The sequence below is a fragment of the Streptomyces sp. NBC_01433 genome, from assembly GCF_026340105.1.
Classification (GTDB): Bacteria; Actinomycetota; Actinomycetes; order Streptomycetales; family Streptomycetaceae; genus Streptomyces.
The window spans coordinates 5,040,598-5,095,215 of sequence record NZ_JAPEPM010000001.1 but is presented as its reverse complement, the minus strand read 5'-3'; the positions used below and the strand labels follow the sequence as shown (position 1 = coordinate 5,095,215).

Below are 54,618 nucleotides of genomic sequence, written 5' to 3'. Positions count from 1 at the left end.
GTAACTCCCACCGCACAGAGAAGTTGTAGAGAGAAAGGCACCGACTCACCGTGATCGTCCGATCGTTCAGTGACATCGAGAACACCGACCGGCATGTGAAGGCCGCATCCGGCACCTGGGAGAGCAAGCGCATCGTGCTCGCCAAGGAGAAGGTGGGCTTCTCGCTCCACGAAACCGTGCTCTACGCGGGCACGGAGACCTCGATGTGGTACGCGAACCACATCGAGGCGGTGCTCTGCACCGAGGGCGAGGCCGAGCTCACCAACGACGAGACCGGCGAGAAGCACTGGATCTCGCCCGGCACGATGTATCTGCTGGACGGGCACGAGCATCACACGCTGCGGCCCAGGACCGACTTCCGCTGTGTCTGCGTCTTCAACCCTCCCGTCACCGGACGGGAGGACCACGACGAGAACGGTGTCTACCCACTGCTGACCGAGGAGGGCTGAACCATGACCACCGATGTACGCGCCGACCTGTACCCATCGCGCGGCGCCGCCGAGATGACCACTCCCCGCCAGGACCCGGTCATCTGGTCCGCGCCCGGCGCACCGGGGCCGGTCGCCGTGAAGGACCTCCAGGGGTTCGAACGCGACGGATTCCTCACCGTCGACCAGCTGATCACGCCGGACGAGGTCGCCCTCTGCCACGCCGAGCTGACCCGGCTGATCGCCGATCCGGCGGTACGCGCCGACGAGCGCTCGATCATCGAGCCGAAGTCGCAGGACGTACGGTCCGTCTTCGAGGTCCACAAGCTCAGTAAGGTCTTCGCCCGGCTGGTGAGCGACGAGCGGGTGGTGGGCCGGGCCCGCCAGATCCTCGGATCGGACGTGTACGTCCATCAGTCGCGGATCAACGTCAAGCCGGGCTTCGGGGCTTCGGGCTTCTACTGGCACTCGGACTTCGAGACCTGGCACGCCGAGGACGGTCTGCCGAACATGCGGGCCGTGTCCGTCTCGATCGCCCTGACCGAGAACTACGACACCAACGGCGGGCTGATGATCATGCCCGGTTCGCACAAGTCGTTTCTCGGCTGTGCGGGCGAGACGCCGAAGGACAACTACAAGAAGTCCCTGCAGATGCAGGACGCCGGCACCCCGTCCGACGAGGCGCTGACGAAGATGGCCGACCGGCACGGCATCAAGCTCTTCACGGGGCGGGCCGGTTCGGCGACCTGGTTCGACTGCAACTGCATGCACGGCTCGGGCGACAACATCACCCCGTACCCGCGCAGCAATGTCTTCATCGTGTTCAACAGCGTGGAGAACGCCGCCGAGAAGCCCTTCGCGGCTCCGGTCGCCCGCCCGGAGTTCATCGGGGCGCGGGACTTCACCCCGGTGAAGTAGCGGCGGGAGCAGGACCGGTGGGGCGGGGCGGCGTACCGCCCCGCCCCACACCGCCATAACCGGCTGGACCGGGGCCCGGTCAACGGCGAAGGTATGGCCCATGACCTCACACGTACGCCACCTCACCATCGACTGCGCCGACGCGTACAAGCTGGCCGGTTTCTGGTCCGAAGTGCTCGGCTCGCCCCTCTCCGACGACGACTTCCCCGGCGATCCCGAGGCGCTCGTCGAGGCCCCCGGTGCCGCGCTGCTGTTCATCACGGTGCCTGAGCCGAAGAGCGCCAAGAACCGTCTGCACATGGACATCCAGCCGCACGACCGCTCACGTGACGAGGAGGTCGAGCGGCTGCTGGCGCTGGGCGCCACGATGGTCGGCGATCACCGCAAGCCGAACGGCCGGGGCTGGGCGACGCTCGCGGACCCGGAGGGCAACGAGTTCTGTGTGGAGTGCAGCGCCGCCGAGCGCGCGGCACTGACCGGAACCCGGCTGCCGGTCACCGCGGACGACGTGACCACGGCGGTCAGGCTGTCGGTGGACGCGCTGGGCACGGCCCCGGCGGACGGCTGGCAGGTGCCCGCCGGGACCCTGGAGTGGGACTGCTGGGAGACGGTGGAGCATCTGAGCGACGATCTCTTCGCGTACGCCGTCCAGTTGGGCCCGCGCACACCGCCGCTCGACGGCGAGGTCCCCTACCGGTGGGCCGCCGAGCGCGCGGGCGGTCCGGCGAACGCGGTCTTCGCGGACCGCGCGGCCGGTTCTGCCGGGCTGCTGCGGACGCTGGAGGCGAGCGGCGCCCTGCTGGCCTCGATGGTGCGGACGACTCCGCCCGAGGTCCGCTCGTACCACTCGCACGGTGTCTCCGACCCGGAGGGGTTCGCCGCGATGGGCATCGTGGAGACCGTGGTCCACACCCATGACATCGCCGAGGGCCTGGGCATCTCCTGGGCGCCGCCCGCCGCCCTGTGCGACCGGGTGCTGGCCCGGCTCTTCCCCGAGGCCCCGGCGGACGAGGACCGGTGGACCGCCCTGCTGTGGTCCACGGGCCGCGCCGAGCTGCCGGGCCGTCCGCGCCGCACCTCCTGGAAGTGGCACGGTGCGCCGCTGGGCTCGGACCCGGCCGCCGACGCCTGACGGCGGGAGAACCGGCACCGGCCCGGTACGCCGTGGTTCAGTGGGCGCGGCCGGTCCTCAGACCGTGTCCAGTGCCGGATAATCAGTGTAGCCCTTGGCCCCGCCGCCATAGAGCGTGCCGGGGTCCGGGACGTTGAAGGGGCCGCCCGCGCGCAGCCGGGCCGGCAGGTCCGGGTTGGCGAGGAAGAGCAGTCCGTAGGAGATGAGGTCCGCGATCCCGTCGTCGACCACCGTGTGGTGGTCGGGCCCGGTCGGCCCGTCCGACAGGACGTTGATGATCAGCGTGCCGGTGTACCGCTTGCGCAGCGCGAGCGTCAGCTCACGGATCTCCACCGCTTCCAGGACGTGCAGATAGGCGAGTCCCAGCGGGTCGATCGCCGCGGCCAGGGCGGTGTAGGCGGCTTCCGGGGCGGGCTCGTCGATGCCGTTGTACGGGTTTCCGGGTGAGATGCGCAGCCCGGTGCGCTCCGCGCCGATCTCCGCGGCGACCGCCTCCACGACGGCGACGGCGAAGCGGATGCGGGCCTCGTCCGAGCCGCCCCACTCGTCCTCGCGCAGGTTGGTGTTGGGCGCCAGGAACTGGTGGATGAGATATCCGTTGGCACCGTGCACCTCCACCCCGTCGAAGCCCGCCTCGACGGCGTTGCGGGCGGCGGCGGCGAAGTCCGCGACGGTCGCGCGGACCTCGTCGCCGGTCAGTTCGCGCGGCTCCACGAACTCCTTCGGCCCCTCGTGGGTGTAGGCGTTGCCCTCCGCCCTGACCGGGGAGGCGCCGACCGGCACCAGCCCGTCCGGCAGCAGGACCGGGTGGCCGATCCGCCCGGTGTGCATGAGCTGGGCGAAGATCCGGCCGCCCCGCGCGTGCACGGCGTCGGTGACCTCGCGCCAGGAGGCGATCTGCTCGGCGCTGTGCAGACCGGGGGTGTCGGAGTAGCCCTGGCCCACCACCGACGGCTGGATGCCCTCGGTGATGATCAGCCCGGCCGAGGCGCGCTGGGCGTAGTACTCGGCGGTGTCGGCGGTGGCCGTGCCGCCCGCACCGGCCCGGCTGCGGGTCATCGGCGCCATGACGATGCGGTTGGCGAGCTGCGTACCGGAGAGGTCGATCGGGTCGAACACGGTGGTCATGAGAGCTCCCGGAGAATATATGTGGTCGGCCAAGTATTCGCGCTGTTCGCCACTGTAGCGCATTACTTGGCCGACCAAGGTAAAGTTTGGGGACGCTGCCGGGGCATCATCGGACCCGTCGTAGCCCCGCCCCGAGGAGCCCCTGATGAAGACCGCCCACGCAGGCCCGGCCGACACCACCGCCACCCCCGAGACCCCCGGCACCGGCGTCGCCGCCGACACCGCCCCCTGTACGGACGCGCTGCCGAGCGCGGCGCGCGGCGGCCCTCTCAGCCATGCCGTCTCACGGATCGCCCGGCTGCACCGGATCACGGCGGGCAAACTGCTCAAGGGGCTGGACCTCTACCCCGGTCAGGAGTTCCTGATGATGCACCTGTGGGACGCGGGCGCGGTCCGGCAGTCGGAGCTGATCAAGGCGCTGGACCTCGACCCCTCCACGGTCACCAAGATGCTCCAGCGCCTCGAACAGACCGGACATGTGCGCCGTCGCCCCGACCCGGCCGACCGGCGGGCGGTCCTGGTCGAGGCCACGGACGACAGCTGCGCCCTGCGCACCGCGGTGGAGGCGGCGTGGACGAATCTGGAGGAGCACACCCTCGCGGGCCTCGGCCCCGCGGAGCGCGCGGAGCTGGCCCGGCTGCTGGCCAGGGTCGAGGCGAATCTGTGCGCGGAGGCCGAGGGGTGCCCCGGACTCGCCTGAGCCCGAGGCCCGCGCACCGTCACCCGCAGTCCCGCACCCGCCCGAGCCGCCACGCACTCCGCCGGCTCGGGCCAGGACGTCCCCGCTCCCCCGGCGCGGGCCAGAACGGTCCGCTCTCCCCACTCCCTCGCTCCCCCGCTCACTCAGGCCAGGGCGTCCAGCGCCCGGTCCACGTCCGCCTCGGTGTTGTAGAGGTGGAAGGCCGCCCGCAGATTGCCCGCCCGCGCCGAGACCATGACCCCGGCCCTGGCCAGATCGGGTTCGCGACCACCGAGTCCGGGCACGGCGACGATGGCCGATTCACCGGGAACCGCCTTGTGGCCGATCCCCGCCAGCCCCTCGCGGAACCGGGCAGCGAGCCCGGTGGCGTGGGCGTACAGCGCATCGGTGCCGACCTCCGCCAGCAGGGCGAGGGAGTGCTCCGCCCCGTGGTACGCGAGGAAGGCGGGCGGTTCGTCGAATCGGCGGGCGGTGGCGGCGAGCCGCTCGACCGGGCCGTAGGTGCTGTTCCAGGGGTCCTCGGCAGCCACCCAGCCGACGAACACGGGCGGCAGGGACGCCTGCGCCTCCTCGGTCACGGTGAGGAACGACGCGCCCCGCGGGCAGAGCAGGAACTTGAAACCGCCGGTGACGGTGTAGTCGTACGCCCCGGCGTCCAGCGGGAACCAGCCCGCCGACTGGGTGGCGTCCACCAGTGTCCGGGCGCCGTGTGCGGCGGCGGCCGCCCGGACGGCGGCCAGGTCGGCGACCCTGCCGTCGGCGGACTGTACGGAGGAGAAGGCGACGAGCGCGGTCTCCGGTCGCACCCCGTCGGCGAGGTCCGCGAGCGGGACGTACCGCATCCGCAGGTCGCCGCGGAGCGCGAACGGGCTGACCACCGAGCTGAACTCACCCTCGGGGACGAGCACTTCGGCGCCCGGCGGGAGCGAGGCGGCGATCAGTCCGACATGGACGGTGACCGAGCCGCCGGTGGCGACCCGGTCGGGGCCGACACCGGCCAGCCCGGCGAACGCGCTCCGGGCGGCCTCCACCGCTTCGAAGCTGCCCGCGCCCGCCCCTCGGCCGGAGGCGTTGTGGTCCGCGAGCGCCTTGACTGCCCGAATGGTGCGGCGGGGCAGCAGCCCGCTGGTGGCGCTGTTGAGGTACGTGGTCTCCGACGCGAACTCGGTGGCCGCCGCCTGGCTGAGGCTGAGCGAAGAGATCTCCATGCCCCAAGCCTGAAGGCCCCTCAACTCATAGTCAATTGCCAAGATTCAAGGGACGTACCCAAGCGATTCTTATAGGGGGCGGGCTCAGGTCTGCGGGACCTCGCAGGCGCCGTCCGCGTCACAGGCGGCACCGTCCTCGCCGATCGCGGTCAGCGCGGTGGCCGGACGGTCCTTCCACGCCTGTTCCAGCGCCTTGAGGAAGACCTCGGACGGCTGACCGCCGGAGATCCCGTAGCGCCGGTCGAGCGCGAAGAACGGCACGGCGTCGGCGCCCAGCTCGGACGCCTCGCGCTCGTCGGCCCGGACGTCGTCCGCGTAGGCCTCGGGGTCGGCGAGCACCGCACGGGCCTCCTCGCCGTCCAGCCCGGCCTCGACGGCGAGCCGGACCAGCTCACTGTCGTCGAAGACGGAGCGCTCCTCGGCGAAGTTCGCCCGGTAGGCGAGGGTCAGCAGCTCGTCCTGGCGGCCACGCGCCTTGGCCAGGTGCAGCAGCCGGTGGATGTCGAAGGTGTTGCCGTGGTCGCGTCCCTCGGTGCGGTAGCCGAGCCCTTCGGCCTGCGCGTTGGCAGCGACATTGGCCTCCATGGACGCGGCCTCCTCACGGGTGCGGCCGTACTTCTGCGCCAGCATGTCGATCACCAGCGCGGTGTCACCCTTGGTCCGGCCCGGGTCGAGCTCGAAGGAACGGTGCACCACCTCGACCTCGTCGCGGTGGGCGAACTCCGCCAGGCCCTTCTCGAAACGGGCCTTGCCGATGTAGCACCACGGGCAGGCGATGTCGCTCCAGATCTCGACGCGCATGACTTTTCCGCTCTCCAGGGTCTCGGGTGGCACGGAGGACCCCTCCGCACACAGGTGCGAACAACGGAACGGGACCTACTGATTCCCGAACCGGGCATCCCCGGCCCCCAGGACGAGGCGCAGGACGAGGTGGCTCCCGGCGTGCGGGGCGGCCGGGTCCGGGGTCCAGCCGTGGTGGGCGTAGAAGGACTGGGCCCTGGTGTTGGGGGCGAAGACCTCCAGCCGGGCGGCCGTCACCCCGGCGACCCGCCACGCGTCGGTGCAGGCGGTGTGCAGGGCGGTGCCTATGCCCGTACGCCACTGGGAAGGAGCGACATGGAGCTGGGTGAGGTTCATGATGCCGTCCCGTACGGCGTAGGCGGCGATCCCGGCCAGGGCCCCCTCCCGTTCCGCGCACAGGACGGTGGCATCGGGGCGTTCCACGGCGCGCGACCAGCCGTCGCGGCTGCGGGCGACCTCGGCGGTCCCTTGGTACTCCTCGGCGGGGAGGTGACCGCGGTAGTACGTGGCGCGGGCCTCGGTGTGCAGCAGGACGATGGCGTCGATGTCGGCGGGGGTCGCTTCTCTGATCATGAAGAGGGGGACGCGCGGGCCCGGCCCGCAGGTTGCGCCGGGGCGGACACCGCGCACCCCCTCTTCGTCCTTCAGGGCGCTGCTGGAGCTTTCCGGCTCCCGCTCCCGGCGTCACCGACGCGGCGACGGTCGACGCGGGCTCGGTGGTGTAGCTGTACGGCGGCGTGGTGAAGGAGCCGGTCCGCGAGATCTCGGTGGCGGCGCCGAGGCCGTTGCCGCGCTCGACGACGTAGCCGTCCTCGTCGCCCTGGAAGAACCGCCGCTGGGCCGTCGTACGGGCCCGCGCTGTCGGGTGGCACCTTGTCCAAGGATCGATCCGCCGACGGCCGGACTGACGGTCGATCAGTCCAGGTACACCGGGAGCGTGTCCACTCCGTACACGATCGACAGCTTCCGGAACTCCAGTTCCGCCGGTGGCACGGCGAGGCTCAACCGGGGGAAGTTCGCAACGAGTTGGGGGAAGGCCGCGCGGAGTTCCATCCTGCCCAGCTCCGCGCCGATACAGCGGTGGATGCCGTGGCCGAAGGCCAGGTGGGAGGAGGCGGGCGGGCGCGACGGGTCGAAGGAGTCCATCGCGGGGCCCAGGCGCGGGTCGCGGTCGGCGGCGCTGAGCGAGACAATGACGATGTCGCCGCCGGATATGCGGACGCCGGCGAGTTCCAGGTCCTCGCGGGCGAAGCGCGGGAAGGCCGTCTGGACGACCGTGAGATGGCGCAGGAGTTCGTCGACGAAGGGGGCCGCGACGGCGGCCGGGTCCTCCGCGTCGCGGAGTGCGGTGAAGTGCTCGCGGTCCTGGAGCATGATCAGCGTGCCGAGGGCGAGCATGCTCGCGGTCGTCTCCAGGCCGCCGGTGAGGACGCCGTCGGCGAGGCCGGTGAGTTCTTCGTCGGTGACGCTGTCGCCGTGTTCGCGGACGAGCATGCCGAGCAGACCGTCGCCGGGGTAGCGGCGCTGCTGTTCGACCACGCCGCGCAGATAGTCGCGGGACTGGGAGATGGCCCCGAAGGACGCGCCGACGCCGCCGAGCACATCGAAGCGCGCCACCGAGAACTGCTGGAACGCCTCCCGCTCCTCGTAGGGGACGCCGAGCAGTTCGCAGATGACCAGCGCCGGGACCGGAAACGCGAAGTGCTCCACGAGGTCGACCCGCCCTTCGGCGTCCGCGGCCTTGGCCAGTCCGCCCAGGCTCTCCTCGACGATCGCGTGGATACGGGGGGTGAGGCGGCCCAGGCGCCGCATCGTGAACTCGGGGGTGAGCAGGCGCCGCAGGCGGGTGTGGTCCGGCGGGTCGCAGAAGCCCAGGCCGCCCGGCTGGTGGATCTCGGCGACACCGGTGCGGCCGACGAGGTGGGCGAAGTCGTTGCTGAAGGCCCGGGCGTCGCCGAGGACCTGCTTGGCCTCCTCGTATCCGGAGACCAGCCAGACCGTCATGCCGGGTATCGGCAGTCGGCTGACCGGTTCGCGGTCGCGCAGCGCGCCGATCTCGGGGACGGGGTCGAGGCCGTCGCGGCGCAGCGGCAGCAGCGCGGCGTCGGGCAGCTTCGAGAGGGCGGAGAGGTCGAGGGAGGTGCCCTTCGACCTGAGGCGGGCGAGGTAGCGGCGCGTGAGCCAGGTCGTCATCGCGGAACGTACGGACATGCTGTGCTCGCATCTGTGAGGTGGGACGAACAGGGCCGGTGCCGATGCCGGTTACGAGAAGGAGGCGGGAGGGGAAATCCTGCCGGACCGGTGAGCGGGCGTCCCCATGGGGGCCGCCGGAACGGCACTGCGGGCCCGGACGTGCCGCGGATCACGGGGCGGCGAGCGGGGGTCCATGACCCGGTGAACCGCCCCGGCCCCGCTCATGTGGTGAGCGGGGCCGGGCAGTTGACGGAGCGCGGGGCGGCCGGACTCCGTGGGCGTGTGCGGGGGTGGGCGGCGGCGCCTCAGCGGCCGTCGCGCAGGTCGGTCAGCCCCTCGGCCCGGAAGGTGATCCGGTCGAAGACCGCGCCGCATCCCTCGCCGGTGGGTGACTGCACCAGGAATCCGGCGAGCGCGGACGCCCGCTCCTCGGGGGTGCCGAGGGTGAAGGTACGGACGAAGGTCCAGGTCTCACCGTCGGCCGAGGCGTGGAAGGCGAAGGCGCCGCCGGTGCGGCTGAGCCGCAGCCAGCAGTGGTCGTCCTCCACGACGAAGGAGTTGGCGTCGTCGGAGTGCCCGCGGGTGACGACGGTGCAGATGGTCGGGGAGTCCGGGGAGAGCTCCAGGCAGAGCTTGGCCCAATCCTGTTCGCCGACGTGCAGATAGAGCACCCCCGCGTCGAAGGCGGCGGCGAAGCCGACCCTTACACGGGCGAGCAGTTGGAAGTCCCCGTCCGGGACTGCGCCGAGCAGGCGCGGCGCGTCGGTCGCGGGTGTCAGGTCGTCGCCGCCCGGCGGTACGAAGCGGTCCTGCCGGGCACCGGCCCGGCCGGTCAGCACGCCGTCCGCGTAGGCCCAGCGGCCCTCGGGCCCGAACGCCCGCAGCGGGAAGGGGATTTCGGGGAGGTGTGTGCTCATGCGCGTCGTCCGTCCAGGCGGCGGGGCAGGCCCAGCGGGTTGTCCTCGCGCAGTTCCGGCGGCAGCAGGGCGGCGGGGGTGTTCTGGTAGCTGACCGGGCGCAGCCAGCGTTCGACGGCAGTGGTGCCGACGGAGGTGGAGGTGGAGGTGGAGGCCGGGTAGGGGCCGCCGTGGTGCTGGGCGGGGGCGACGGCGACGCCGGTCGGCCAGCCGTTGACGAGGACGCGTCCGGCGAGCGGGGTGAGGGCGGCGAGCAGTTCCGCCGCGCCGCCGTCGGCCTCCTCGGCGGAGATCTGGAGGGTGGCGGTCAGATTGCCCGGGAGCCGGGAGAGCACCGCGGTGATCTCGTCCTCGGAGGCGTACCGCGCGATGACGGTGACCGGGCCGAAGCACTCCTCCAGGAGCGCGTCGTGCGGGCCCTCGGCGGCCAGCCGGTGGGCCGGTACGGTCAGGAAGCCCGCGGACACGGTGTGTTCGCCGCCCGCGCCGGGGGTGACGGGGGCTTCCACGTCGGCGAGTGCGGCCCGGTCGCGGACGCCCGCGAGGAACGCGTCCCGCATCCGGTGGTCGAGCATCACTCCGGCGTCGGTGTCGCTGACGGTCTCGGTGAGGGCCTTCAGCAGCCGGTCCCCGGCCTCGCCCGCGGGGGCCAGGACGAAGCCGGGCTTGGTGCAGAACTGCCCGGCGCCCATGGTCATCGAGCCGCCGAGCCCGGCGCCGATCCGCTCGCCGCGCTCGGCGGCGGCGGCCTCGGTGACGACGACGGGGTTGAGGGAGCCGAGCTCGCCGTGGAAGGGGATGGGCGCGGGCCGGGCGGCGGCCGCGTCGAACAGGGCCCGTCCGCCGCGTACCGAGCCGGTGAAGCCCGCCGCGCTCACCAGCGGGTGCTTGATCAGCTCGATGCCCGCCTCGAAGCCGTGCACCAGGATCAGTACGTCCTCGGGCAGCCCGACCCGGGCCGCGGCACGGCGGATCACGGAGGCGCACAGCTCGGAGGTCGCGGGGTGGTCGGGGTGCGCCTTGACGACGACCGGGCAGCCGGCCGCGAGCGCGCTCGCGGTGTCGCCGCCGGGGACGGAGAAGGCGAGTGGGAAGTTGCTGGCCGCGTAGACGGCGACGACGCCGAGCGGGATCTTGTAACGGCGCAGGTCCGGCCAGGGCGGGGTCCTGGTGCCGTCCTCGTGGTCGATGTGGATGTCGAGGTACGCGCCCTCCTCGACGACCTCCGCGAAGGCCCGCAACTGTGCCGCGGTGCGGGCGAGTTCGCCGGTGAGCCGGGCCGGGCCGAGCGCGGTCTCCGCGTCGGCGGCCTCGACGACGTGCTCCCCGGCCTCGGCGAGCAGATCCGCCGCGGTGCGCAGGAACGCGGCACGTACGGTGCGGTCGGCGAGGGCGTCGCGTACGGCGTGGGCGGCCCGGACCGCCCGGTCGACCTCCTCCGCTGTAGCCTCCACCGCAACCTGCTCGCGCGGGTTCCCGGTTCGGGGGTCGACGCTCCAGACTGGTGCTGCTGCCACGGTGTTTCCTTCCCGGTCCGCTGCCACGCTTCACGGCGTTGTTCGGTATTCTGAACAGCGTTCCTGATCGTGAATGTGCTGGGACTCTATTTCCGCGCGTTCGGTGTTGGCAAGAAGTCGCAGGAATTTGGCGTGAGGGCTGGAAAGGGGCGTAGGGCGATGTCGGTTGCCGAGTCTGGTGGGGCACAGGTCAAGTCCGCGGTACGGACGGTGGAGCTGCTCGAATACTTCGCGGGGCGCCCCGGCATGCACTCGCTCGCCGCCGTCCAGGAGGCCGTCGGCTACCCGAAGTCCAGCCTCTACATGCTGCTGCGCACGCTCGTGGAACTGGGCTGGGTGGAGACCGACGCGACGGGCACCCGGTACGGCATCGGGGTGCGTGCCCTGCTCGTCGGTACGTCGTACATCGACGGCGACGAGGTCGTGGCCGCCGCACGCCCCACCCTGGACCGGCTCTCCGACGACACCACGGAGACCATCCACCTGGCCCGCCTCGACGGAACGAACGTGGTGTACCTCGCCACCCGGCAGTCCCAGCACTATCTGCGCCCGTTCACCCGGGTCGGCCGTCGGCTGCCCGCCCACTCCACCTCGCTCGGCAAGGCGCTGCTGGCCACCCACAGCGACGAGCAGGTCCGCAAGCTGCTGCCCGAGACGCTGCCCGCACTGACCGAGCACACCCTCACGGACCGCGAGAAGCTGATCGAGGAGCTGCACCTCATCCGCGAGCAGGGGTACGCGGTGGACCGCGAGGAGAACACCCTCGGCCTGCGCTGCTTCGGCGTCGCGATCCCCTACCGGACACCCTCGCGCGACGCGATCAGCTGCTCGGTGCCTGTCGCCCGGCTCACTCCCGCGCACGAGCAGATGGTCAAGGACGCCCTGTTCGACGCCCGCGACCGGCTCACGCTCGCCACCCGCCGGCTCTGAACGAACCTCCCTCGCGCGAAAGGCGGGACGGCGAACTCCCGCGCGCGGGATCGCGGGGCGGCGAACTCCCGCTGCTCCACGCGCGGATGTCCGATCCGACGGCCCCGGCCCCGGCCCCGGTGGCGCGTGGCGCCTGACGGGTGAGGGCGTCTCCGCCGGATGGCGGAGACGGATCGTCGCCGGGCACGACGTGCGGGAGCGGCCCGCACGGAAACGTGGCTGCCATGACACGCACACCGCGTACATCCCGCACCGCGGCGCTCCTCGCGCCCGCGCCCCGCACCGGCCGCGCCCGCGCCGTGCTCCGCACGCTCGCCATCGCGGCCTGCCTGCCCTACATCGCCCTCAAGTCGGCCTGGATAACGGGCAGTCGGCTCGGTATCCCGGACCACAGCACCCTGCTCGACCATCGCACCACGATGATCCTCGCCAACGGTGTGTCGGCGCTGATGGACGGCGCGGTCGTCGTCCTCGCCGTGCTGCTCACCCGGCCCCGGGCGCACCGGGTGCCCGCCTGGCTGCTGGTCCTGCCCATCTGGGTGGCGACCGGGCTGCTCCTGCCGATCATGGCGGGCTTCCCCCTCCAGATGCTGGTCAGGCTGCTCGGTGGCGATGCGGGCGGCCCGGACGGCTCGGGGAGCGCCGCCCGCCCGTTCCTGGACGAGTGGGTGTTCGGCGTCGTCTACACGGGCTTCATCGTCCAGGGCCTCACCCTCGGCACCCTGTTCGTGCTCCACGCCAGGGACCGCTGGGGCCATCTGTGGCAGGGCACCGTGCGCGACCTGCCGGACAGCCCCACCACGCCCGTCCTGCGCCTCGCCGCGGTCGCGGCCTCGCTGCTCGCCCTCGTACCGGTCACCATGCATCTGCTCTGGGCCACCGGTTCGACCGCGGGGCTCAACGAGGGCCGGATCGCGGAACGTACCGGCGACTTCTACGTCCTCCAGGCGGTCGACGCGCTCTTCGCCGTCACCGCGGTCGCCGGGGCCCTGCCGCTCGCCTTCCGGCTCGGCGGACGGCTCCCCCTCACCGTGCCGCTCGCCCTGGCCTGGGGCGGTTCCGGGGCGGTGGCCTGCTGGGGCGGCTGGATGAGCATCGCCTCGCTGGGCGGGGTCGACGGCATCGGGGACCGGCCGACCCCGGCGATGGGCCTCATCTACGCTGTGCAGATGCTGGTCGGGATGCTGGTCCTCACCCTGGGCGCGTACTTCCTCGCCGAGCGAAACGCGGCGGAGGCCCGGCCGTTGTCCGCCGCCCGCGCGTGAGCCTGCTGTTCGGGCGCCGGGCCCGGCTGCGATGGCTGCATCTGATCATCGGCGGCGCGCTGCTGATGCCGTACTTCCTCGTCGGCATGGTCGTCGTCGGCTCCTCCAGCGGGGACGACGGGGTCTTCTCGTCCGTCGCCGGCCTGTTCACCGCGTTCGCGTACGCCCTGCCGATGGCCGCGGTCACCGGACTCTTCCCGCTCGTACGGCCCCTTTCGGTGGCCGCGGCCCGTGCGCTGTGCGGCATTCCGGCCGAGCAGTTGGCCGAGGTCCCGGCCCGGACCCGGCAGGCCAGGGTCAGGGCCGCGGGCTGGTACAGCCTGCACCTGGCGCTGGGCGGCGTGGTCAGTGGCATGACACTGGCGCTGACCCCGTTCGCGGTGGGGGTGATGGGGCTGCCGTTCTCCGCGGCGCTGCGGGATTCCGCACTGCTGGGGCTGCCACAGGCGCTGGACCGGCCGTGGATCGTGGCCCTCGCCCCGCTCGCCGGGCTCGCGATGCTCTCCGCGCCGGCCCTGTGCGCGGCGGCGGCCGGGGAACTGCTGGCCCGCCGGGCGCCGGTGCTGCTGGGGCCGACGCCCGACGACCGGCTGGCCGCCGCCGAGCGCCGGGCCGCCGATCTGGCGCTGCGCAACCGGCTCGCCCGCGAACTGCACGATTCGGTCGGCCACGCCCTGAGCGCGGTGACCCTCCAGGCGGGCGCGGCCCGCCGGGTCCTGGCCGACGATCCGGAGTTCGTCCGGGAGGCCCTGGCCGCGATCGAGGAGACCACCCGGCGCACGGTCGGTGAACTGGACTCCATGCTCGGCCTGTTGCGGCAGGACGACGACCCGGCGAACGGCCCGGACGGCGTCCCACCGGGACAGCAGGGACCGAGGCAGGGACCGAGGCAGGGACCGGGACCGGGGCCGGGGCTGCACGCGCTGGACGGGCTGCTGGCGCGCTGCGGGGTGCCCGTGGCGTACGAGGCGCTGGGCGAGCCCGGCACGGTCACGGGGGCCGTGTCGGGGGAGGCGTACCGAATCGTGCAGGAGGGGCTCAGCAACGCCCTGCGGCACGGCGCGGGCGGGGCGCCGGTGGAGCTGCGCATCGTGGTGCGCGAAGAGGATCTGGAGATCACGATGGAGAACCCGCTGTCCGGACGGCCCCCGGTGCTGCGGCCCGGCGGCGGCCGAGGTCTGCGCGGCATCGCCGAACGGGCCGTGCTGCTGGGCGGCCGCGCCGAGGCCGGACCCCACGGCGCCACCGAGGCCGGACCCCGCGGCGGCACCTGGCGGCTGACCGCCCGGCTGCCCCTGGACGCCGCCGGGCGGACGAAGCGATGAGCGACGTCATCCGGATCGTCATCGCCGACGACGAGCGCATGGTCCGTACGGCGCTGCGCGTGATCCTGGACGCCGAACCCGGTCTGGAGGTCGTCGGCGAGGCGGCCACCGGGGCCGAGGCGCTCTCCGTGGTGCGCTCGCTGCGCCCCGACGTCGTACTGATGGACGTCCGGATGCCGGAGATCGACGGCATCCGGGCCACCGAGCGGATCCTGGCCACGGTCGGGGGGCCGCCGCGGATCGTGGTCGTGACGACCTTCGAGAACGACGCGTACGTGTACGAGGCGCTGCGCGCCGGGGCCGCGGGCTTCCTGCTGAAACGGGCCGCGGCCGGGGAGCTCGTCCAGGCGGTGCGGCTGGTCGCCCGCAGCGAGTTCCTGCTGTATCCCTCCGCCGTACGCAATCTGGCGGCGGCGTACGGAGGGCGGCGGGCGGCGATGCCCCCGGACTGGGTGGCGCGGCTGACCGAACGGGAGGCGGAGGTGCTGCGGCTGATGGCGGCGGGCCTGACCAACGCGGAGATCGCGGGGCGGCTCGGGGTGGCCGCGGCGACGGCGAAGACCCATGTGGCGGCGGTCCTGGCGAAGACCGGCGCCCGGCACCGTACGCAGGCGGTGATCGTGGCGTACGAGTCCGGGTTCATCACCCCCGGCTGAGCCACCCCCGACTGAGCCCGCGCCCGGATGAACCCCAGCCCGACTGATCCAGCGCCTGAGAAAACGGTGAGAAGGGGCACAGCCGGGAACGCCGGGCGCGCTCCCGCTCGTCCCTCCAGCGGGATGAACAAGACAATCAGGCGCGCTTCGGTCTTCTGTCTGCTGATGGTTCTCGCCCTGCTGGTGCGGGCGACCTGGGTGCAGGGGTACGAGGCACGGGCGCTCGCGGACGACAAGCACAACCGGCGGAACACCATCGCGCAGTACGCGCAGCCGCTCGGTGACATCGTCGTGGCCGGTTCCCCGGTCACCGGATCGAAGAGGACGACGGGTGGCGATCTCCAGTACAAACGCACCTACACGCAGGGCGATCTGTACGCGGCCGTGACCGGCTACAGCTCGCAGGCGTACGGGGCGACCCAGCTCGAAGGCATCTACGGCGACGTCCTCGACGGCACGGACGACCGGCTGAAGAACCCCGCAGGTCTGCTCACCGGCGAGCAGGCCGCGCCGGGCAATGTGCTGACGACCATCGACCCGGACGTCCAGAAGGCCGCCTACGAGGCGCTGGGCGACGACAAGGGCGCGGCCGTGGCCATCGACCCGAAGACCGGGCGGATCCTGGGCATGGTCTCCACTCCCTCGTACGACCCCTCGGCGATCAGCGGCACGACGGACGGCAAGGCCTGGAAGCAGTTGCTCACCGACAAGGACAAGCCGCTGGTCAACCGGGCGCTGCGGCAGCCGCTGGCACCCGGTTCGACCTTCAAACTGGTGGTGGCGTCGGCGGCGCTGGAGAACGGGCTCTACGGCTCGGTCGACGAGCGGACGGACAGCCCCGACCCTTATACGCTGCCGGGCACCTCGACGGTGCTGCGCAACGAGAGTGCCTCCGCCCCGTGCGAGAACGCCACCCTGCGCACCGCGCTCCAGTACTCCTGCAACAACGTGTTCGCGAAGGTCGCCGCCGATCTCGGCCAGGACAAGCTGAAGGCCATGGCGGACAGATTCGGCTTCGACACCGAGAAGCTGGACGTCCCGGTGCGGGCCTCGCCGAGCGTGTACCCGACCGGTATGGACAAGGCGCAGACGGCGCTGACGGGCATCGGCCAGTTCGAGGTCACCGCGACCCCGCTGCAGATGGCCATGGTCTCGGCGGCCCTCGCCAACGGCGGTGAGCTGGCCTCGCCGCACATGGTCTCCGAGGTGACGGACGCGGACGGCGAGACGCTGGAGGACTTCGGCGACGGCGAGGCGGAGCGGGTCGTCTCGGAGTCGACCGCGAAGCAGCTGCGCAGCGCGATGGTCACCGTCGTCGAGGAGGGCACCGGCACCAACGCCCGTATCGCCGGGGCCGAGGTCGGCGGCAAGACGGGCACCGCGCAGAACGGTGTGGACAACAGCAACACCCCGTACGCCTGGTTCACCTCGTACGCGAAGGACCGTTCCTCCGGCAAGGAGGTGGCGGTCGCCGTGGTGATCGAGAGCTCGGACGCCTCCCGCTCGGAGACCAGCGGCAACGGGCTGGCGGCGCCCATCGCCCAGAAGATGATGAAGGCGGCGCTCAAGGGATAGCGGGCGCGCCCGGCCGTCTCGATGCCGCCCCCGGGGACGTACCCCGGGGGCGCCTTCCCGTCCGGCGGCGGCCTCCCGCGACGGGCGGCCGATCGTGAACGGCGGGCCGGCCGCTACATGCCCGCCCATCGCTTCAGCGTCGCCTCCGCCTTCGCCCGGTCCGCGGGCTTCAGCTTGGAGATCAGCGCGCCGTGGTTGGTGTTCGGCGCCTCGAAGAGCATCGAGTCGTGCTTGGACGGCTTGAACCGCTCGGCGCTCCACGGGTCGTTCTGCCCGTAGACGAACATCATCCGCTCGCCCCGCCGGGTCACCCAGCGGTCGACGCCCTTGATGGTGCGGCCCTCGTACCGGGTGCGCATGTCGGCGGGCAGCACGGAGTTCGGCTGATAGATGTCCGGGTAGTTCCTCACATCCCTGAGGTGCTTGAACTTCAGGTCGGCCCAGCCCAGTTGGGCGGCGGCCTGCCGGTAGTAGGGTCCGCTGCCCTCGGCTCCGGCGCCGTCGTCGGAGTAGATGCTCAGCCCGTGCGCCAGCGACCAGGCGTACAGCTCGCCGTCACCGGCGGTGCGCGCGTCGGGGATGTCCGGGCAGTCGGTGTACGTGCCGCTCTGCCAGAAGTTCCAGACCTGGTCCAGGACCGAGAACTCGAAGGCCCGGTCGGCCGATCCGAGGTACTCGAAGGTGAGGCCCTGCTCCTGGGCGGACGCCTCGAAGCGGGGCAGCATCCGGTCCCGCCGCACCAGCATCTCCCGCTGTACGGCGTTGAGCGCGGCCCGGCATTCGGGGGTGCCGACGGTCCTGAAGAACTTCTCGTAACCGCTGTCGTCCTTGTTGTCCGCGTCGTTCGGCGCGACGTACGCGACGACGGCGTCCAGGTCGTCCGGGTAGAAGCGCTCGTGGTAGACCTGCGTCATTCCGCCCTTGGACGCCCCCGTGCCGAACCACTTGGCGGTGTAGATCGTCTTCAGGGCCTCGACGACGGCGTGTTCGTCGCTCGCCTCCTGCCACACGTTCAGGTCGCGCCAGTCGACCGTCGCGGGCCGGGACTCGCTGAAGTAGCGGTGTTCGACGCTGACCTGGTTGGCGCCGAGGAGGGTGGTGATCTCACGGGTGGACGTGGCCAGCGAATAGCCGCCGGTGTAGAGCACCATCGGGGCGGTCGCCGCCTTGTGCCAGAGCGTCAGCCGCTGCTGGAAGGTGCCGCGGGCCGGATTCCGGTGGTCGACGGGCTGCGTCAGGCTGAGCGTGTAGTAGGGGAATCCCTCTTTGAGGGTCTGCGAGACGACAGTGAGTCCCGGTATCCGGTCCAGCTGCTCACGTACGTCCGTGGCGGCGGCGGTGGCGACGGAGCCGGTGCCCGTGCCGGTGCCGGAAACGGCCGGTGTGGTGCCGGCCGCGACGGCCGCCGTACCGGTCAGCACGCTGGTGGCGGTGACGATTCCGGCGCAGAGCAGGGCGGGAAGCAGTTTGTGGCGCAACGCTCAGGTCCCCTCGGACGGGTGGTGCGATGGACACGACGGCCGCATAGTAATCGCTTTCCACGGCTGTGTGATCGTCCCGCGCGAGGGGACCCGCGACAAAGTCGGTGTGCGGTCAGCAGCTCATGGGGAATCTGCCCGATGCCCCGCGCCCTCCTTAGTCACGCCCCTGGTCCGTGTGACAGACGTGCAGGTCGGGGAGGCGGGGAGAGCGTGATGGCGGGTTCGGCGGTGGGCAGGGTGCTGCGGGATCGTACGGCGGGGCGGTATCTGGCGGGGGTGGTCGTCTCCGGTTTCGGGACCTCGGCGATGTGGCTCACGGCCGGGATCTGGGTCAAGTCCCTCACCGGTTCGGACTCGTTGGCGGCGCTGACCGTGTTCGCGATGTGGGCGCCGGTGCTGGTCGGCGCCGCACTCGGCGCGGTGGCGGACCGGCTGCCCGAGAAGCCGCTGCTGGTCCGGGTGAACGTCGCGATGGCGGGTCTGCTGATCACCCTGCTGCTGGTCGATTCCGCCGGGCGGATCTGGCTGGTCTTCGTGATTCTGGTGCTCTACGGGGTGAGCGGGGTGCTCGTGGACGCCGCGGAAGCGACCCTGGTCGCCCGGTCGGTGGACGCCCGGCTGCTCGGCGATCCCAACGGGCTGCGCATGAGCGCCAACGAGGGCATGAAGCTGCTCGCACCGCTCGCGGGCGCGGGTCTGTACGCCCGGTTCGGCGGCGGGACGGTGGCGGTGCTGGACGCGGCGACCTTCGCCCTGGCCGCCCTGGTCTTCGCGCGCCTGCCGGTACGCGAACGGGTCCGGGAGCAGGTGGGGATCCGGCCCCGGAAGGGGTCCTGGAGGGAAGAACTATCGGCGGGCGCACGGCAGTTGCGGAAGTCCTCGACGCTGTGGCCACTGGTGTCCGCCGGGTCGGTGACGATGCTGCTCGCCGGGCTGAACGGGGCCGCGACCTACGCCTACGTCGATGACGTACTCGGCCGCTCCCCCGCCTACGCCGGGCTGTTGTACGCGGTGCAGGGTGCCGGTTCGGTGGCGGTCGGGCTGCTGGCGGGGACGCTGCTGCGGCGGCTGGGGGAGCGGACGTTCGTGGCGGCAGGGACGGCGCTGTTCGCGGCGGCGGTGGCAGCGCGGGCGCTGCCGTACGAGGTGGTGGGGCCGGTGACCGCGGCGGCGATCGGGTTCGGGCTGCCGTGCGTGCTGATCACCGCGATGACGGCGGTGCGGCGGGAGACCCCTGACGCGGTGCTCGGCCGGACGGCGGCGACCGCCAACTCCCTTATGATGGCGCCCAACGCGGTGGCGCTGGCGCTCGGCGCGGGGCTGGTCGCGGTGCTGGACACCCGGGTGCTGCTGTCACTGACGGGCGCGGCGGGGCTGTTCGCGGCGGCGGCCCTGGCCCCGGGCCGCCGGGGGCCGGATCGTCGGCCGCGGCGAAATAGGGGCCGGCCCGGTGGAGCACGGACCGGCGGGGGCGGCTGACGGGCGCCCCCACCGGTCCGGTCCCGTCATCGCCCGATGCGTGCCAGCGCTTCGGCGACGGTCCTGAGGTCCGGGTCGGAGGCCAGCCCGGCGTGGTAGAGGCGCAGTTGGTTCGCGCCGAGGGAGGCGGCGTGGGCCGCGTCCCGCTCCAGCGTGCCGGGGCTTCCGCCCATCCCGCTCACCACACCGAAGTTGGCGGCGAGCACCCCGGACCGCCCGGTGAACGGCCCGAGCACCGCCTCGCGCGCCGCGTCGCCGCCGGCGCAGGGCAGCACCACACCGTCCGCCACGGCGAGGATGTGTTCCGCGTCGACGCCGACGTTGGCGCCGGAGCGGTACGGGGCGGGGTCGGCGTGCAGCAGGACCTGGAAGTCCGGCCCGGCCGCCGCCCGTACCGCGGCGACCGCGGACTCCTGGAGGGTGCGGGCGGCCCGGGTCCGCCACCGGAGGGTGGCCGCGGCGAGGTCGGGGCCGAGGAGCTTCTCGACACCGGACCAGCCTGCTTCGGTGGAGCCGGAACCGGCCCAGACGGGTTCCAGGGCGCGGCGCACGGCGGCACTCAGCTCGGCGGCCTCCAGGCCCTGCGTGGCGTAGCCGTCCCGACAGGCGGCGCAGAAGCACAGCGACATCAGATACTGCGCCGCGTCCCCCAGGCCGACGCCCGCGATCTTGTCGTGGGCGTGCAGATGGGCGAAGCCGTACCAGCCGCAGGACTCCAGTTCGGTGCCGCTCGTCCCGGGCCGGGCGGCCGCCTCGGCGGCCAGGTCCACCAGATAGGCCCGGACGGCGGGGCGGGCGACGCACGGCGCCCAGGGGTAGCGGTCACCGTAGGCGTTGACGACGCTGTGGTCCGGATGCTCGGCGCCCAGGCGGGAGTTGTGCGCGAGGACGACCCAGCTGTGCACGTCGAGTCCGGCGTCGGTCAGGGCGCGGGCGGCATCGCCGTACGGGTCGTCCCGGTCCACCCAGCACTGCCCGTAGGGAGCCGGTTCGCGCCCCGCCCAGCGGTTCTCGTCCGGCGGGTAGAGCACTGCGGCGTGCTGGGCGGTGACGATCCGGTGGGCGGGATGGCGCGGGGTGAGCGCCCGGGTGGAGTGGTACGCGGAGGCCAGCGTCACCTGCTGGACACCGAGGTCCACGATGCGCGCGGCGGCGTCCGGGTCCCCGACGACGTCCCACGGGTAGAGGAAGGCGGAGGTCTTCACGCCCGCTCCCCCGCCGCGTACTCCTCCAGCACCGCGCGACCGCTCGCGATGATCCCGACCAGGTCCTTGATGTGGGCGGCGGGCGGCTCGGTGAGCGGGGTGCGCACCTCGCCGACGTCCAGGCCCTGGAGCCGCACGGCCGCCTTGACCAGCGAGACGGCGTAGCCGCGCCCCTTGCCGCGCAGCTCCACGAGCGGCCGGTAGAAGCGGTCGAGCAGCGCGTTGACCAGGCCGTCGTCGCCGGAGTCCAGGGCCCGGTAGAAGGCGAGGGCGATGTCGGGGGCGAAGGCGAAGACGGCGGAGGAGTAGAGCGTGACGCCGATGCCGCGGTAGGCGAGCCCGGTCAGCTCTGCGGTGGGCAGCCCGTTGAAGTACAGGAAGTCCTCACCGGGCAGCTGCGTGCGTACGGCGCTGACGATGCGCTGCATCAGGTCGAGGTCGCCGTATCCGTCCTTGAGCCCGATCACTCCGGGCGTCTGCACGAGGGCGACGACGGTCTGCGGGGTGAAGACCGCGTTGTCGCGCTGGTAGACGATCGTCTCCAGCGAGGTGGCCGCCGCGAGGGCCGCGTAGTGGCTCAACAGCCCTTCCTGGTCGGCGACGACGAGGTACGGGGGCATGGCGAGGAGCCCGTCGGCCCCCGCCTCCTCGGCGAGTTTCGCGTACTGGATCGCGAGCGCCGTGCCGTATCCGGCGCCCGCGACGACGGGCACCCGGCCGGCGGTCTCCTCGACCGCGGCGGTGACGACGAGGCGGAATTCCTCCTGGGTCAGCGCGTGGAACTCGCCCGTGCCGCAGCAGGCGAAGACCGCGGCCGCTCCGGCGTCGATGCCCCGGCGCACATGTGCGCGGAAGGTGTCGAGGTCGACGGTGCCGTCCGGCCCGTACGCGGTGACGGGGAAGAAGAGCGGTCCGGCGACACGAGTGAGCCGGGCGGCGAGGGGGGCTGAGGTCACGGGCGCTCCCTGAGCGGATTCAGACGTACACAATTCTGATCGTCGTCCATATTTCTGAACGCCGCCACGCTAAGGCAGCCGCGCGGCGCAGGTCAAGGAGGAAACGCGCAGCCAAAAGCGGAGCCACTCGTCCCGCACCGAGGAACCAGCCCCGGCGGGACACTTGACGCGCTCCGCCACTCCTTCTTAGCGTGTCCACGCATGTGAATGTCATCCATGTTTTTGAGGCGTCGCGCAGCCGACTCATGCGTTCGCACCGAGGAGATCCCCGTATGCCCGCTCCCCGCACCGTCCTGCTCACCGGCGCCGCCGGCGGCCTCGGCACCCTGATGCGCGGACTGCTGCCCGCGTACGGCTACGAACTCCGTCTCTTCGACATCACCCCGGTCGAGGGCGAACCGGACGCGATCACCGCCGACCTGGGCGACAAGGAGGCGCTGCGCGCGGCCGTACGGGGCGTCGACGCGATCATCCACCTCGCGGGCATCTCGCTGGAAGCCTCGTTCGACAAGATTCTGCGCGCCAACATCGAGGGGACGTACAACCTCTACGAGGCCGCGCGCGAGGAAGGCGTACGGCGCGTCGTCTTCGCCTCCTCCAACCACGTCATCGGCTACACCCCGCCCCCGGCCCCCGGCGATCCGCTGATCCCGATCGGCGCCACCCGCCGCCCCGACACCTTCTACGGCCTCTCCAAGTCCTTCGGCGAGGACCTGGCCCAGCTCTACTGGGACCGGCACGGCATCGAGACCGTCTCCGTGCGCATCGGCTCCTGCTTCGCCCGGCCGTCCTCGGTACGGATGCTCTCGGTCTGGATGAGCCCCGGCGACGGTGCCCGGCTGTTCCACGCCGCGCTCACCGCCGAGGGCGTCGGACACACCGTCGTCCACGGCTCCTCCGACAACACCCGCCTGTGGTGGGACCTGACGACGGCCAGGTCGCTGGGGTACGAGCCGCGGGACGACTCGGAGAGTTACGCCGCCGAGCTCATCGCCGAACACGGCGAACTGGACCCGGACAATCCCGAGCACGCGCACCTGGGCGGCCACTTCGTGACCGACCCGCCGATCTGGCCGCGCTGAGCCTTCACGGGCGGCCCGGCTGGCCGTGAAGGCGGGCGGGGCGACGGGCCGGGGGGCGGGTGCCTGCGGCACGCGATAACCGGGCGACGTGCCGCCCGGAGCCGGGCAGGATGCCCCCATGCCCAGACCTTCCGGATTCCGGTACGAGCGGCACGGCGACGCCGCCGTCACGATCACGCATCACGGCCGCCCCGCAGGCACCCTGCGCGGCGGCCGGGCGGAGAAGTTCCTGGCCGAGGTGGAGTCGGGGGACGCCCAGCTGGTGATGGCGCGCTGGACCGGCGCGTACAAGCACGGCAACGAGCGCGCCGCCCGCGACCACCCTCGCAACCGCCGCTGAGAGAGCCGGGGCCGGGGCCCGCCGCCGAGCGGGGCCGGAGCACACACGGAGCGGTCCGGGGCGCGCGCGGAGCGGTCCGGGAGAGCACGCGCGCAGCCGGGTGAAGGTGGGCAAAGGTAAGGGAACGGCAAAGCGGGGTCGTTCGTTACCCCGTGCATGACCGCAATGACCCCCGGCTCGAACATCCCTCTCTCCGCCGCCCGCGTGGCGGTGGACGTCGCCGCACCGGTGCGGCTCGACGTCTCGGGCCTGCTGCTCACCGCCGATGGCAAGGTGCGCTCCGACGACGACTTCATCTTCTACAACCAGCCCTCGGGCCCCGGCGTGTCCTACCGCTCCGGCGGCGGCTCCGCGCCCGACGCGATCGTGGTGGACACCTCCGCGGTCCCGCCCGGCATCGAGAAGATCGTCGTCACCGCGAGCCCCGACGCCGCGGGCCAGACCTTCCAGGGCGTCGAGCCCACCGCCACCGTGCGCAACGCGGACGACGGCAGTGCGCTCGCCACCTTCACCCCGCCCCAGCTGGGCGCCGAGACGGCGCTCGTGGTCATCGAGATCTATCTGCGCAACGGCGTCTGGAAGGCCCGCGCGGTCGGCCAGGGCTATGCGAACGGGCTGGCCGGCATCGCCACGGACTTCGGCGTCTCGGTCGAGGAGCCCGCCGCGCCTGTCGCCGCGCCCGCTCCGGCTCCGGTGGCCGCCCCGGCCCCGGCCGCCGCCCCCGTGGCCCCGCGGAACGCTCCCCCGGCACCGCCCGCGCCGCCGGCCGCCGCGCCCGCCGGATCCGGCAAGATCAACCTCGACAAGGGCCGGGTCAACCTCCAGAAGAACCAGACCGTGTCCCTGGTCAAGGGCGGCCGGCCGCTGCTCTCCCAGGTCAAGATGGGCCTCGGCTGGGAGCCCGCGTTCCGCGGCAAGGACATCGACCTCGACGCCTCGGTGATCGCCTACGGCCCCAACCGCAACCACCTGGACAGCTGCTACTTCGGCAAGCTCTCCATCCTGAACGGCGCGATCAAGCACTCCGGCGACAACCTCACGGGCGAGGGCGCGGGTGACGACGAGGTGATCGTCGTTGACCTGGGCCGCATCCCCGCCGAGGCGACCGGCCTGGTCTTCACGGTGAATTCGTTCACCGGACAGAAGTTCACCGAGGTCGCCAAGGCGTACTGCCGGCTGATCGACGCGGCCACCGGCGAAGAGCTGGTCCGCTTCGACCTGACCAGCACCGAGGCGCAGACCGGTGTGCTGATGGCCAAGCTGATCAAGCAGTTCTCCGGCGAGTGGGAGATGACGGGCATGGGCGAGTTCGTGAAGTCGCGCACCGTGCGCGGCATGGTGAAGCCCGCCGCCAAGTCCCTGTAGGACCGACCCGGGCGCAAGCCGGAAGCCGTTCCCGGACGAGTCCGGGAACGGCTTCCGGGGCACCTGATGCTTCTCAGGTGCCCCGGATCCGGAGATTCTCCGGGTGGACGCTGCTCGTGCTCGTCCTCCCTCTCAGAGCTTGGTCAGCTTGGAGTACGGGCTCAGGATCCTCCCCTGTCGCCCCGAGAAGTCGATGAGGACTGCATCGTTGTCGCCCTCGACAGCAAGGATTCTGCCGAGCCCGAACTGGTCGTGCGACACCCTGTCGCCCACATCGAAACATTCGACCGGTGGGGCCGCCTGGGCCGGGCGGTTGAAGGGACTGGAAGGCAGGTGACGCCGGGATCCGGCTGACTGTTTCATTACCTTGAGTATGCGCCTCCGCGACGCCCGACGCCATGCCCGACCGCTCCCGGGGGCCCAGTAGTGCCGGATTCGTAATCAGGCGTTACCGGGGCCAGTCGGCTGTTCCGGCCGCTGCCGGCCGGGGCGTCACACGGAATTCCGCGCCGGAAAGACCCCCGAAGGTGTGGTGGTTTCGCCCTCCGGACAGGGCGTGGCCGACCCGGTGCGCGGCCCGGTCCCGGGTGCGGCCGGGTGCGGTCGCCCGGAAGCCCCCGGCGGCCACGCCACCCAAAGTGACCGAACCCTGCCCGTCGGTGACAACCGGGCGCCCGGTCGGTGCCGGTTCGGCCGACTGTTGTCAGTGTCGGTTCGGCTGGCGCTTCCACGGACCGGTGATGGCGAGCATGATGCCGGGCGTCTGGATGTTGGCGAACAGCGTCTTCCCGTCCGGCGAGAAGGTGACCCCGGCGATCTCGCTGTACGAGGGGTCCTCCTCGGTGCCCGCGTTGAGCTCGTTGCGCGCGATCGGGTACGTCCGGCCGCTCTCGGTGGCCCCGAAGAGGTGCTGGATGCCCTCGCCGTCCTCGGAGATGACGATTCCGCCGTACGGCGAGACGGTGATGTTGTCCGGGCCGTCGAAGGCGCCGTCCTTCGACGGGTCGGCGTTGACGCCGAGGAGCACCTTCAGGGTCACCGTGCGGCGCTTCGGGTCGTAGAACCAGACCTGGCCGTCGTGCTGGACCGGGCTCTCGTCGCGGGCGTAGGAGGAGACGAAGTAGGCGCCGCCGTCGCCCCACCACATGCCTTCGAGCTTGCGGGCGCGGGTGACGTCGGTGTTGGCGAACTGCTTGCGTACCGAGACGGTCTTCGCGTCACGGTCGGGGACGTCGACCCAGTCGACGCCGTACACCGTGCCGATCTTCGTGGCGCGGGACAGGTCGTCGACGAACCGTCCGCTCCTGTCGAAGCACTTGGTGGCCTGGAGGACACCGGCGTCGTCGGCGAGCGTGCGCAGCTTGCCCCGGCCGTGCTTGAAGCCGTGCGGCGGGACCCAGCGGTAGAGCAGTCCGTTGGGGCCGGACGCGTCCTCGGTCAGATAGGCGTGGCCGCGCTTGGGGTCGATGACGACGGCCTCGTGGGCGTACCGGCCGAATGCCTTGATCGGGCGCGGGTCGCGGTTGGCGCGCCTGTCGTGGGGGTCGACCTCGAAGACGTAGCCGTGGTCCTTGAGCAGACCGTTCTTGCCCGCCTTGTCCTCGGTCTCCTCGCAGGTCAGCCAGGTGCCCCAGGAGGTGCTGCCGCCCGCGCAGTTGGTGGACGTACCGGCGATGCCGACCCATTCGGCGGTGCGGCCGTCGCGGCGGGTCTCCACGACCGTGCAGCCACCGGCCGCGACCGGATCGTAGACGAGGCCGTCGGTGAGCGGGACGGGGTACTTCCACTTGGCGCGGGTGCCGCTCAGCTCGTGGTTGTTGACGAGGAGGGTGACGCCGCGGGGGCCTTCGAAGGCGGCCGTGCCGTCGTGGTTGGAGGGGGTGTACTCGCCCGACTCCAGCTTGGTGACACCGCTGTGGGTGACGATCCGGTACGAGAATCCGGCGGGCAGCGCGAGGATGCCCTTGGGGTCGGGGAGCAGCGGGCCGTAGCCGGGCTCCCTGCCGTGCCCGTGGTGGTCGTGGCCGTGACCGTCATGGTCATGCCCGTCGTGACCGTGCCTCGCGTCCTCGGCGGCGAGGGCGCCGGGGGCGGTGGCCAGGGCGCCGACGGCACCGGTGAGGGCGATGCCCGCGCCGGTGAGGGCGGACTGTCTGGTGAATTCCCTGCGCGTGAACGACATGGCGGACTCCTGGTGCGGCGGGCGGCGTGACTGGCGTGATCACGTTCCCTCCCCCGTGCGAACGCCGGTTGAACAGCACGCGACTTCGAGCCGCACCCTTTCTGTGAACACCGGTGGGGCGGGCCCGGAAGCCCGGCCCGCTCCACCCACCGCACGTGTCCCGTCCGGCACCGACCGCCCCGCTCAAGGGTCCCGTTCAAGCCACGCGCACGGGCGGCTCGCTCGGCCTCGCGCACACGGCACGCTCAAGCCATGCCCTCACGCCACGCACCCTCACGCCATGCCTTCAAGCCGCGTGCCCTCAAGCCACGCGCTCAAGCCATGCCCCAGGCGACTCGCTCAGGCGCCCGTGCGCGAGCGGGCCTTGAACGCCGCCTTCCGGGCGTCCTTCGCCGACCTCTTGTCACTGTGCAGCCGCCCCATCGCCTCCAGCACGTCCGCCGTCGCCGGGTGGTCCACCCGCCAGGCGCCGTCGAAGAAGCCGCTGTGCTGCCCGGCCAGGCCCTCCACCAGCCCCTGGAGCTCGTCCAGATCGCCGTCCGCGTCGAGCTGCGCGGCGATGGTGTCGATGGCCAGCCAGAAGACCATCGACTCCGGCGGTACGGGCACGTCGTCGGCACCGCGCTCGGCGAGCCAGACCCGGGCGAGGCCGCCCAGCTCGGGGTCGTCCAGCACCGCGCGTACCGCGGGCTCCGCCCCGTGGCCCGCCAGGGCGAGCGCCTGCTGACAGTGGAGCCGCCGCAGCGGTGCGCCCTCGTCCGTACCGCGCGCCGCCGCCAGCAGGTCGGCCGCGGCGGCCACCGCGTCGCCCGTACCCCGGCGGGCGAGCCAGAGCTCGACCTCGGACCGGGCCGCCGCCTCCGGGTAGTGGGCGATGCCGTCGAGGAGCGCGTCGGCGCCCTTGTCGGCGAGGTCACCGACGGCGGGCGCGTCCACACCGGCCTCCAGCATCCGGTTCCGGATGCCGTAGAGGCCGAGCGGGGTGAGCTTGACCATGCCGTAGCGGGTGACGTCGTCCTCGTCGGGGAGACCGGCCGCCCCGTCGCCCTCGCCCTCCTCGACCAGCAGCGCCTCGTCCACCGGCCGGTACTCGACGATCCCGATGGGTTCCAGCAGCCGGAACTGGTCGTCCAGCCGCATCATCGCCTCCGACACCTGCTCCAGGATGTCGTCGGTGGGCTCGCCCATGTCGTCGGGCACGATCATCGACGCGGCGAGGGCCGGCAGCGGTACGGGGGTGTCGCCCGCGCCGTTCTCCGCGAGGGTGAGGAGATACAGGTTGCCGAGGACGCCGTCGAGGAATTCCGCCTCGGCCTCCGGGTCCCAGTCCAGGGCGTCGAAGTCGATCGAGCCGTCCTCCTGGACGAGATCGGCGAAGTCGTCGAAGACCGGTGCGGTGGCGTCGGCGTGCACGGCCTCCAGACCGTCGAGCCAGAGCGCCAGGATGTCCTGCGGGGAGCCGCCGGTGAGCACGGCCAGACCCTCGCCCACCGCGACGGTCCCTTCGGCCTCCGCGACGTCCTCGGCGCCTTCGGAGCCCTCGGCCGCCTCCGCCCCGTCCTCGACCTCGTCCTCGGGGTCGGTGACATCGAGGAGCCCGGTGTCGACGGCGAGGCGCCACGCCTCACTGGCGTACGCGGCACCGTCCTCGTCCGGGGAGAGGCCCAGGTGCTCGGCCGCCGCGGGCAGCTGTGCCTCGACCAGCTCGCCGCCCGCGCCGACCCGGGTCCCGGGTCCGGCCCAGCGGGCGAGCCGGACCGCGCGGGCGAGCAGCGGAGCGGCCAGCGCGGCCCGCGCCAGCTCGGCCTCGGAGTGCAGCCGCACCGGCGGCAGGGTGGGGCGCTCTGCGGACATCGGGGGTTCTCCTCGGGACGTGCTCGGGCGTACCGGGTGTGTACGCGGTTGGGCCGCCCAAGCGTAGACGCATTTCGCCCCATGCCACCCGGTTCGCAGGACGTACCGCGACCGTCATCCGGAGAACCTTGACAACTCACGTGTGGACCCAAGAGATTGACGCGCGTAGACCTGTACCGTCCTGTCCGGTACGGGCCCGTCTCCGCCCTCGAACCTCCGGAGTCCGTGATGCCTGCCGCATCCTCCAGAACCACCGCCGTCTCCGCCGTCGTGACCGCCGCCCTGGCCGCGGGTCTGCTCACCGGTGCGTCCTCGGCCGCCGCCGCCGACGGCCAGGTCCGTATCCATGACATCCAGGGCGCCACCCGGATATCCCCGCTGGCCGGAACCCAGGTCACCGACGTCCCGGGCATCGTCACCGGCGTGCGGGGCTACGGTTCGAAGGGCTTCTGGTTCCAGGACCCGAACCCCGACGCCGACCGGGCCACCAGCGAGGGTGTCTTCGTCTACACGGGTTCGTCGCCCGCCGTCGCGGTCGGCGACGCGGTCACCGTCTCGGGCACGGTCGCCGAGTACGTCCCCGGCGGCGCCGCCTCCGGCAACCAGTCGCTCACCCAGCTCACCAGGCCCACCGTCGCCGTGGTCTCGTCCGGTAACGCGCTGCCCGCCCCGGTCACCGTCTCGGAGCGCTCGGTCCCGTCCCGCTACGCCCCGGCGGGCGACCCGGCGGCGGGCGGCTCGGTCAACGGGCTCCCGCTCTCCCCCGGCCGGTACGCCCTGGACTTCTACGAGTCCGTGGAGGGCATGAACGTCCGCGTCGGCTCCTCGCGCGTGGTCGGCGCCACCGACACGCACGCGGAGCTGTGGGTGACGGTGAAGCCGCACGAGAACGCCAACCGCCGGGGCGGCACGGTCTACGGTTCGTACGCCTCGCAGAACACCGGACGGCTCCAGATCCAGTCGCTGGTGCCGCTCACCGAGCAGCCGTTCCCCAAGGCCGATGTGGGTGACGTGCTGACGGGCACGACCGAAGGGCCGCTGGACTTCAGCCAGTACGGCGGCTACACGCTGACCGCCCGCACCCTCGGCACGGTCCTCGACCGCGGGCTGCGCCAGGAGCGGACCCGTGCCCAGCGCGACGGTGAGCTCGCGGTGGCGACGTACAACGTGGAGAACCTCGACCCGGGCGACGCGCGGGAGAAGTTCGACGCGCTGGCCGCGGCCGTCGTGAACAACCTCGCCTCGCCGGACATCCTGGCCCTGGAGGAGATCCAGGACGACAACGGCGCGACGGACGACGGCACGGTCTCGGCCGAGCAGACCGTGCGCAGGTTCACCGAGGCGATCGCGGCGGCGGGCGGCCCGGCCTACGACTGGCGTTCCATCGCCCCCCAGGACAAGAAGGACGGCGGCGAGCCGGGCGGCAACATCCGCCAGGTGTTCCTGTTCAACCCGGAGCGGGTGTCGTTCACCGACCGCGCGGGCGGCGACGCGACGACGGCGACCGAGGTCGTACGGGAGCGGGGCAGGGCGGCCCTGACGCACTCCCCCGGCCGAATCGATCCGGCGGCGGCCGCGTGGACGGACAGCCGCAAGCCGCTCGTCGGCGAGTTCGCCTTCCGCGGGCGTCCGGTGTTCGTCGTCGCCAACCACTTCGCGTCGAAGGGCGGCGACGAGTCGATCCTCTCGCACCACCAGCCGCCGACGCGCTCCTCGGAGGTCCAGCGCCTGGCGCAGGCCACCTCGGTCAACACCTTCGTGAAGAAGCTGCTGAGCGCGGACAAGCGCGCCGACGTCCTGGTCGTGGGTGACATCAACGACTTCGAGTTCTCCGGTACGACGGGAGCGCTGACGGCCGGTGGCGCGCTGTACCCGGCGGTGAAGTCCCTGCCGCGGTCGGAGCGTTACTCGTACGTCTTCCAGGGCAACACCCAGGTCCTGGACCAGATCCTGACCAGCCCGTCGATCCGCGGCTTCGACTACGACAGCGTGCACATCAACGCGGAGTTCGCCGACCAGAACAGCGACCACGACCCGCAGGTGCTGCGCTTCCGCCCCTGAGGGGTCCCCGCTACCCGCCCGCGCCGAGGGAGAGCGCGGGCGTGTAGCGGTGCACACCGCCGCCGGTCACCCCCGGCCAGGACCGCACCTTCTCCCACTGCGGCGTCCGGGACCCGATGCCGTCGCCCGGTGCGGACAGGGCGTCGAGGTGGGCCTGTGCGCTCTCCCACTCGGCGTAGTTGAGGACACGCGTGCCGTCCGTGCTCACATGGAAGTGCCCGGCGATACCGCCCGGGGCGGGCGCCGGATCGGTGCCCAGCGCCTCGAACACCGCGTCCACCCAGTCCCGTTGCCGGGCCGGGTCGGGACCCGCGAACTCCACGTCGACGATCACGACACACCCGGGCTCACGGCTCTCGCCCCCGGCCAGGGGTGTGGAGCGGTACGGCTCGTACGTGTGCAGCCCGAGGCGTTCGATGCCGGGCACGGCGGCGTCGATGTCGGCGTTGCGCGCGTCGCGGCCCTCCCGGAAGAAGTCCTGGTACGCCTGCTCACCGGACCACTGCGAGTAGTGCAGCAGCGTCCTGCCGTCCTCCCCCGTGTACACGCTGTACGAGAGCAGCCCCGGATGCGGCCAGTCGCGGCCTCCCCATGCCTCACGGATGGCCCCGACGCTCCGGCGCTGCCGCTCGGGCGTACCGACGTCCCAGGTGCTGACCTTGACGATGCCGGCATCGGAACGCGTCAGGTCGGGCCGGGAGTTGAACTGCACGGTCATGACGGTGATCCCCTCTGGCCGCACCCGGTGGTGCGCCGCTGCTCACCACACTGATCCCTCAAGCTCGCTTGAGGTCAAGAACCCCAAGCCGGCCCCACTCGACCGGGTGCGCGCCGGACGGGGCGGGGCAGGGTTCCGGGATGACTGTCTCCGTGGCCCACCTCAGCGATCCCCACCTCACGACCGGTGTCCTGGCCGGCGCCCCCGCCACCGGGCTGAACACCGCCCTGCGCCGGGTGCTGGCGCTCGAACCCCGCCCCGACTGCGTGGTCGTCACCGGCGATCTGGCCGAGCACGGTGAGCCCGGGGAGTACGCCGTGCTGCGCGAGCTGATCGACGACCTCCCGCTGCCGTTGCACCTGGTGGCGGGGAATCACGACGTGCCCGGCGCGCTGGTCGGGGCGTTCGGCGGGACACCGTTCCTGGGCGGCGGCCGGCGGCCGTACTACGCGGTGGAGCATCCGGCGCTCACGGTTCTCGTCCTGGACTCGACGGTGCCCGGTTCGGCCGGTGGCCGCCTCGGGCCGGACCAACTGGCCTGGCTCGACAAGGCGCTCGCCCACCGGCCCGGGGTTCCCGCCCTCGTCTGTCTGCACCACCCTCCGGTCCCGGTCGGAATCCCGTTCCTGGACGCGATGCGCCTGGTGGACGGCGCGGCACTGGCCGAGGTCGTCGCCGCCCACCCGCATGTCGTACGGGTCCTGGCGGGCCACGTCCACCGCCCGGTCACGGCGGCGTTCGCGGGCAGCACAGTGGCCGTCGCCCCGAGCACGTATCTGCAGAGCGGTCTGGTGCGGGGCGGGGGCGTGCCGGGATACCTGCCCGAGCCGACGTCCTTCCTGCTGCACCTGCTCACCGGGGACACCGCGGCGGACGGCTGGGTCACCCATGTCGTCCCGGTGAGTCATACGGCCGCGCCGCTGCTCGGCCGCTGACTGCCCGGCGTACCCGCCTCAGGTGCTCAGGCGGGTACGCCAGGCGGTCATGTTCAGTTCGTCCATCAGGCGGATGTCGTGGCCCTCCAGCGGGAAGACGCGGGCGCCCGTGTCGGTGGCGGCGGCGATCTCCAGCGCGTCGCCCTCGATGAGGTCGCCGCCCTCCTGGGTGGAGACCCAGGCGAGCATCGACTTCACGGTGGCGCCGGGCTTCAGCGTGACCTCCTTCGGCCCCGGGTCCTGGCCGAAGTACGAGCCGCCCGGATTCACCTTGACCGGCAGCCGTTCGCCCTCCTCGCCCAGCGCCTGGACCGAGGGGTAGCCGTGGACGCGGTAGGGCTTGTCGCCGCAGTTGGTGAGCGTGAGCACCACGGCCCGGTGCATCATCGCGGTCTCCACCTGCCCCATGTCCACGACGACACCGGAGGCGGGGCAGTCGCCGGAGGCGGTGGCGCCGTCACCGGGGCGGGAGCCCCGGTCCGGTGCGCCGGTCACCGGCGGGCTCGGCGGGGCGGCGGGGGTCGGCGGCAGGGTGTCCGCGTGCACGCCGGACGGGACCGTACGCGTGGCGCTCGGCGTGGGTTCCCGCTCGCCCTCACCGGCCGGGACGAGGAATCCGGAACAGCCGCTCAGGACCATCCCGGCCACCGCCGGCCATGCCGCCGCAACCGCTCTCCGTACCCGCTTCCCCATGCGCCCACCCCTCGCAACGGCCCACTCCCGCCTGTCCGTTGGATCATGTCAGACGGCCGGGTCCGGGCGACCGCGGCGCGGTCCGATGCGGGTGTCCGGCCTACCAAGACGGCGGTCGGCCGCGGCCGGGCGCGCGCCCGGCCGACAGGGACTGTTCAGCATCGCTTGCCCCTCACGCCAAGCAGATCTAAGTGGACCTTCACGATCACGGGGTCGACACTTCGGACATGACACCCCTCACGTCACGCCCCTTCGGCCGCACGCTCTGCGCCATGATCACGCCGTTCACCACCGCCGGTGAGCTGGACCTGGACGCGGCCCGCGCGCACGCCGCCGGTCTGGTCGCGGACGGCTGCGACGGTCTGGTGCTCAGCGGCACCACCGGTGAGTCCCCCACCACGGGCGACGCCGAGAAGACCGCGCTGCTGCGGGCGGTCCGGGAGGCGGTCGGCGACGGGGTGACGCTGGTCGCGGGCGTCGGCAGCGCCGACACCCGGCACACGGTGGCCCTGGCCCGGGAGGCCGAGGACGCGGGCGCGGACGGCCTCCTGGTGGTCACCCCGTACTACAGCCGCCCCCCGCAGGCAGCCGTCGAGGCGCACTTCCTGCGGGTCGCGGAGGCGTCCGGCATCCCGCTGATGCTGTACGACATCCCGGGCCGCACCGGCACCCGCGTCGAACCGGAGACCCTGCTGCGGCTCGCCGAGCACCCGCGCGTCGTGGCGGTGAAGGACTGCGCGTACGACCTGCTCGGCTCGACGAAGGTGATGGCCCGGACCTCGCTGGCGTACTACTCGGGCTGCGAGGAGCTGAACCTGCCGCTCTACGCGCTGGGCGGCGCGGGCTATGTCAGTACGGTCGCCAATGTGGCACCACGTCAGATGCGGGCGCCCCTGGACGCGTTCGACGCGGGCCGCACGGCCGAGGCGGCCCGCCTGAACGGTCTCACCGCACACCTCACCGAGCTGATGATGGCCTCCGGCCTGCCCGGCACCGTCACCGCCAAGGCCCTGCTCGCGGCGGGCCCGGTCCGTGAACCACTGCGGCCCGCCGGGCGCGGGGCGACCGACGGGCTGCGGGAGGCGTACGAGGAACTCCTCGCCGCTACACGTTAGTTGTGGGCGTGCAGGATGTCGTTGAGCCCGTCCCACACCGAGTTGTTCGGGCGGGCCTCGACGGTGCCGGTGACCGAGTTGCGACGGAAGAGGATGTTCGAGGCGCCGGAGAGCTCACGGGCCTTGACGACCTGGCCGTCCGGCAGCGTGACGCGCGTACCGGCCGTGACATACAGCCCGGCCTCCACGACGCACTCGTCGCCGAGCGCGATCCCGACGCCCGCCTCGGCACCGATCAGGCAGCGCTCGCCGATGACGATGCGCTCCTTGCCGCCGCCGGAGAGGGTGCCCATGGTGGAGGCGCCGCCGCCGATGTCGGAGCCATTGCCGATGACGACGCCCGCGGAGATCCGGCCCTCGACCATCGAGGTGCCGAGCGTGCCCGCGTTGAAGTTCACGAAGCCCTCGTGCATGACCGTCGTGCCGGAAGCGAGGTGCGCCCCGAGCCGTACGCGGTCGGCGTCGGCGATGCGTACGCCCTTCGGTGCGACGTAGTCCGTCATGCGCGGGAACTTGTCGACCGAGGTGACCTGGAGGTGCAGACCCTCGGCGCGGGCGTTCAGCCGCACCTTCTCCAGGTCGTCGACGGCGACGGGGCCGAGCGAGGTCCAGGCGACGTTGGCGAGCAGGCCGAAGAGCCCGTCGAGGTTCTGGCCGTGCGGCCGGACGAGACGGTGCGAGAGCAGGTGCAGACGCAGGTACGCGTCGTGCGCGTCGAGCGGCTTGTCGTCGAGCGAGGAGATGACCGTGGAGACGGCGACGACCTCGACACCCCGCCGGGCGTCCACGCCGAGGGCCTTGGCCGCACCCTCGCCGAGCCGGTTCACGGCCTCCTCGGGGCTGAGGCGCTGCGTGCCGGCCGGGCCGGGCTCGGCGGACAGCCCGGGGGCGGGGAACCAGGTGTCGAGGACGGTGCCGTCACCGGCGATGGTGGCGAGGCCGGCGGCGACGGCGCCGGTGGTGCGGGCAGAACCCTGGGAAGTCGTGTCGGTCATGAACAGAAACCTAACCGGCCGGGGCCCGCTCCGGCGAACCGGTCTCAGCGTCCGGGCCGCACACCGCCGTACCGGCCCCCACACCCTTGCCGTACCCCGCCGCCGCACCGGTCCCCACGCCTTCGCCGCGCCCCGCCGGGATACCGGCCGCCTGGCCCTTCCCGTACCCCGCCGCGCGCGGCGGCCGTCCCGGTTCCCGCAGCCGCCGCGCCGCCAGCACCGCCACCCCGGCACCGCCCGCGAGCACCGCGCAGACCGGCCACAGCAGCGCCGGGGCGCTCGCGTACAGCGCCCCGCCCAGCGGTGGCGCCAGAACCTGACCGCTGATCGAGGCACCCGCGTACAGGCTCTGGAACCGGCCCTGCGCGTGGCCGGGCGCCTGGTCGGCGACGTACGCCGTGGCGGGCGTCTTGTAGAGGATCTCCCCCAGCGTCAGCGACAGCATCATCGCGACGGCGAACACCGCTCCGGCCCCGGGTATCAGTACGGCGTACCCCAGCCCCACCAGCAGCAGGCCCACCCCGACGATGCCGAGCGGCGACCGCTTGCGCAGGGCGTGCGCGGCGGGCAGTTCGAGGCAGAGGATGACACCGCCGTTGATGGCGATCAGCCAGCCGTAGAACTGGGTGCCGAGGCCGTGGTCGGCGAGGAACACGGGCAGGGTGGAGTACTGCTGCCGGTAGACGAGGTCGACGCAGACGATCGCGGCGAGCAGCACCAACACCGCTGGTCTGGCCCGCAGTTCGCGCCAGAGCCCCGGCGCGTGCGGGTCGCTCGCGGACCCGGTGTGCGCGACGACGCGAGCCGGCAGGATCCTGGCCACGTACGCGGCGAAGAGCAGGGTGCCGAACCCGTCCGCCAGGAAGAGCCAGTCGTACGAGAAGCGGGCGGCGATCAGCGCGCCGAGCGGCGGTCCGACGGCGAAGCCCCCGTTCGCCGCGAAGCGCGTGAGGGCGAAGCTCTGGCGTCGGCCGCCCTCGGGCACGGACACCGCGACGAGTGCGGAGTTGGCCGCGCGTACGACGCCCGAGGCGTACTGGGCGATCGGCAGCACGGCGTAGAGGGCGGCGATCGGCAGGGCGGGCAGGGTGACGAGTGCGGCACCGCTCGTACAGGCGCCGATCAGGAGCATCCGGCGGTGCCCGTAGCGGTCGCCGAACCAGCCCCCGGTGAAGTTCCCGGCGACCAGCCCGACACCGCCGATGCCGCTGATCACTCCGGCCTGGGTGACGGACAGACCGCGCGGTCCCGTCAGATAGACGAAGAGGTAGACGAACGTGAAACTGACGACGCCATTGAGAAATGCGCCCACAGCCAGCAGCCGTACCGTTCTCGGCACTCCGCGCAGCATTCCCATTCCACCCGCCCCCGATAAAGTTCCTTTTGGGAACGGACTATGGCAGCATGCTTTCGGCAGGTCAACCGCGTACAACTGACCGGGACCGACAGCCGAGGGAAGCCACGAACGGAAGAGGGCGAGCCATGCCACAGCGCACCAGCCTGGCGGACGCCGACTGCTCGATCGCCCAGGCGCTGGACGTCGTCGGCGACTGGTGGACCCTGCTGATCGTGCGCGACACGGCGCGCGGGGTGCACCGCTTCGACGCCCTCCAGCAGGAGCTGGGCGTCTCGCGCAAGGTGCTCACCGAACGGCTGCGCCTGCTGGTCGAGGCGGACGTGCTCGCGCGGGAGCCGTACCAGGACCGCCCCGTCCGGTACGAGTACCGGCTCACCCCGCGCGGCCGCGCCCTGCTGCCCGTACTGATCGCGCTCCAGGACTGGGGCGACGCCTGGGTGCTGGGGGAAGGGGAGACGATGGCGACGACGGCCGAGTCCTCGAAGGAGGCGGCACGGGTGCGTGCCCTGGTGGGCACCCGGCTGCCGGAGCTGCGCATGCCCGACCACGACGGCGCACCGCGCGACCCGGTCGCCGACACCACCCCGTACACGGTCCTGTACTGCTTCCCCGGCGCGTACGCGCGCCAGGACGCCTACCCGCCGGGGTGGGGGCAAATTCCCGGGGCGAGCGGCTGCACCCTCGAATCGTGCACCTACCGGGACCGGTGGGCGGAGTTCACGGAGGCCGGCGCGACCGTGCACGGGGTGTCCACCCAACGCCCGGACGAGCAGCGGGCGTTCGCCGACGCGGAGGGACTGCGCTTCCCGCTGCTCTCCGACGCCGAGCTGTCGCTGACGGCGGCCCTGCGGCTGCCGACGTTCCGGGCGGCGGGCGTCAGCCGGCTCAAGCGGCTGACGCTGGTGGTGGACCGGGACCGGACGATCCACGAGGCGCTGTACCCGATCACGGACATCGAGGCGAGCGTACGCACGGCGCTGACCACGGTGCGCCGCCTGAACACGCCCAGTTGACCGCACCGGGCACCCGGCACACCGGCTGCGCCCCGGTGCCGTCAGGCGGGCAGGGTCAGGCGGGCAGGGTCAGGCGGGCACGGTCAGGCACCGGCGACTCTGGCCAGCATCTCCCGGGTGTACGCCGCGTCGTAGGACCCGCCGGTGAGCAGCACCTGGAGGCAGATCCCGTCCATCAGCGCGACGAGCGCCCGCGCTGTGGCCGGGTCGGTGCGCCGGACCAGCAGTTCGACCACGCCATCGGTCCACTCGGCGGCGACGGGACGCAGCGCGGGGCGGCGCAGGGCGGCGAGATACAGCTCGTACTCCAGCTCCGTCGCCCCGCGCTCGCCCTCGAACCACTCCCCCAGCAGCCTGCTCAGCTCGTCGGCCAGCTCGGCGCCGCACCGCTGACCGGAGGGCGCGGCAAAGACACTGCTCTCCCTCACCGCCTGGGCGAAGCCCTCGTTGCACCGGCGCAGGGCGGCGATCAGCAGCTCGTCGAGCGAGCCGAAGTGATACGTCGTCGAGCCGAGCGGCACATCCGCCTCGGCGGCGACGGAGCGATGGGTGAGCCCGGTGATGCCGTCGGCGGCGACCACGCGGATGGCCGCGTCGATGATGCGCTCGCGCCGCTCGGGGTCGTAACGCCGGGCCATCAGTGGGCTCCGCCCAGGTTGAGCACCACGACTCCGGCGATGATCAGGGCGATGCCCGCCACCTTGAACAGGCTGCCCGACTCCCCCATGAAGATCACGCCGATCGCGGCGACGGCGGCGGTGCCCACTCCTGCCCAGATCGCGTAGGCCGTGCCCACCGACAGCGTCTTCAGCGTCTGCGCGAGGAGGGAGAAGGCGAGGACATACCCCACGAGGGTGATGAGCGAGGGCCAGAGTCTGGTGAATCCCTCGCTGTACTTCATGGCCGTCGTCGCGGCCACCTCGGCCGTGATGGCCGCTGCCAGCAGTCCGTATCCCATGTGTACAAGTGTACGCATCGTTGCGTACGGCCGTACACATTGCGGCAACGCCCGGGACGCTACGGTGTCCCGACCGACGACATGGCATATGACATGGCACGGCCCGCACGGGCCGACGACACAACGGAGACGCAGTGACGCAGGATGCAGGGTGGGGCGGTGGCCCGAACGGGGGCGCGCCCTACGGCGGGGGCCCGCACGGCGGAGGCCCGTACGGAGGGGCTCCCCACGGAGGGGGTCCGTACGGCGGCGGGGGCTGGGACGGTGGGGGCTGGGGCAGCCCCTGGGCGGCACCGCCGAAGCCGGGGGTCATACCCCTCGCCCCGATGAGGGTCTCGGACATACTCAGCGGCGCCTTCTCCACCATGGGCCGCTACTGGAAGCCCCTGTTCGGCATGGGGCTGGCCGTCTTCGCGGGGGCGGCGCTGCTGATGGCCGTGGGGGCCCTCATCGCGTACTCCTCCGTCGCGGACCACTGGGACGCGGTCATGGTCGACGACCACGCGGGAGGCGCGCACTCGCAGGACTTGATCCCGCTGCTGATCGCCTTCAGCGTGCTGATGGCCGTCGGCATCGCCGTGTACATCGTGGCCGCCGCCCTGATGCAGGCGGCGGTCCCGGCGATACTCCAGGAAGCCGTACTGGGCCGGCCGATCACCTTCGGCGCGGCCTGGCGCCGCGCCTGGTCCCGGGTCGGGGCCATGATCGGCACGGTGTTCCTCACGGCGCTGATCGCCTTCGTGCCGGTCGTACTCGCCATGACCGCCTTCATCGGCGTGATGATCTACTTCATCTCGCTGGGCGACGCGGACGGCGTCCTGCCGATGATGTGGTTCGCCGTCGTCGGCGCCCTGGCCCTCGCACCGCTGGCGATCTGGCTCTGGGTGAAGTTCTCGCTGGCTCCGACGATCGTGGTCTTCGAGAACCAGAGCCCGTTCGCGGCCCTGCGCCGCTCGGCCCGGCTGGTGCGCGGCGACTGGTGGCGCGTCCTGGGGATCTCACTGCTCGGGTACGTGATGGCGTCGATGGCGGGCTCGATGCTCCAGATGCCGTTCTCGGCCCTGGGCTCACTGCCGGGCATGACCGACGCCTCGGACCTCGGCACCGAACCGTCCGGCGCCGAGCTCCTGGCCGCCATGGGCGGCCTCTTCGCCGTCGTGCTGATCAGCCAGCTGATCAGCCAGCTGTTGTCGACCATCTTCCCGCCGCTGATCGTCGGCCTGCTCTACGTGGACCGGCGCATGCGTACGGAGAACCTGGGCCCGGTCCTGGCCGAGGCGGCCGTCGTGCTGCCCGAGCAGTACGGTCCGCCCCCGGCCTCCGCGTAACGCCACCGGGCACCCCGCCGCCTCCGCCCGCGCACAGCCCCGGCAGTCCCCGCGACCGCCGGGGCTGTTCCCTGCCCGGACCTATGCCGACGCGGGCAGACGATTGAGGCGATCGCGCTGGACGGGGGTCAGTTGGAGGCGTTCGGCGGCGAGGTTCTCCTCCAGGTGGTCGACGCGGGCCGTGCCCGGGATGGGGAGGATGACCGGCGAGTGGCCCAGGAGCCAGGCGAGAGCGACCTGGGTGGGGGTGGCCTCGGCCTCGGCAGCCACGGCGGCGATCTCGTCCCGCGCCCCGGACTTCCCCCAGGCGACCGGGCGCCACGGCAGGAACGCGATGCCCGCCGCCTCACACGCCGCGAGCACGGGCTCGTGTTCGCGGTCGAGCAGGTTGTAGCGGTTCTGGACACTCGCGATGTCGACGATCTCCCGCGCCCGGCCGAGCTCGTCGACGGTGACCTCGGACAGCCCGATCCGGCCGATCTTTCCCTCGGTCCGCAGGTCGCGCAGGGTGCCGATCTGGTCGGCGAGCGGCGTCTCCGGATCGATACGGTGCAGCTGAAGCAGCTCGATCCGCTCGACGCGCAGTCGGCGCAATGCCTGTTCGACCTGATCACGCAGAACCGCGGGCCGTCCGTCGAGCTTCCACTCGTCCGAGGGGCTCGACCGGGCTACGCCGACCTTGGTGGTGATCAGCAGCCCGTCCGGGTAGGGGTGCAGGGCCTCGGCCAGGAGTTCCTCGTTGGCTCCACCGCCGTACATATACGCGGTATCGATCAGCGTGACGCCCAGCCGGACAGCCCGCCGCACCACCGCGAAAGAGGTCTCCCTGGCCGCACCCGGCTCCGTGGGCAGTTGCATGGCCCCGAACCCGAGCCGCCGCACGTCCAGATCCCCGCCGATAAGAAACGACGTCATACGCCACCCTTCCCCTCGCTCAAGTGGCGACCCTAGCAGCGGAGTTGGCCACGACACCGGACAGCGAGAAGCCCCATCATGCACCGCACGATGGGGCGTCGCCGAACCGGATGGCGCTGGACCGGACGGATCAGACGGTGCCGAACTCTCCGGCTTTGACGCCCGCCACGAAGGAGGCGAACGAGCCGACGGGGAAATCCAGGACGGGGCCGGTCGGGCGCTTGGAGTCGCGGACGGGGACTATACCGGTGGAGGACGTATTCGACGGGGCCCATTCGACGCATGTGCCACCGTTGTCGCTGTAGCTGGACTTGACCCAATGGAGGGATTCAGTCGTCACGGGGTGCCCTTTCGTAGCTGGTCGGACCGGGCGGTCAGACGGTGCCGAACTCTCCGGCCTTGACACCCGCCACGAAGGAGGCGAACGAGCCGACGGGGAAATCCAGGACGGGGCCGGTCGGGCGCTTGGAGTCGCGGACAGGGACTGTGCCGCACGGGGCAACGAGGTTAGCGGCGACCTCGACGCAAGCGCCGCCGTTGCTGCTGTATGAGGACGTGAACCAACGCGGAGATTCGGTCGTCACAGGGAGCCCTTTCGTAGCTGGTCGGACCGGGCGGTCAGACGGTGCCGAACTCTCCGGCCTTAACACCCGCCACGAAGCAGGCGAACGAGCCGACAGGGAAGCTCAGAACCGGGCCGCTCAGATCCTTGGAGTCACGTACGGGAACGATGCCGCGCGAGGCGACAAGATTGGCAGCGACCTCGACGCACTGGCCACCGTTGCCGCTGTATGAGGACTTGAACCAACCGGGGGATTCGGTCACGGGATGCCCTTTCGTACCTGCTCGATCATGGCCACGGATGCCGCTTGGGACAGGGCTTCGGCCTGAAGCTGATGGTAGGCCGTCAGTATGGGCAGTACGAAGCTGGTTTCGCGTTCCAAATGCCCCCGCTGCGAGGACTCGGCGTACGACACAAGCGAGCGGTCCGGAAGTGTCAGCACCGTGATGGGCAGGCTGAACGGCCGACGCGCTCCCATACGGAACGGAGCGATTTGAAGCAGGGTGTTCGGCCGCTCGGCGAACTCCAGCAACTGGGCGAACTGAGCATCCATGACCGAAGGATCGCCCATCGGTCGAAGGATGCACCCTTCGTCAAGTACCGCGAAGATCAGGGGTGAGGGGGAACGAGCAAGTGCCGCTTGTCGCTCTGCCACCAAAGCGACCCGCTCACTGGCTTGCTCGGCCGTGATTGCCTCCCTGCGTACCGCGTCCGCCTCCAGCGTCGCCGCGTAATCCGGCGTCTGGAGCAGTCCAGGGATGACGCCGACTTCATAGAGCCTGATCTCTGCGGCGCGCACCTCTTGCCGCACGTACTCCGGGAACCCCTCCAGCAGGGCCGTGTTCTTCAGCGCACGGCTCTGGCGCTCGAACTTGTCTCCCGTGCGCAACGCACTGTCAGCACTACGCGCGAAGCGATTAGTTGGTGGGCGACGGCCAGTTTCGACGGCAGAAACATGCGACCCGGTAATGCCCATGCGCACGCCCAGCTCGTCTTGCGTCCACCCGCGCTCGTCCCGGGCCTGCCGTAAGCACTGGCCAAACGCCTGCATGGGCGACGTCTCCGGGTCGAGTGTCTTCCGGTTCACCATGCGAGTTTCCTCACTCATCAAGCAAATCAGTCCAGTTGAAGACATTCCGACTGTAGGTCACGCTGGGCCCTCTTGGTAGTGAAACGGCTACGGAGAGGAGCGGGACTATGCCTGTCGAACCACAGGAAGCCCGCCGCGTACCGACCCCCGGCACACTCATGGTGGACACCAGCCGCAAAGACCGTGTCGGGGAGTTCCGAGGGGTCGCCGGCCCGTACTGGGCGCTGCGCCCGGTCCGGGGCGGAGTCGAATGGGAAGCCGACCCCGAACACCTCCGCCCCGCGACCCGCATAGAGCGGCTGCGGGCCGAGACCGCACGGCGCAACGCCCGGAGTGAGGGGCGGCTGCTGTGACCGGGAGGACAGCCACGCACTACGCGGCCGAGGTCAGCGGCGGTGACGCGGTGAGGCGCGTGGAGCTCGGTGGGTTCGTCGCACCGTCCCGGCGGCTGGCGCTGCGCTGGCTCCGCGGCCGGGCGTTGTGGTTCGCCGAAGCGCTGGACCCGGCCGCCCACGCACCGTGGGTGCCGCCCGCCGCCCTGCACCCGGTGACACACGCCGGGCGCGACGCACCCGCCGACCTTCGCGCGTGGGCCGAGGACATCGGGCACCAGGACTACGCACTGTGGCGACTCGCCGCGGGCTTCACGTTCGAGTTCATCGCCCGCGACGACGCCTGCTGGTACGGACTCGCCGCCCGACCCTGTCCCCTGCCGGGCACACCCCGAACCGGCATACCCCCGGTGCACACGTGACTCTTCCGACCCCCGCACACGAAAGAGAGCAGGAGCAGATGGGCCCCATGTTCGACCAGCGCAGCCGTACCCGCCGGACCAACGCGGACGTGAGAGCCGCCCAGGACCGGGTGTACGCCTCACGCGCGGCTCTGACCGCCACGTACCAGGAGGGGGCGGGGATGGCGGCTCTGGCCGTGGAGTACGGCGTCAGCCGCCCGGGGCTCCGTGAGCGCTTCGTGGAATGGGGCGTACCGGTCCGGGGGCGCCGCACCGGAGTCGGGGGAGACGCGTGTTGACCCCGTTCGTCGCCTCGCGAAGTACCGATCAAGGCGTGTCGCATTCCGAACTGACCATTGGTGACGGTGCCAACGGGCCTCAGCTCGCGTACCGGAACACGCGCCCGGAGGACCGGGACAAACACGGCAACCTGTGGGTGCGGGTCCATGACCGGCCCGGCGGACGCGTCCTGTACGACTCCATGCATCCGCTCCGCCAACGCCTCTGCATGGAAGGCATGTTGTGCCAGATCTGTGCGGGCCCCGCGGACCGGAACAAGGACGGCTGGCTCTTCATCGACTGGCTGCGTGAGGACTCGCCCCCGACGTGGCCCGAACGGTCCGTGACCGCGATGCCACCCCTGTGCGCCGAGCACGCACGGGTATCGGTCGGACAATGCCCGCACTTGCGCCGTGGTCGGTTCGCCGTGCTCCGCGTGCGCAAACCCCACCTCTACGGGGTGTCGGGCGCCCTCTACCGGCTCACCGCGAACGGGTGGGTCACCTCCGAACATGACCAGCTCTCCCCGTACAGCAAGCCCCGCTATCCCGGCATGCTCGCGACCCGTCTCCACCGCGAGCTGCGCGGCGTGACGGTCGTAGCGCTCCCTTGACCCGGCACACCCGGTCGGCCCGGTCGGCCGTTCAGGACAGCCGCCGCACTCACCATCGACTTTGGCGGGGGTGACCAGCTCCGCGCCGCCGCCGGCCTTGACGTGAGCGCGTCCGCGTTCGGCCCGTTCAACCGTCCGCAGCTCGGCGGGGGCTCGCGCGCCCTCATCGCTTTGACGCCCCGGTCAGGTGACGCTTTGCCCGCGCTGTCCGGTTCCATGGCACACATGCACGAGAGGAGGTGAAAGCCTGCCAGGAGATCGGTTCGGTTCCCGGTCACCGTGCGGACGTCCCGGACCACGAAGCAATCATTCGGCTGCCCAAGGCCATGATCCAGTACATCCCCGACCGGATGGAGACACCGCCGATGGAGCCTCCGGCCCGTGAGCCGTTGCCTCGTGCTCGGCGAACCGCGATCCACCTAGAGGTTCGTGATCAGTACGCGAGTACAGACCCCGATTTCCTTGAATGGTGTGAGGGCCGCCGCATATTCACGCCGGACAACCGTGCGGACTGGCGGGAAGGCTGGCACGACGTCGGATACGACGGAGGCCGGGAATGACCGCGCCGTACAATCGCACTGAAGGCGGAGCACCAGGCCGAGATTCCGGCACCGGTGTGAGGGAGGGGTCAGGATGTTCGGCTCGAAGAAGAAGCAGAAGCTCAACCTCAACGATCTGATGGCGCAGCTCAGGCCCGACCTGAGTCGGGAATCGCTCGGCGTCGGGCCCGACTTCCCGGGCGTCGCCCCGAACCCGCTCCTCAGCAGTGATGCACGGAAGCGCAACGCGGATCTGCGTACGGGGGCGCTTGCTCTCGGCGTTCTCGTCGACTGGCGGGAGGTCAGCAGCGACGGCAGTCCACGCGTGGTCCTGATGTTCGACGTGGAGACCGTCGGCGGCATCTCGTTCCGCGGTATCGCAGACGAAGACCTCACGATCACCGAGCTCACCCGGCTCGCCCCAGGACAGACGTCGCCCGTGCGCTACCGCCCGGCCGTCATGGACCACTACGTCGCCCTTGCCCGGGACGCGGACCCCGCCCACGTGCAGCAGCTCTCTGATGAGATCGCGAGCCGCAAGCGGACCTGACCCCTGCCGCCGACGCTCACCGCGCAGGCGGACGCGGAGGGGCTGACGGCAGGGTCCGGACCGCGCGTCGTGGTCCGGACCCTGCCCCGTGCGGTGCCGCCCTGCGGCGGCGGCGCGTCAGCTCTGTGCGGTGTCGTCGCCCGACTGCCCGGCACCCTCGGCTACGCCTGCCTTCTCGCGCATCTTGCGCACCAGCTCCGCCTTCTGGTCGGCCGCGCCCTGGCGGTCGAGGTTGCGGTGCGGACCGTTGTTCTGCCGCTCCGCGCGGGACAGCCTCTTGCGCTGGCCGCCGCCCATGCCCACGGGGTTGTTGATGTTCTTGCTCACGGTCATAGGTTCTCCCGGTAATGATGTGAAGTGATCTACGGATTCATCGGTGAGGGACGGGTGGCGACGCCGAAGGGCGTCAGCAGGGGCCCATCACGCTCTCACTCGTAAATCGGCGTCTGGACGAACATGACAAAGACGCCACCCGGTTCTATAGACGCCTCGCTGCGGAACGGTGCGGACGCACCGGGAATCGACGACGTGGCGGAACAGGCGAACGGCCATGCCCGCCGGTGTCCCTGGCGGGCATGGCCGTTCGCCGCGTGTCTCAGACGTTGAAGCCCAGCGCGCGCAGCTGCTCGCGCCCGTCGTCCGTGATCTTGTCCGGGCCCCACGGCGGCATCCAGACCCAGTTGATCCGCAACTCGCTGACGATGCCGTCGGTGGCGGACTTCGCCTGGTCCTCGATGACATCGGTCAGCGGACAGGCCGCGGACGTCAGGGTCATGTCGAGGGTGGCGATGTTGGCGTCATCGACGTGGATGCCGTAGATCAGGCCCAGGTTGACGACGTCGATGCCCAGCTCGGGGTCGACCACGTCGTACAGCGCCTCGCGGACCTCCTCCTCGGAGGCCGGCTTGGTGGTGAGAGTCTCGTTGTCGCTCATGCCGTCTTCCCTTCGGACAGCGCCTTCGCCGTCGCGTCCTTCCACGCCATCCAGCTCAGCAGCGCGCACTTGACCCGGGCCGGATACTTGGAGACACCGGCGAACGCGACCGCGTCCTCCAGCAGCTCCTCCATCTCGTCGTCCGGCTCCAGCTGGCCCTTGGACTGCATCAGCTCCAGGAACGCGTCCTGGATCTTCCGCGCCTGGGCGAGCTCCTTGCCGACCAGCAGCTCGTTGAGAACTGAGGCGCTGGCCTGGCTGATGGAGCAGCCCTGTCCCTCGTAGCTCACGTCGGCGATGGTCTCGCCGTCGTACTTCACCCGGAGCGTGATCTCGTCACCGCACGTCGGGTTGACGTGATGCACCTCGGCGTCGCCGTCCCGCAGGCCGCGCCCGTGGGGGTGCTTGTAGTGGTCCAGGATCACTTCCTGGTACATGGATTCCAGCTTCACCAGTCAGCCCTCAGCCGAAGAAGTTCCGGACGTGCTCCAGACCGTCCACCAGGGCGTCGACCTCGGCGGGCGTGGAGTACAGATAGAACGACGCTCGCGTCGTCGCAGGAATTCCGTACCGCAGGCAGACCGGCCGCGCGCAGTGGTGGCCGACCCGGACGGCGATGCCCTGCTCGTCGAGGACCTGGCCCACGTCGTGCGGGTGGATGTCGCCGAGCGTGAAGGAGATCGTGGCGCCGCGGTCCTCGGCCGTCGCCGGGCCGATGATCTTGAGGTCCGGGACCTCCAGGAGGCGCTTCACCGCGTACTCGGTGATCGCGTGCTCGTGGCGGTAGATCTTCTCCATGCCGATCGCCGAGAGGTAGTCCACGGCCGCGCCGAGGCCGACGGCCTGGGCGATCGGGGGCGTACCCGCCTCGAACTTGTGCGGCGCGGGGGCGTACGTCGACGAGTGCATCGACACGGTCTCGATCATCTCGCCGCCGCCGAGGAACGGGGGCAGGTCCTCCAGGAGCTCCTGCCGTCCCCACAGCACGCCGATGCCGGTCGGGCCGACCATCTTGTGGCCGGTGAAGGCCACGAAGTCGGCCTGGAGCGCCTGTACGTCGAGCACCATGTGCGGTGCCGCCTGCGAGGCGTCGATGCAGACCAGCGCGCCGACCTGCTGGGCACGGCGGATGATCTTCTCGACCGGGTTGATCGTGCCCATGATGTTCGAGACCAGCGTGAAGGAGACGATCTTCGTCTTCTCCGTGATGATCTCGTCGATGTTGGACAGGTCGAGACGGCCGTCGTCCGTGATGCCGAACCACTTCAGCTTCGCGCCGGTGCGCTGCGAGAGCAGCTGCCACGGCACGATGTTGGAGTGGTGCTCCATCTCGGTGGTGACGATCTCGGTGTCACGGTCGACCCGATAGGGCTCATCCGCCCAGCCCAGCATGTTGGCCACGAGGTTGAGCGACTCCGAGGCGTTCTTGGTGAAGATCACCTCGTTGCGGCTGGGCGCGTTGATGAAGGCGGCGACCTTGTCGCGGGCGCCCTCGTACAGCGCGGTGGCCTCCTCCGCGATGGTGTAGACACCGCGGTGGACGTTGGCGTTGTGCCGCTCGTAGTACTCGTTGAGCGCGTCGAGCACCTGTCGCGGCTTCTGCGAGGTCGCCGCGCTGTCCAGGTACACGATCTTCTTGCCGTCGTGGACCGTGCGGTCCAGGATGGGGAAGTCCTTGCGGATCGCCTCGGTGTCGAGGAGGCCGGTGAGCCCCTGTCGGGCGTCAGTCACGCGGAAGCGCCACCCTTCACGTATGCCTCGTAGCCCTCGTTCTCCAGCTTGTCGGCGAGCTCGGCGCCGCCGGATTCGGCGATGCGGCCGTTGGCGAAGACGTGCACGAAGTCGGGCTTGATGTAGCGGAGGATCCGCGTGTAGTGCGTGATCAGCAGGGTGCCGACCTCGCCGCCCTCGCGGACCCGGTTGACGCCTTCGGAGACGGTCTTCAGCGCATCGACGTCCAGGCCGGAGTCGGTCTCGTCGAGGATCGCGATCTTCGGCTTGAGGAGCTCCAGCTGAAGGATCTCGTGGCGCTTCTTCTCGCCGCCGGAGAAGCCCTCGTTGACGTTGCGCTCGGCGAAGGCCGGGTCCATCTGGAGGCCGGCCATCGTCTCCTTGACCTCCTTGACCCACGTACGCAGCTTGGGTGCCTCGCCGCGGACGGCGGTGGCGGAGGTGCGCAGGAAGTTGGAGACCGAGACACCGGGGATCTCGACCGGGTACTGCATGGCGAGGAACAGGCCGGCGCGGGCGCGCTCGTCGACGGACATCTCCAGGACGTCCTCGCCGTCGAGGGTGACCGTGCCCTGCGTGATCGTGTACTTGGGGTGACCCGCCAGCGAGTACGCGAGGGTGGACTTGCCGGACCCGTTGGGGCCCATGATGGCGTGGGTCTCGCCCTGCTTCACGGTCAGGTCGACGCCCTTGAGGATCTCCTTCGTGGCGTTGTCGGCCTCGACGGTGACGTGCAGGTCGCGGATTTCAAGCGTTGCCATGGGTGACTCAGGACTCCTGGGTGACGGAGACGAGCACATCGTCCCCTTCGATCTTTACGGGGTATACGGGGACGGGGCGCGTCGCGGGAAGGCCGGACGGCTTACCGGTGCGGAGGTCGAAGCTCGATCCGTGCAGCCAGCACTCGATCATGCAGTCCTCCACCTCGCCCTCCGACAGCGAGACGTTCGCGTGCGAGCAGATGTCGTTGATCGCGAACACCTCGCCCTCGGTGCGGACGACGGAGACGGGTGTGCCGTCGAGCTCCACCCGCTTGGGGGTGTCGTCCTCCAGCTCACTCAGCGCACAGGCTTTGACGAAGGCCATCAGACGGACGCCTTCAGCTCGGTCTCGATCTTGTCGAGGAGACGCGCTTCGACGTCCGGCAGACCGATCTGCTGGACGAGTTCGGCGAAGAAGCCGCGCACGACGAGACGGCGGGCCTCCTCGGCGGGGATACCGCGCGACTGGAGGTAGAAGAGCTGCTCGTCGTCGAAGCGGCCGGTCGCCGAGGCGTGGCCGGCGCCGACGATCTCGCCGGTCTCGATCTCCAGGTTCGGTACGGAGTCGACCCGGGCGCCGTCCGTGAGGACGAGGTTCCGGTTCATCTCGTAGGTGTCGGTGCCCTCGGCCTTCGCCTGGATGAGGACGTCACCGATCCACACGGCGTGTGCGCCGTCGCCCTGGAGCGCACCCTTGTACACCGCGTTGGACTTGCAGTGCGGGGTGTTGTGGTCGACCAGGAGGCGGTGCTCCTGGTGCTGGCCCTTGTCGGTGAAGTACAGGCCGAACAGCTCGGCCTCGCCGCCGGTGCCCGCGTAGGCGATCCGCGGGTGCAGGCGCACCAGGTCTCCGCCGAAGGTGACGATGATCGACTTGAACGAGGCGTCGCGGCCGATCAGCGCGTTGTGCTGGCCGACGTGGACCGCGGTGTCGTCCCAGTCCTGGACGGAGACGACGGTCAGCTTCGCGCCGTCGCCGACGATGTAGTCGACGTTGGCGGCGAGGACCGCGTCACCGGTGTGGTCGATGACGACGACGGCCTCGGCGAAGGCACCCAGCTCGATGACCTGGTGGCCGTACGCCACGCCGCCCTCGCCGTGCACGGCGATACGGATCGGCTCGGTGAGCACGGCCTCCTTGGCGACCGTGACGACCGAGGCCTGCTCGAAGGCCGAGTACGCCTGGGCGGCGACCCGGTCCACCGGCGTACCGGCCTTGCCGAGCCGTGCGTCGTCGCGGCCGACGGTCTCGACGGTGACGCCCTCGGGCGCCTCGATCGCGACCTTGACGCCGCCGCCGGTGGCGACCGCGGTGCCGTCGTGCAGCCCGCGCAGCCGCTCCAGCGGCGTGAACCGCCACTCCTCCTCGCGGCCGTGCGGGACCGGGAAGTCCGCGACGTCGAAGGACGGGGGCGCGCTCATGCGCGTGGCGACGGTCGACTCGGCGGCCACCGCGATGGACCCGGCGGTGGTGGAGCCCGCCGGAATGTTCTGAGCCTCAGCCATGGCTGTCGTAGTGCTCGCTTTCTCAGTCAAGAACTCGGGGGATTCGTGCGGTGGTACGGCTCGGGGCCGTACTAGCCGACCGAACCCTCCATCTGCAGCTCGATCAGCCGGTTGAGCTCCAGGGCGTACTCCATGGGCAGCTCCTTGGCGATCGGCTCGACGAAGCCGCGCACGATCATCGCCATGGCCTCGAACTCGGTGAGTCCGCGGCTCATGAGGTAGAAGAGCTGGTCCTCGGAGACCTTGGAGACGGTCGCCTCATGGCCCATCGATACGTCGTCCTCGCGGACGTCGACGTAGGGGTAGGTGTCGGAGCGCGAGATCGTGTCGACCAGCAGCGCGTCGCAGAGCACGTTGGACTTCGAGCCCGGCGCGCCCTCGCCGATCTCGATCAGACCGCGGTAGGAGGTCCGGCCGCCGCCTCGCGCCACCGACTTGGAGACGATGTTGGAGGAGGTGTTCGGAGCCATGTGCACCATCTTGGCGCCGGCGTCCTGGTGCTGGCCCTCGCCCGCGAAGGCGATGGAGAGGGTCTCGCCCTTGGCGTGCTCGCCCATCAGGTAGACGGCCGGGTACTTCATGGTGACCTTGGAGCCGATGTTGCCGTCGACCCACTCCATGGTCGCGCCCTCGTACGCCACGGCGCGCTTGGTGACGAGGTTGTACACGTTGTTCGACCAGTTCTGGATGGTCGTGTAGCGGCAGCGGCCGCCCTTCTTCACAATGATCTCGACCACGGCGCTGTGCAGCGAGTCCGAGGAGTAGATCGGCGCGGTGCAGCCCTCGACGTAGTGGACGTAGGCGTCCTCGTCGACGATGATCAGCGTCCGCTCGAACTGGCCCATGTTCTCCGTGTTGATACGGAAGTAGGCCTGGAGCGGAATCTCGACGTGGACACCCTTGGGCACGTAGATGAACGAGCCACCGGACCACACGGCCGAGTTCAGCGAGGCGAACTTGTTGTCACCGACGGGGATGACGGTGCCGAAGTACTCCTTGAAGAGCTCCGGGTGCTCCTTCAGCGCCGTGTCGGTGTCCATGAAGATGACACCCTGCGCTTCGAGCTCCTCGTTGATCTGGTGGTAGACCACCTCGGACTCGTACTGCGCGGCGACACCGGCGACGAGGCGCTGCTTCTCCGCCTCGGGGATGCCGAGCCTGTCGTACGTGTTCTTGATCTCCTCGGGCAGGTCCTCCCAGGACTCCGCCTGCTTCTCGGTGGACCGCACGAAGTACTTGATGTTGTCGAAGTCGATGCCCGACAGGTCGGAGCCCCAGTTCGGCATGGGCTTCTTGCCAAAGAGCTTCAGGCCCTTGAGCCGCAGCTTCAGCATCCACTCGGGCTCGTTCTTCTTGTCCGAGATGTCGCGGACGACAGCCTCGGAGAGGCCACGCTTCGCCGCCGCGCCTGCCGCGTCGGAGTCGGCCCAGCCGAATTCATACGTGCCCAGACCCTCGAGCTCAGGGTGGGCAGTCTCCGTGGGGAGCGTCATGCGGGGTTCCTCCCGGCCGTACTTGCGGATGCTGATGGGGTGGTCTGTGGTGGTGGTGCGTGACCGCTGCGCGGCACGAACGTCGTACACACGCCGTCGCCGTGGGCGAGGGTGGCCAGACGCTGCACATGGGTTCCCAGGAGGCTGGAGAAGAGTTCCGTCTCCGCCTCGCACAGCTGCGGGAACTGTTCGGCGACATGCGCGACCGGGCAGTGGTGCTGGCACAGCTGCTCGCCCTGCTGGGGGCCCGGCGCGCTTCGCGCCATAGCAGCGTACCCGTCGGCGGACAAGGCCTTGGCCAACGCCTCGGCGCGGCCCTCGGGGGCCGCGGCCTCGACCGCCTCGCGGTACCCCTCGGCCTGGACGGCCATCCGGGCACGGGCGAAAGCGAGCACTGCCTGGTCGCCCGAGGTCTCGGCGATCCAGCGCAGCGCGTCAGCGGCGAGCTTGTCGTAGGACTGGTCGAAAGCGTCCCGGCCGCAGTCCGTCAGGGCGAACACCTTGGCGGGACGGCCGCGGGTCCGTGCCCCGTAGACCCGCTGTTCACGGGCTTCGACGACATCGTCGGAGACGAGGGCGTCGAGGTGGCGGCGGACGGCGGCCTGGGTGAGGCCGACGCGCTTGGCCAGGTCGGCGGCGGTGGACGGGCCGTGGTCCAGGATGGAGCGCGCGACCCGGTTGCGCGTCGAGCGCTCACCGGTCGCGAGTTCCTCCTGCGGAGCCTCGCCAACGTATTTCACAACGCCATTGTTGCGTAATTCGCCCGGCCGTGACAACCACGGTCCGAAACGATCAACGGTGCGATTCGTCACTTAGGGTTACCTAATCTGGCCCCGCGGACCGGCCTGCGGGCCCTCCCCCGACCGGCCTGCGGACCCCCGCGGACGGGCCCGCGACCCCTCCCCGGAGACGGCCCCTCTCCCCGCCCTGCCTAGACTTACCCGCCATGAAGAGCGAGCCTGTCGTACAGGTCAAGGGCCTGGTGAAGCGGTACGGCACCAAGACCGCACTCGACGGCCTCGACCTGGCCGTCCCGGCCGGCGCGGTGACCGCGGTCCTCGGACCGAACGGCGCCGGGAAGACCACCACGATCGAAACCTGCGAGGGCTACCGGCGCCCCGACGCGGGCACCGTGCGGGTCCTCGGCCTCGACCCCGTCACCGAGGCGGAGAAGCTCCGCCCCCGGATCGGCGTCATGCTTCAGTCCGGAGGGGTCTATTCGGGTGCACGGGCCGAGGAAATGCTCCGGCACATGGCCCGACTGCACGCCCACCCCCTGGACGTCGACGCCCTGATCGAGCGCCTCGGCCTCGGCAGCTGCGGCCGGACCACCTACCGGCGGCTCTCCGGCGGCCAGCAGCAGCGCCTCTCGCTCGCCATGGCGGTCGTCGGCCGCCCCGAGCTGCTGTTCCTGGACGAGCCGACCGCGGGCCTGGACCCGCAGGCCCGCCGCTCCACCTGGGATCTCGTACGGGAGCTGCGTGCCGACGGCGTGTCGACCGTCCTGACCACCCATTTCATGGACGAGGCCGAGGCGCTGGCCGACGACGTCGCGATCATCGACGCGGGCCGGGTCATCGCCCGGGGCAGCCCGGAGCAGCTGTGCCGGGGCGGCGCCGAGAACACCCTGCGCTTCACCGGCCGCCCGGACCTGGACCTCGGCTCGCTGCTCAAGGCGCTGCCGGACGGCAGCGAGGCGGCCGAGCCGGTCCCGGGGACGTACCGCATCACCGGACGGATCGACCCGCAGCTGCTGGCCACCGTCACCTCCTGGTGCGCCCAGCACGGCGTCATGCCGGACGGCATCTCCGTGGAGCGGCACACCCTGGAGGACGTCTTCCTCGAACTGACCGGCAAGGAGCTGCGCGCATGAGCGCCGGTACGTACGCCCCCCGCCCTGGGGCCGCCCCGCTGTCCCGCATGATCGCCGCGCAGACCGCGCTGGAGACGCGGATGCTGCTGCGCAACGGCGAGCAGCTGCTGCTGACGGTGATCATCCCGGCGCTGCTGCTGGTGCTGTTCGGCGCGGTCGACATCGTGGACACCGGCTCGGGCGAGCCGGTCGACTTCCTGACGCCCGGCATCCTGGCGCTCGCGGTGATGTCGACGGCCTTCACCGGCCAGGCCATCGCCACCGGTTTCGAACGGCGCTACGGGGTGCTCAAGCGGCTCGGCGCCTCTCCCCTGCCGCGCTGGGCCCTGATGACCGCGAAGACACTGTCGGTGCTGGTCACCGAGGTGCTCCAGATCGTGCTGCTGACGGTGATCGCCTTCGCGCTGGGCTGGTCGCCGCACGGCAACCCCTTCGCCGTCCTGCTGCTCCTGGTACTGGGCACCGCGGCCTTCTCCGGGCTCGGACTGCTGATGGCCGGGACGCTGAAGGCGGAGGCGACACTCGCGGCCGCGAATCTGGTCTTCCTGCTGCTGCTGGTCGGCGGCGGGGTCATCGTGCCGCTGGACAAGTTCCCGGACGCGGTGCGGTCCGTGCTGGACCTGCTGCCGATCTCGGCGCTCTCGGGCGGGCTGCGGGACGTGCTCCAGCACGGTGCGTCCATGCCCTGGGGCGATCTCGGGATCCTGGCGGTCTGGGCGGTCCTGGGGCTGGGCGCGGCGGCGCGCTTCTTCCGCTGGGAGTGAGCGGGCGACGACATTCCGGCGATGTCCGGAGTCATCAGGAAACGACCCCACCCCTCGTGAAAACATGCACAAGCCCCGGCCTACGATGGTGCGCGTGGAAACCCCCCTCTCCTCCATCGCCAAGCGCTGGACGCCGTCCACCCAGGTGGTCCGGCGTGCCGCGCTCTCCGCGGTCGTGATGACCGTGTTCATCATCGTCACGGGCGGCGCCGTCCGGCTGACCGGCTCCGGCCTGGGCTGCGACACCTGGCCCAAGTGCACCGACGACAGCCTCTTCGCCACGCCCGAGCAGGGTCTGCACGGCGCCATCGAGTTCGGCAACCGGATGCTCACCTACGTCCTGTCGGCCGCGGTCGGCTGGGCGATCATCGCGGCGCGCTCCGTCAAGCCCCGCCGCCGCGGGCTGACACGGCTCGCCTGGTCGCAGTTCTGGCTCGTGATGGGGAACGCCGTCATCGGCGGGAT

The 54,618-nt window shown here is 71.2% G+C and carries 60 protein-coding genes (1 of these 60 only partly in view); 27 read left to right on the top strand and 33 right to left on the bottom strand.

The genetic code is table 11. The annotated features are described in order from the left end of the window. Positions 1-50: 50 nt before the first annotated feature. From OG413_RS22935 to OG413_RS22925, 3 genes are all read left to right on the top strand, one after another. Positions 51-449: an ectoine synthase gene (locus OG413_RS22935; RefSeq protein ID WP_073720226.1), complete on the top strand. Its 399-nt coding sequence runs from the start codon at positions 51-53 to the stop codon at positions 447-449. Positions 450-452: 3 nt separating this feature from the next. Continuing rightward, positions 453-1,346 (top strand): ectoine hydroxylase, encoded by an 894-nt coding sequence (thpD, locus tag OG413_RS22930; protein ID WP_266808319.1) that lies wholly within the window; start codon positions 453-455, stop codon positions 1,344-1,346. Positions 1,347-1,446: 100 nt separating this feature from the next. After that, positions 1,447-2,478, top strand: a complete 1,032-nt coding sequence (locus OG413_RS22925; RefSeq protein WP_266808317.1) for a VOC family protein — start codon at positions 1,447-1,449, stop codon at positions 2,476-2,478. Between the two features lie 57 nt (positions 2,479-2,535). On the opposite strand, the gene OG413_RS22920 is transcribed toward OG413_RS22925, so the two are convergent. Next, complete coding sequence (locus tag OG413_RS22920) at positions 2,536-3,606, bottom strand: alkene reductase (RefSeq protein ID WP_266808314.1); 1,071 nt, start codon at positions 3,604-3,606, stop codon at positions 2,536-2,538. 145 nt (positions 3,607-3,751) lie between these two features. On the opposite strand from OG413_RS22920, the gene OG413_RS22915 reads away from it, so the two are divergent. After that, positions 3,752-4,306, top strand: coding sequence for a MarR family winged helix-turn-helix transcriptional regulator (locus OG413_RS22915; protein ID WP_266808312.1), 555 nt, complete (start codon positions 3,752-3,754; stop codon positions 4,304-4,306). A 143-nt stretch (positions 4,307-4,449) separates the two neighbouring features. On the opposite strand, the gene OG413_RS22910 is transcribed toward OG413_RS22915, so the two are convergent. The 6 genes from OG413_RS22910 to OG413_RS22885 all read right to left on the bottom strand — a co-directional run bounded on the left by OG413_RS22910 (position 4,450) and on the right by OG413_RS22885 (position 10,942). Next, positions 4,450-5,514 (bottom strand): aminotransferase class V-fold PLP-dependent enzyme, encoded by a 1,065-nt coding sequence (locus OG413_RS22910; RefSeq protein WP_266808310.1) that lies wholly within the window; start codon positions 5,512-5,514, stop codon positions 4,450-4,452. An 84-nt stretch (positions 5,515-5,598) separates the two neighbouring features. Beyond that, on the bottom strand, positions 5,599-6,315 hold the full coding sequence (locus OG413_RS22905; protein WP_266810307.1) for a DsbA family oxidoreductase: 717 nt from the start codon (positions 6,313-6,315) through the stop codon (positions 5,599-5,601). A gap of 75 nt (positions 6,316-6,390) precedes the next feature. Then, a complete protein-coding gene (locus OG413_RS22900) occupies positions 6,391-6,888 on the bottom strand; it encodes a GNAT family N-acetyltransferase (protein WP_266808309.1) in 498 nt (165 codons plus the stop codon). 342 nt (positions 6,889-7,230) lie between these two features. Next, positions 7,231-8,526 carry a cytochrome P450 gene (locus OG413_RS22895; protein WP_266808307.1) on the bottom strand — a complete coding sequence of 432 codons (1,296 nt, stop codon included), beginning with the start codon at positions 8,524-8,526 and terminating at the stop codon, positions 7,231-7,233. A gap of 287 nt (positions 8,527-8,813) precedes the next feature. Next, on the bottom strand, positions 8,814-9,425 hold the full coding sequence (locus OG413_RS22890) for a DUF1349 domain-containing protein (RefSeq protein ID WP_266808305.1): 612 nt from the start codon (positions 9,423-9,425) through the stop codon (positions 8,814-8,816). Next, positions 9,422-10,942, bottom strand: a complete 1,521-nt coding sequence (locus OG413_RS22885; protein ID WP_266808303.1) for an aldehyde dehydrogenase (NADP(+)) — start codon at positions 10,940-10,942, stop codon at positions 9,422-9,424. Before OG413_RS22885 ends, OG413_RS22890 begins: the two co-directional genes overlap by 4 nt. Before the next feature lie 159 nt (positions 10,943-11,101). Between OG413_RS22885 and OG413_RS22880 the strand changes: the two genes are divergently transcribed. From OG413_RS22880 to OG413_RS22860, 5 genes are all read left to right on the top strand, one after another. Further along, entirely contained in the window at positions 11,102-11,872 is a 771-nt protein-coding gene (locus OG413_RS22880; protein WP_266808301.1) for an IclR family transcriptional regulator, read from the top strand. Positions 11,873-12,096: 224 nt separating this feature from the next. Beyond that, positions 12,097-13,137 (top strand): hypothetical protein, encoded by a 1,041-nt coding sequence (locus OG413_RS22875; RefSeq protein ID WP_266808299.1) that lies wholly within the window; start codon positions 12,097-12,099, stop codon positions 13,135-13,137. Next, positions 13,134-14,462, top strand: a complete 1,329-nt coding sequence (locus OG413_RS22870; RefSeq protein WP_266808297.1) for a sensor histidine kinase — start codon at positions 13,134-13,136, stop codon at positions 14,460-14,462. Before OG413_RS22875 ends, OG413_RS22870 begins: the two co-directional genes overlap by 4 nt. Then, complete coding sequence (locus OG413_RS22865) at positions 14,459-15,118, top strand: response regulator transcription factor (protein WP_266808295.1); 660 nt, start codon at positions 14,459-14,461, stop codon at positions 15,116-15,118. Before OG413_RS22870 ends, OG413_RS22865 begins: the two co-directional genes overlap by 4 nt. Before the next feature lie 123 nt (positions 15,119-15,241). Beyond that, a complete protein-coding gene (locus tag OG413_RS22860; RefSeq protein ID WP_266808294.1) occupies positions 15,242-16,693 on the top strand; it encodes a penicillin-binding protein 2 in 1,452 nt (483 codons plus the stop codon). Positions 16,694-16,806: 113 nt separating this feature from the next. Here OG413_RS22860 and OG413_RS22855 read toward each other — a convergent pair whose 3' ends face one another. Further along, positions 16,807-18,171: a S28 family serine protease gene (locus tag OG413_RS22855; RefSeq protein ID WP_266808292.1), complete on the bottom strand. Its 1,365-nt coding sequence runs from the start codon at positions 18,169-18,171 to the stop codon at positions 16,807-16,809. Between the two features lie 216 nt (positions 18,172-18,387). Here OG413_RS22855 and OG413_RS22850 point away from each other — a divergent pair, with 216 nt between their 5' ends. Then, positions 18,388-19,653 (top strand): MFS transporter, encoded by a 1,266-nt coding sequence (locus tag OG413_RS22850; protein WP_266808290.1) that lies wholly within the window; start codon positions 18,388-18,390, stop codon positions 19,651-19,653. A gap of 26 nt (positions 19,654-19,679) precedes the next feature. Here OG413_RS22850 and OG413_RS22845 read toward each other — a convergent pair whose 3' ends face one another. Together OG413_RS22845 and OG413_RS22840 are read right to left on the bottom strand one after the other, a co-directional pair. Beyond that, positions 19,680-20,858, bottom strand: a complete 1,179-nt coding sequence (locus OG413_RS22845; RefSeq protein ID WP_266808288.1) for a hypothetical protein — start codon at positions 20,856-20,858, stop codon at positions 19,680-19,682. Beyond that, entirely contained in the window at positions 20,855-21,814 is a 960-nt protein-coding gene (locus OG413_RS22840; protein ID WP_266808286.1) for a 5-dehydro-4-deoxyglucarate dehydratase, read from the bottom strand. The genes OG413_RS22845 and OG413_RS22840 overlap by 4 nt, the downstream gene beginning before the upstream one ends. Before the next feature lie 272 nt (positions 21,815-22,086). Between OG413_RS22840 and OG413_RS22835 the strand changes: the two genes are divergently transcribed. The 3 genes from OG413_RS22835 to OG413_RS22825 all read left to right on the top strand — a co-directional run bounded on the left by OG413_RS22835 (position 22,087) and on the right by OG413_RS22825 (position 24,601). Then, entirely contained in the window at positions 22,087-22,896 is an 810-nt protein-coding gene (locus OG413_RS22835; RefSeq protein ID WP_266808284.1) for an NAD(P)-dependent oxidoreductase, read from the top strand. A 118-nt stretch (positions 22,897-23,014) separates the two neighbouring features. Then, a complete protein-coding gene (locus OG413_RS22830; protein ID WP_266808282.1) occupies positions 23,015-23,236 on the top strand; it encodes a hypothetical protein in 222 nt (73 codons plus the stop codon). A gap of 156 nt (positions 23,237-23,392) precedes the next feature. Beyond that, entirely contained in the window at positions 23,393-24,601 is a 1,209-nt protein-coding gene (locus OG413_RS22825; RefSeq protein WP_266808280.1) for a TerD family protein, read from the top strand. Positions 24,602-24,733: 132 nt separating this feature from the next. Here OG413_RS22825 and OG413_RS22820 read toward each other — a convergent pair whose 3' ends face one another. From OG413_RS22820 to OG413_RS22810, 3 genes are all read right to left on the bottom strand, one after another. Then, positions 24,734-24,964 (bottom strand): hypothetical protein, encoded by a 231-nt coding sequence (locus OG413_RS22820; protein WP_073720249.1) that lies wholly within the window; start codon positions 24,962-24,964, stop codon positions 24,734-24,736. 340 nt (positions 24,965-25,304) lie between these two features. Further along, on the bottom strand, positions 25,305-26,783 hold the full coding sequence (locus OG413_RS22815; RefSeq protein WP_266808278.1) for an alkaline phosphatase PhoX: 1,479 nt from the start codon (positions 26,781-26,783) through the stop codon (positions 25,305-25,307). A 339-nt stretch (positions 26,784-27,122) separates the two neighbouring features. Beyond that, positions 27,123-28,637, bottom strand: a complete 1,515-nt coding sequence (locus OG413_RS22810) for a hypothetical protein (RefSeq protein WP_266808276.1) — start codon at positions 28,635-28,637, stop codon at positions 27,123-27,125. 228 nt (positions 28,638-28,865) lie between these two features. Here OG413_RS22810 and OG413_RS22805 point away from each other — a divergent pair, with 228 nt between their 5' ends. Next, complete coding sequence (locus tag OG413_RS22805) at positions 28,866-30,698, top strand: endonuclease/exonuclease/phosphatase family protein (RefSeq protein ID WP_266808275.1); 1,833 nt, start codon at positions 28,866-28,868, stop codon at positions 30,696-30,698. 10 nt (positions 30,699-30,708) lie between these two features. On the opposite strand, the gene OG413_RS22800 is transcribed toward OG413_RS22805, so the two are convergent. Next, positions 30,709-31,416, bottom strand: coding sequence for an antibiotic biosynthesis monooxygenase (locus tag OG413_RS22800; protein ID WP_266808273.1), 708 nt, complete (start codon positions 31,414-31,416; stop codon positions 30,709-30,711). A gap of 140 nt (positions 31,417-31,556) precedes the next feature. Between OG413_RS22800 and OG413_RS22795 the strand changes: the two genes are divergently transcribed. Then, complete coding sequence (locus OG413_RS22795; RefSeq protein WP_266808271.1) at positions 31,557-32,351, top strand: phosphodiesterase; 795 nt, start codon at positions 31,557-31,559, stop codon at positions 32,349-32,351. An 18-nt stretch (positions 32,352-32,369) separates the two neighbouring features. Here OG413_RS22795 and OG413_RS22790 read toward each other — a convergent pair whose 3' ends face one another. Next, on the bottom strand, positions 32,370-33,044 hold the full coding sequence (locus OG413_RS22790; RefSeq protein ID WP_266808269.1) for a DUF4232 domain-containing protein: 675 nt from the start codon (positions 33,042-33,044) through the stop codon (positions 32,370-32,372). Between the two features lie 227 nt (positions 33,045-33,271). On the opposite strand from OG413_RS22790, the gene dapA reads away from it, so the two are divergent. Then, positions 33,272-34,159, top strand: a complete 888-nt coding sequence (dapA, locus tag OG413_RS22785) for a 4-hydroxy-tetrahydrodipicolinate synthase (RefSeq protein WP_266808268.1) — start codon at positions 33,272-33,274, stop codon at positions 34,157-34,159. Here the strand turns inward: dapA and dapD are convergent. Continuing rightward, the gene (gene dapD, locus OG413_RS22780) at positions 34,156-35,154 is read right to left on the bottom strand and encodes a 2,3,4,5-tetrahydropyridine-2,6-dicarboxylate N-succinyltransferase (protein ID WP_266808267.1); all 999 of its coding nucleotides are present in this window, start codon (positions 35,152-35,154) and stop codon (positions 34,156-34,158) included. The genes dapA and dapD overlap by 4 nt on opposite strands. A 10-nt stretch (positions 35,155-35,164) precedes the next feature. After that, positions 35,165-36,511, bottom strand: coding sequence for an MFS transporter (locus OG413_RS22775; RefSeq protein ID WP_266808265.1), 1,347 nt, complete (start codon positions 36,509-36,511; stop codon positions 35,165-35,167). A 125-nt stretch (positions 36,512-36,636) separates the two neighbouring features. Here OG413_RS22775 and OG413_RS22770 point away from each other — a divergent pair, with 125 nt between their 5' ends. Continuing rightward, complete coding sequence (locus OG413_RS22770; protein WP_266808264.1) at positions 36,637-37,524, top strand: winged helix-turn-helix transcriptional regulator; 888 nt, start codon at positions 36,637-36,639, stop codon at positions 37,522-37,524. A gap of 83 nt (positions 37,525-37,607) precedes the next feature. On the opposite strand, the gene OG413_RS22765 is transcribed toward OG413_RS22770, so the two are convergent. Continuing rightward, complete coding sequence (locus tag OG413_RS22765; protein WP_266808262.1) at positions 37,608-38,162, bottom strand: TetR/AcrR family transcriptional regulator; 555 nt, start codon at positions 38,160-38,162, stop codon at positions 37,608-37,610. After that, a complete protein-coding gene (locus OG413_RS22760; RefSeq protein WP_073720260.1) occupies positions 38,162-38,482 on the bottom strand; it encodes a multidrug efflux SMR transporter in 321 nt (106 codons plus the stop codon). The genes OG413_RS22765 and OG413_RS22760 overlap by 1 nt, the downstream gene beginning before the upstream one ends. 326 nt (positions 38,483-38,808) lie before the next feature. Between OG413_RS22760 and OG413_RS22755 the strand changes: the two genes are divergently transcribed. After that, positions 38,809-39,810, top strand: coding sequence for a hypothetical protein (locus OG413_RS22755; RefSeq protein ID WP_266808259.1), 1,002 nt, complete (start codon positions 38,809-38,811; stop codon positions 39,808-39,810). Between the two features lie 81 nt (positions 39,811-39,891). On the opposite strand, the gene OG413_RS22750 is transcribed toward OG413_RS22755, so the two are convergent. The 5 genes from OG413_RS22750 to OG413_RS22730 form a co-directional block, all read right to left on the bottom strand. Then, positions 39,892-40,725, bottom strand: coding sequence for an aldo/keto reductase (locus OG413_RS22750; RefSeq protein ID WP_266808257.1), 834 nt, complete (start codon positions 40,723-40,725; stop codon positions 39,892-39,894). 130 nt (positions 40,726-40,855) lie between these two features. Then, positions 40,856-41,065, bottom strand: coding sequence for a DUF397 domain-containing protein (locus OG413_RS22745; protein ID WP_266808255.1), 210 nt, complete (start codon positions 41,063-41,065; stop codon positions 40,856-40,858). Between the two features lie 34 nt (positions 41,066-41,099). Continuing rightward, positions 41,100-41,309 carry a DUF397 domain-containing protein gene (locus tag OG413_RS22740; RefSeq protein ID WP_266808253.1) on the bottom strand — a complete coding sequence of 70 codons (210 nt, stop codon included), beginning with the start codon at positions 41,307-41,309 and terminating at the stop codon, positions 41,100-41,102. A 34-nt stretch (positions 41,310-41,343) separates the two neighbouring features. Continuing rightward, a complete protein-coding gene (locus OG413_RS22735) occupies positions 41,344-41,550 on the bottom strand; it encodes a DUF397 domain-containing protein (RefSeq protein ID WP_266808251.1) in 207 nt (68 codons plus the stop codon). Beyond that, positions 41,547-42,377 carry a helix-turn-helix transcriptional regulator gene (locus OG413_RS22730; RefSeq protein ID WP_266808249.1) on the bottom strand — a complete coding sequence of 277 codons (831 nt, stop codon included), beginning with the start codon at positions 42,375-42,377 and terminating at the stop codon, positions 41,547-41,549. Before OG413_RS22730 ends, OG413_RS22735 begins: the two co-directional genes overlap by 4 nt. Before the next feature lie 107 nt (positions 42,378-42,484). On the opposite strand from OG413_RS22730, the gene OG413_RS22725 reads away from it, so the two are divergent. The 6 genes from OG413_RS22725 to OG413_RS22705 all read left to right on the top strand — a co-directional run bounded on the left by OG413_RS22725 (position 42,485) and on the right by OG413_RS22705 (position 45,091). Then, positions 42,485-42,730, top strand: coding sequence for a hypothetical protein (locus tag OG413_RS22725; protein ID WP_266808247.1), 246 nt, complete (start codon positions 42,485-42,487; stop codon positions 42,728-42,730). Next, a complete protein-coding gene (locus OG413_RS22720; RefSeq protein WP_266808246.1) occupies positions 42,727-43,131 on the top strand; it encodes a hypothetical protein in 405 nt (134 codons plus the stop codon). Before OG413_RS22725 ends, OG413_RS22720 begins: the two co-directional genes overlap by 4 nt. A gap of 47 nt (positions 43,132-43,178) precedes the next feature. Next, entirely contained in the window at positions 43,179-43,409 is a 231-nt protein-coding gene (locus tag OG413_RS22715) for a hypothetical protein (protein ID WP_266808245.1), read from the top strand. 35 nt (positions 43,410-43,444) lie between these two features. Continuing rightward, complete coding sequence (locus tag OG413_RS22710) at positions 43,445-44,002, top strand: hypothetical protein (RefSeq protein WP_266808243.1); 558 nt, start codon at positions 43,445-43,447, stop codon at positions 44,000-44,002. Between the two features lie 326 nt (positions 44,003-44,328). Beyond that, positions 44,329-44,562 (top strand): DUF6879 family protein, encoded by a 234-nt coding sequence (locus OG413_RS47140; RefSeq protein ID WP_353962290.1) that lies wholly within the window; start codon positions 44,329-44,331, stop codon positions 44,560-44,562. Between the two features lie 73 nt (positions 44,563-44,635). Continuing rightward, the gene (locus OG413_RS22705) at positions 44,636-45,091 is read left to right on the top strand and encodes a hypothetical protein (protein WP_266808242.1); all 456 of its coding nucleotides are present in this window, start codon (positions 44,636-44,638) and stop codon (positions 45,089-45,091) included. Between the two features lie 117 nt (positions 45,092-45,208). Here OG413_RS22705 and OG413_RS22700 read toward each other — a convergent pair whose 3' ends face one another. From OG413_RS22700 to OG413_RS22660, 9 genes are all read right to left on the bottom strand, one after another. Beyond that, positions 45,209-45,424, bottom strand: coding sequence for a DUF6243 family protein (locus tag OG413_RS22700; protein WP_266808240.1), 216 nt, complete (start codon positions 45,422-45,424; stop codon positions 45,209-45,211). Between the two features lie 262 nt (positions 45,425-45,686). Continuing rightward, positions 45,687-46,025, bottom strand: a complete 339-nt coding sequence (locus OG413_RS22695) for a metal-sulfur cluster assembly factor (RefSeq protein ID WP_073720270.1) — start codon at positions 46,023-46,025, stop codon at positions 45,687-45,689. Continuing rightward, on the bottom strand, positions 46,022-46,477 hold the full coding sequence (gene sufU / locus OG413_RS22690) for a Fe-S cluster assembly sulfur transfer protein SufU (protein ID WP_323137886.1): 456 nt from the start codon (positions 46,475-46,477) through the stop codon (positions 46,022-46,024). The genes OG413_RS22695 and sufU overlap by 4 nt, the downstream gene beginning before the upstream one ends. A gap of 10 nt (positions 46,478-46,487) precedes the next feature. Continuing rightward, complete coding sequence (locus OG413_RS22685) at positions 46,488-47,756, bottom strand: cysteine desulfurase (RefSeq protein WP_266808237.1); 1,269 nt, start codon at positions 47,754-47,756, stop codon at positions 46,488-46,490. Then, positions 47,753-48,517 carry a Fe-S cluster assembly ATPase SufC gene (gene sufC, locus OG413_RS22680; RefSeq protein ID WP_266808236.1) on the bottom strand — a complete coding sequence of 255 codons (765 nt, stop codon included), beginning with the start codon at positions 48,515-48,517 and terminating at the stop codon, positions 47,753-47,755. The genes OG413_RS22685 and sufC overlap by 4 nt, the downstream gene beginning before the upstream one ends. Positions 48,518-48,524: 7 nt before the next feature. Beyond that, positions 48,525-48,842, bottom strand: a complete 318-nt coding sequence (locus OG413_RS22675; protein WP_073720274.1) for a bifunctional 3-phenylpropionate/cinnamic acid dioxygenase ferredoxin subunit — start codon at positions 48,840-48,842, stop codon at positions 48,525-48,527. Then, a complete protein-coding gene (gene sufD, locus OG413_RS22670) occupies positions 48,842-50,023 on the bottom strand; it encodes a Fe-S cluster assembly protein SufD (protein WP_266808234.1) in 1,182 nt (393 codons plus the stop codon). The genes OG413_RS22675 and sufD overlap by 1 nt, the downstream gene beginning before the upstream one ends. A 71-nt stretch (positions 50,024-50,094) precedes the next feature. Further along, positions 50,095-51,516 (bottom strand): Fe-S cluster assembly protein SufB, encoded by a 1,422-nt coding sequence (gene sufB, locus OG413_RS22665; protein WP_266808232.1) that lies wholly within the window; start codon positions 51,514-51,516, stop codon positions 50,095-50,097. Beyond that, on the bottom strand, positions 51,513-52,256 hold the full coding sequence (locus OG413_RS22660; RefSeq protein ID WP_266808230.1) for a metalloregulator ArsR/SmtB family transcription factor: 744 nt from the start codon (positions 52,254-52,256) through the stop codon (positions 51,513-51,515). The genes sufB and OG413_RS22660 overlap by 4 nt, the downstream gene beginning before the upstream one ends. Before the next feature lie 206 nt (positions 52,257-52,462). On the opposite strand from OG413_RS22660, the gene OG413_RS22655 reads away from it, so the two are divergent. From OG413_RS22655 to OG413_RS22645, 3 genes are all read left to right on the top strand, one after another. Next, a complete protein-coding gene (locus OG413_RS22655; RefSeq protein WP_266808228.1) occupies positions 52,463-53,389 on the top strand; it encodes an ABC transporter ATP-binding protein in 927 nt (308 codons plus the stop codon). Then, the gene (locus OG413_RS22650) at positions 53,386-54,153 is read left to right on the top strand and encodes an ABC transporter permease (protein ID WP_266808227.1); all 768 of its coding nucleotides are present in this window, start codon (positions 53,386-53,388) and stop codon (positions 54,151-54,153) included. Before OG413_RS22655 ends, OG413_RS22650 begins: the two co-directional genes overlap by 4 nt. 85 nt (positions 54,154-54,238) lie before the next feature. Further along, positions 54,239-54,618, top strand: partial view of a heme A synthase gene (locus OG413_RS22645; RefSeq protein ID WP_266810303.1) — the start only. 607 nt of this gene lie beyond the right edge of the window; the window shows 380 of its 987 coding nt (coding positions 1-380); it begins with the start codon at positions 54,239-54,241; the stop codon falls past the right edge of the window.

What these genes read in the sequence shown, in the direction of transcription:
- OG413_RS22910 (WP_266808310.1), bottom strand. Translation starts at nt 5,514, where the DNA reads ATGGAGATCTCTTCGCTCAGCCTCAGCCAGGCGGCGGCCACCGAGTTC.
- sufB (WP_266808232.1), bottom strand. Translation starts at nt 51,516, where the DNA reads ATGACGCTCCCCACGGAGACTGCCCACCCTGAGCTCGAGGGTCTGGGC.
- OG413_RS22700 (WP_266808240.1), bottom strand. Translation starts at nt 45,424, where the DNA reads ATGACCGTGAGCAAGAACATCAACAACCCCGTGGGCATGGGCGGCGGC.
- OG413_RS22850 (WP_266808290.1), top strand. Translation starts at nt 18,388, where the DNA reads ATGGCGGGTTCGGCGGTGGGCAGGGTGCTGCGGGATCGTACGGCGGGG.
- OG413_RS22730 (WP_266808249.1), bottom strand. Translation starts at nt 42,377, where the DNA reads ATGGTGAACCGGAAGACACTCGACCCGGAGACGTCGCCCATGCAGGCG.
- OG413_RS22755 (WP_266808259.1), top strand. Translation starts at nt 38,809, where the DNA reads ATGAGGGTCTCGGACATACTCAGCGGCGCCTTCTCCACCATGGGCCGC.
- dapD (WP_266808267.1), bottom strand. Translation starts at nt 35,154, where the DNA reads ATGACCGACACGACTTCCCAGGGTTCTGCCCGCACCACCGGCGCCGTC.
- OG413_RS22770 (WP_266808264.1), top strand. Translation starts at nt 36,637, where the DNA reads ATGCCACAGCGCACCAGCCTGGCGGACGCCGACTGCTCGATCGCCCAG.
- OG413_RS22715 (WP_266808245.1), top strand. Translation starts at nt 43,179, where the DNA reads ATGTTCGACCAGCGCAGCCGTACCCGCCGGACCAACGCGGACGTGAGA.
- OG413_RS22820 (WP_073720249.1), bottom strand. Translation starts at nt 24,964, where the DNA reads ATGAAACAGTCAGCCGGATCCCGGCGTCACCTGCCTTCCAGTCCCTTC.
- OG413_RS22655 (WP_266808228.1), top strand. Translation starts at nt 52,463, where the DNA reads ATGAAGAGCGAGCCTGTCGTACAGGTCAAGGGCCTGGTGAAGCGGTAC.
- thpD (WP_266808319.1), top strand. Translation starts at nt 453, where the DNA reads ATGACCACCGATGTACGCGCCGACCTGTACCCATCGCGCGGCGCCGCC.
- OG413_RS22825 (WP_266808280.1), top strand. Translation starts at nt 23,393, where the DNA reads ATGACCGCAATGACCCCCGGCTCGAACATCCCTCTCTCCGCCGCCCGC.
- OG413_RS22675 (WP_073720274.1), bottom strand. Translation starts at nt 48,842, where the DNA reads ATGGCCTTCGTCAAAGCCTGTGCGCTGAGTGAGCTGGAGGACGACACC.
- dapA (WP_266808268.1), top strand. Translation starts at nt 33,272, where the DNA reads ATGACACCCCTCACGTCACGCCCCTTCGGCCGCACGCTCTGCGCCATG.
- OG413_RS22895 (WP_266808307.1), bottom strand. Translation starts at nt 8,526, where the DNA reads ATGTCCGTACGTTCCGCGATGACGACCTGGCTCACGCGCCGCTACCTC.
- OG413_RS22865 (WP_266808295.1), top strand. Translation starts at nt 14,459, where the DNA reads ATGAGCGACGTCATCCGGATCGTCATCGCCGACGACGAGCGCATGGTC.
- OG413_RS22795 (WP_266808271.1), top strand. Translation starts at nt 31,557, where the DNA reads ATGACTGTCTCCGTGGCCCACCTCAGCGATCCCCACCTCACGACCGGT.
- OG413_RS22760 (WP_073720260.1), bottom strand. Translation starts at nt 38,482, where the DNA reads ATGGGATACGGACTGCTGGCAGCGGCCATCACGGCCGAGGTGGCCGCG.
- OG413_RS22810 (WP_266808276.1), bottom strand. Translation starts at nt 28,637, where the DNA reads ATGTCCGCAGAGCGCCCCACCCTGCCGCCGGTGCGGCTGCACTCCGAG.
- sufC (WP_266808236.1), bottom strand. Translation starts at nt 48,517, where the DNA reads ATGGCAACGCTTGAAATCCGCGACCTGCACGTCACCGTCGAGGCCGAC.
- OG413_RS22750 (WP_266808257.1), bottom strand. Translation starts at nt 40,725, where the DNA reads ATGACGTCGTTTCTTATCGGCGGGGATCTGGACGTGCGGCGGCTCGGG.
- OG413_RS22650 (WP_266808227.1), top strand. Translation starts at nt 53,386, where the DNA reads ATGAGCGCCGGTACGTACGCCCCCCGCCCTGGGGCCGCCCCGCTGTCC.
- OG413_RS22920 (WP_266808314.1), bottom strand. Translation starts at nt 3,606, where the DNA reads ATGACCACCGTGTTCGACCCGATCGACCTCTCCGGTACGCAGCTCGCC.
- OG413_RS22790 (WP_266808269.1), bottom strand. Translation starts at nt 33,044, where the DNA reads ATGGGGAAGCGGGTACGGAGAGCGGTTGCGGCGGCATGGCCGGCGGTG.
- OG413_RS22900 (WP_266808309.1), bottom strand. Translation starts at nt 6,888, where the DNA reads ATGATCAGAGAAGCGACCCCCGCCGACATCGACGCCATCGTCCTGCTG.
- OG413_RS22765 (WP_266808262.1), bottom strand. Translation starts at nt 38,162, where the DNA reads ATGGCCCGGCGTTACGACCCCGAGCGGCGCGAGCGCATCATCGACGCG.
- OG413_RS22875 (WP_266808299.1), top strand. Translation starts at nt 12,097, where the DNA reads ATGACACGCACACCGCGTACATCCCGCACCGCGGCGCTCCTCGCGCCC.
- OG413_RS22725 (WP_266808247.1), top strand. Translation starts at nt 42,485, where the DNA reads ATGCCTGTCGAACCACAGGAAGCCCGCCGCGTACCGACCCCCGGCACA.
- OG413_RS22775 (WP_266808265.1), bottom strand. Translation starts at nt 36,511, where the DNA reads ATGGGAATGCTGCGCGGAGTGCCGAGAACGGTACGGCTGCTGGCTGTG.
- OG413_RS47140 (WP_353962290.1), top strand. Translation starts at nt 44,329, where the DNA reads ATGATCCAGTACATCCCCGACCGGATGGAGACACCGCCGATGGAGCCT.
- OG413_RS22905 (WP_266810307.1), bottom strand. Translation starts at nt 6,315, where the DNA reads ATGCGCGTCGAGATCTGGAGCGACATCGCCTGCCCGTGGTGCTACATC.
- OG413_RS22705 (WP_266808242.1), top strand. Translation starts at nt 44,636, where the DNA reads ATGTTCGGCTCGAAGAAGAAGCAGAAGCTCAACCTCAACGATCTGATG.
- OG413_RS22835 (WP_266808284.1), top strand. Translation starts at nt 22,087, where the DNA reads ATGCCCGCTCCCCGCACCGTCCTGCTCACCGGCGCCGCCGGCGGCCTC.
- OG413_RS22695 (WP_073720270.1), bottom strand. Translation starts at nt 46,025, where the DNA reads ATGAGCGACAACGAGACTCTCACCACCAAGCCGGCCTCCGAGGAGGAG.
- OG413_RS22915 (WP_266808312.1), top strand. Translation starts at nt 3,752, where the DNA reads ATGAAGACCGCCCACGCAGGCCCGGCCGACACCACCGCCACCCCCGAG.
- sufD (WP_266808234.1), bottom strand. Translation starts at nt 50,023, where the DNA reads ATGGCTGAGGCTCAGAACATTCCGGCGGGCTCCACCACCGCCGGGTCC.
- OG413_RS22805 (WP_266808275.1), top strand. Translation starts at nt 28,866, where the DNA reads ATGCCTGCCGCATCCTCCAGAACCACCGCCGTCTCCGCCGTCGTGACC.
- OG413_RS22815 (WP_266808278.1), bottom strand. Translation starts at nt 26,783, where the DNA reads ATGTCGTTCACGCGCAGGGAATTCACCAGACAGTCCGCCCTCACCGGC.
- OG413_RS22925 (WP_266808317.1), top strand. Translation starts at nt 1,447, where the DNA reads ATGACCTCACACGTACGCCACCTCACCATCGACTGCGCCGACGCGTAC.
- OG413_RS22890 (WP_266808305.1), bottom strand. Translation starts at nt 9,425, where the DNA reads ATGAGCACACACCTCCCCGAAATCCCCTTCCCGCTGCGGGCGTTCGGG.
- OG413_RS22830 (WP_266808282.1), top strand. Translation starts at nt 23,015, where the DNA reads ATGCCCAGACCTTCCGGATTCCGGTACGAGCGGCACGGCGACGCCGCC.
- OG413_RS22860 (WP_266808294.1), top strand. Translation starts at nt 15,242, where the DNA reads ATGAACAAGACAATCAGGCGCGCTTCGGTCTTCTGTCTGCTGATGGTT.
- OG413_RS22800 (WP_266808273.1), bottom strand. Translation starts at nt 31,416, where the DNA reads ATGACCGTGCAGTTCAACTCCCGGCCCGACCTGACGCGTTCCGATGCC.
- OG413_RS22880 (WP_266808301.1), top strand. Translation starts at nt 11,102, where the DNA reads ATGTCGGTTGCCGAGTCTGGTGGGGCACAGGTCAAGTCCGCGGTACGG.